Here is a 57,671-nt window from a genome sequence, read left to right as displayed (position 1 = left end):
ATATTTAAGCAGGCTCTCATGACAAATTTTAGCGCCACGGTACTCGATAAATACCGAGCCCCAGTCTGGTTGATTTGTTACAGGGCAATTTGACTTAAGTAAATGACTAACTACTTTCTCTTCGACTTGCTCCGCATCTTCGTCCAAGGCTAACAAACTAGCATCCGGATGATAAATACTTGCCTCTACATCTAAATCATCAATACAATAATCCGCGGTTTGAATAACCAAGTTTTGCATAGCTTCTAGATCACGAATTACAACACTAACGTCAGCACCAGCAGCAGCACTTAAATCTCTCACCAAGATGGACTCAACCTCTTGGACTGATTCATAACGCATTTGATTTAATGAGTTTAAATACAGTTTAAAAGACTTTGACTCAATAATATTTGGCGAGTCATGGGGCAACCTAAATTCAGCAATTGCAACAATTGGCTTGCCTTTGCTGTTTAGCCAAGATACTTCATAAGCATTCCAAATATCTTCACCAAAAAATGGTAGGCGCTCAGACTCTATACCCATTTCTTGCCATTTATCGACTCTGGCAATTGGGAATAACAATTCTGCAGAATACTCAGAAATGTATTCGGTTTTTTGACCTAGCGGTAACGCACCCATAATAGCCTCACTTAACTCTTAACAATGTTTAAATATTCTAATAAAACGTTTTTTATAGCAGCAGTTTTCGCTTCTTGCTTATGCTGCTATTAACTTCTAATTCCATGCCCACGATTCAATAAACGCAGCGCATAGGTGAATAAAACAGCGATAAAAGCGAGAATAATGACAATGGCATAACCTACATTAATGTCAGACACACCAAGTACACCGAAACGAAAAGCATTCACCATGTATAAAACAGGATTCAATAGTGACATGTTTTGCCAAAAACTTGGCAGTAAATCAATCGAATAAAATACGCCACCAAGGTAAGTTAAAGGCACTAATACAAAAGTTGGGATGATTGAAATATCATCAAAACTCTTTGCATATACTGCATTTACAAAACCACCCAACGAAAATAATACGGCCGTTAAGAAGACAACCAAAACTGTAATCAGTAGATTTTCAAGGTGCATATCCGTGAAGAAGAGCGATAAAAGTGTCACGATAAAGCCAACAAACAAACCACGAGTAACACCACCAACCACATACCCCATTAGAATAATCCAGTTTGGTGTTGGTGAAACTAATAATTCTTGTACATTATGCTGAAACTTAGCTGAGTAAAATGATGCTGATACATTGGCGTAGGAGTTAGTAATGATAGACATCATTATCAAACCAGGCACTATATACTGCATATAGCTAAAGCCACCCATCTCACCAATACGTGAACCAATTAGGTTACCAAAAATAGCAAAATACAAAGTCATGGTAATTGCGGGCGGTAATAAGGTCTGCGGCCAAATCCGCATAAAGCGACGGATTTCTCTTCTAACAATTGTTAAGAAAGCCACCAATATTTGTGTATTTTTCATGTGTTAAATTATCCCTTGGTTAGCTTCACAAACAGCTCTTCTAAGCGGTTTGATTTGTTACGCATACTTTGCACTTGCAAGCCTTGCTCATTCAATGCGACAAAGATGTCATTAATGGATTGGCCTTTGTTAATCTCAACTTCAATAGAGTGACCATCAGCCAGTGTTTTAACGGTAAAACCATCAATACTGACGTTGGATTCAATATTTGTAGCCAAATCTAAAATAAAGGTCTCTTGGCTAAGTGTTTTTAGCAGAGACTTCACGCTTGTATTTTCAACAATTTCGCCTTTATTAATAATGGCAATATTGCGACACAGCTGCTCTGCTTCTTCTAGATAGTGAGTTGTCAAAATGATAGTTGTACCATTATCATTTAACTCTTTTATGAACTCCCACATTGAACGACGCAGTTCAATATCAACACCAGCGGTTGGCTCATCTAATATCAGAACTTGAGGCTCATGTATTAGCGCTCTCGCTATCATTAGACGACGCTTCATACCACCTGAAAGCTGCATAGAAGGATTATTGCGTTTTTCCCATAATCCAAGTTGCTTTAAATACTTTTCAGCCCTAGGCGCAGCGACATCATAAGGGATACCGTAAAATCCTGCCTGAGTAACTATGATATTAAAAGGCGTTTCAAAAACATTAAAATTGAATTCTTGCGGCACGACACCTAAAAATTGTTTTGCGCCTGCAAAATCTTTATCGATATCAACACCAAAGATTGAGACCTTACCCTGACTTTTATTCACTAAAGAACAAAGAATACCAATGGTTGTGGATTTACCTGCGCCATTCGGGCCTAGTAGCGCAAAGAAATCCCCTTTTTCCACTTTGAGATCAACCCCTTTAAGGGCCTCAAAACCATTATCATAACGTTTTTTTAAGTCACTAATTTCTATTGCATATGTCATAATTACTCATCTTTGCCAGCATTGGGCTGGCATGAACATTTAACTGTAAAAGGCTATTACGTGGATTCTCGTAACGATTTCATATTGAATGCATTCAAAGATCTAAAAAGTAGAATGTCTGAGCACTTCCCTTTTGATCAAACACCCTTAAACGAAGAAGAAGCCGATCTAATCGAAAAAATGGATCAGTTATTTCAGGACATAGAAAATCAAGCGGCTGATTACAGTTTTGACGCTCAAGAAATCTTGTCTCGATTTATTCGTTGTTACGCAAACTTAGTACCTTTGGTACGTCGCGAATTACTTTGGTTTATCGGTGGCGAGTGCTTACATTTTCTTGGCGATGAAGAACTTAGCTTTTACCAGGAGCTAGAAGATCGTTTGTATCAACTCGATAACCAAGGCATTAATGTGGACTTAAATGAGCAAATCAAGTCTTTGCGACAAGAATTAGATACAAATAATTCAAATACCACTCACTAAATCTGTTTTAACTGAGCTGGCCAGCTTAGCTTTAAGATACAAAAATAGGAGCACTTGCTCCTATTTTTATACTTAACGAAATCACTATACTTTACTAAACACTAGCGACCCATTCGTTCCACCAAAGCCAAATGAGTTATTTAGAACAACATCAATACGACGCTTTTGCGGTGTATGTGGGACATAATTCAAATCACATCCTTCACCTGGGTTTTCTAAGTTTATCGTCGGTGGAGCCAGTTGATCGCGAATTGCTAACACTGAAAAAATTGACTCAACAGCACCAGAAGCGCCTAACAAATGCCCTATCATGGATTTTGTAGAGCTAATAGCCACATCAGATGCAGCAGGACCCATCAAGGATTTAACGGCATTGGTTTCGGCTAAATCACCTGCTGGCGTTGATGTACCATGTGCATTAATGTAATCCACATCCGCCGCTTCTAACTTGGCATCTTTTAATGCTGCAGACATAGCAGACAATGCACCAACACCAGATTCAGGGGGTGCTGTCATATGATGCGCATCATCACTCATACCAAAACCAGCTAGCTCTGCATAAATTTTCGCACCACGGGCTTTAGCATGCTCATATTCTTCAAGTACTAATATGCCAGCACCATCTCCCATGACAAAACCATCACGGTCTTTGTCCCAAGGGCGACTCGCTGTTTTAGGGTCATCATTGCGTGTAGATAATGCCCTTGCAGCACCAAAACCACCAATTCCCAACTGGGTAATCGCCATTTCAGCACCGCCCGCTATCATAACGTCTGCATCCCCATATGAGATCATACGCCCTGCCATACCAATATTGTGCGTACCTGTTGTACAAGCCGTAACGATTGATATGTTTGGTCCTTTAAAGCCAAATTTGATAGCAACATGTCCAGAGATCATATTAATGATTGCCCCTGGCACAAAAAAAGGAGAAATTCGTTTTGGGCCTGACTTATTTAGTAGTTCCACATTTTTTTCAATCATGGGAAGTCCACCAATGCCAGAACCTATTGCACAGCCTACTCGGTTATAGTCTAAATCATCACTCAAAAGTGCGGCATCATTTAAAGCCTGCATAGAAGCAGCCATGCCATATTGAATGAAAAGGTCCATCTTACGCGCTTCTTTTGCTGTCATGTATTGAGCAACATCGAAGTCTTTTACCTGTGCAGCAAAGCGTGTAGAAAATTGCGAGGCATCAAAAAGATCAATGTCAGATACACCACTTTTTCCTTCCAATACGTTATCCCACGTATCTTTCACATTGCTGCCCAAAGGGGTAACCATTCCCATACCTGTGACAACAACACGACGACGAGACATATCCTTCCTCCAAAAGTACGCCCAACCCCTGAGGGTTTATTAAAAAGGGCTATAGAAAAGAAAAGCCGCTATGCACAAGACAAGCGGCTTCTCCAAAAACTCAGTTTACCAAATTACAGGTTTGCGTTGATGTAATCATTCGCAGCCTGAACTGTGGTAATTTTCTCAGCTTCTTCATCAGGGATTTCAGTGTCGAATTCCTCTTCCAAAGCCATTACTAGCTCAACTGTGTCTAGAGAATCTGCACCTAGGTCATCAACGAAAGAAGCAGTTGCAACTACTTCCTCTTCTTTAACACCAAGTTGTTCACAAACAATTTTTTTAACGCGTTCTTCAATGCTACTCATTAGAAGTTCCTACTCTACTCATTGTTAGCTCATTTGAGCTTTATAAAAATGTATAACCGTCTTTACGACGTGATTCTCAAGATGAACCGGATGGCTATTTTCGTTGATATCGTTAGAAAATTCAACTCAAATTACGCCATATACATGCCGCCATTAACATGTATTGTTTCACCCGTAATATATGAAGCACCTTCAGATGCTAAAAATGCGACTGCAGCCGCAATTTCTTCAGGTTGACCAAGACGAGACGCAGGGACTTTTTCAGTCAAAGCGGCTTTATGCTCTTCTGGTAATACCTTAGTCATATCTGTTTCGATAAAGCCTGGAGCTACACAGTTTACTGTGATGCCACGTGATGCAATCTCAGAAGCTAAAGAACGACTAAAGCCTTCTAAGCCAGCTTTTGCAGCAGAATAGTTCGCCTGACCTGGGTTACCCATAGAGCCAACAACTGAACTGATGCTAATTACACGGCCAAATTTTGCTTTTGTCATACCACGCATACAAGCTTTGGTTACACGATATACAGAAGATAGGTTGGTGTTAATTACAGAGTCCCACTCATCTTCTTTCATACGCAACATTAGGTTATCACGAGTAATACCAGCATTATTAACTAGAATAGTTGGCGCCGCAAAGTCTGCTGTAATGGCCTTAACCACTTCAGTTACTGAGTCTGCATCTGCAACATCTAAAACATAGCCTTTACCCGCATTACCAGCGCCAGCAAGGTAATCAGAAATGCTTTGCGCACCTGATTCGCTTGTTGCCGTACCGATAACCGTTGCACCTTGTTGACCAAGCAACAAAGCAATCGCTTTACCTATTCCGCGCGTAGCACCTGTTACTAGGGCTATTTTGCCTTCAAGACTCATTACTGTCTCCGTCGTTTACTTATCGTAATTTTTAAATTGTTGTTATATGGAGTGTTTATATTCATAAACACTCAAAATAGCAATTATTAATTTTTTGAAATTGCTGCGTCAAAGCTGGCAAGGTCAGCAATTGTTGCCGCACTTAGGCCTTTAACAATACGCTTATTAAGGCCTGACAATACTTTTCCTGGACCGCACTCTAATGTCTCTGTAACGCCTAAGTCAGACAATAAAGCCACAGTTTGAGTCCATAGAACTGGCTCACTTAATTGCGCTAAAAGATTCGCTTTCAATTTAGCAGGATCAGACTCTGCTTTTGCTGTAACGTTCTGAATCAAAGTGCAATTAGGTGCATTAAATTCAATTTTTTCTAAATCAAGTGCAAGTTTTTCGCCTGCCGGAATCATCAATTCACAGTGAGAAGGGACACTCACTGGTAGTGGCAAAGCTCGCTTAGCTCCCGCTTCTTTTGCTGCAGCCATTGCAGCCTCTACTGGAGCCACATGCCCTGCAATCACAACTTGGCCAGGTGAATTGAAATTAACCGCACTAACAACGCCCTCAATACCTTCACATGCTGCAACGACTTGATCGTCAGCAAGACCAATAATTGCAGCCATTGCACCTTCACCTGCAGGAACCGCTTGCTGCATGTATTCACCACGTAAACGAACTAGGTTTACTGCATCAGCAAATGCCATTACACCTGCACATACTAAAGCTGAATACTCACCCAAACTATGACCTGCAACATAAGCTGGTTGCGCACCACCTTGTTGTTGCCACAAACGCCACAAAGCAACACTTGCTGTTAGCAAGGCTGGTTGAGTTTTATCTGTCTGATTCAATTTATCAGCATCATTTTGTACAAGTGCCCAAAGGTCGTAACCTAGTACCTCAGATGCTTCAGCAAATGTTTCTTCAATGACACTATGAGTTTCTGCAAGATCTGCCAACATACCCAATTGCTGAGAACCTTGTCCTGGAAAGACAAAAGCTAATTCGTTTTTCATTCGATTTCCTCTCTAGTCAATCGCGCCTCAATTTTTTTAGATAGTTGAGTTCGCGCTATATCAATTCCGTATTCAACCGCCCCTATCATGGCAGGCACATCTGAATCCCCATGACTTTTTACCAAATTGCCACGAACTCCCACGAGACAAGCCCCATGCCTTCGCTCACTTTGGTAAAAAGACTCAAGTACTTGATTCGAATCCTTCAATTGCGCTGTTTTTCCCATCAAAAAGTGCAACAAACCTTCTGACGCTTTTAATACAGCATTCCCCACCATACCATCACACACTATGACATTTTTATCGCCAGTAAAAAGCTCATGCCCTTCAGCGTATCCAAGGTAGTTCGGCCACTCTCTTTTAGAAAGTAAATTATCCACCTGTTTTACTATGTTGCTACCTTTACTTGCTTCAACACCAACATTGAGCAAACCGACTTTCGCTTTCTCTTTGCCCATTTCTTCAACATAGGCCGAGCCAAGTTCGGCAAAACCGCACAGCATGCTTGCCGGGCAATGCACATTAGCACCAAGATCTACAAGACAACGCAATGGCTTAACACTAAGTTCTCTCATCAAAGCCGGATATAACTTAGGCCTAATCAATCCCAATAAATAACGCGCTAAAGCAACCATAACCCCTGTATTACCACAGGTCACCACTACATCACTTCGACCTTGCTTCATACTTAATAAAGCTTGATATAAGCTAGCGTCTTTTCGTTTAAATAAACTTCGCTCTAACTCTTCATCCACACGATAATAATCAAGACAATTAACTAAAATTAAACGTGATGATGCATCTTTGGTGAACTTTGATAGATATAGGTTCGTTGAGTTGTTTTTACAAGAGCTAGACTCATGATAATAGAGCTGAATCTCAATATCAGAGTATTTTGAAAGGAGGTTATTTGCACATTCAAATGCAATGCAGGGACCTAAGTCCCCGCCCATAGCGTCAATAGCTACCCTAATCATACGGGTATCTAGTTACTCACCTTTTGGTGTAATAACTTGACGACCACGGTAAAAACCGTCTGCAGAGATGTGGTGACGACGATGAGTTTCACCTGTAGCTTGTTCTACAGATAAAGCTGCACCAGTCAATGCATCATGAGAACGGCGTTGGCCGCGACGTGAACGAGTCACTTTACTTTTTTGTACTGCCATTTTGGAGCTCCTAACTTTTGGCCTTTAATTGGGCCAATATACTAAATGGATTCGGATTTTCTTCGTCATCCGGGGCGTCATCGGTAGACGATGCATACTTTAAAGCTATTGGGTTGCAACCACTTTGATCATGATAAGCAACTACTGGTAGCGCCAGAAGTAACTCTTCTTCTATCATTTTGGCTAAAACAATCTCACCCTCAGTCATTACAACTGGATCATATTCATCAGGTATATTCTTCGCATGGTCTTCGTCATAAACGAATGCCAAAGCCAATTCTATATCTACATCATATGGGGTCGGTTCCATACATCTTTGACAGATGAGTTGAACCTGGGATTTAAGATTGCCTGTCGCGATGTAGCGCCTATCTTCATCAACTTTAAAGTTCAGATGAACAGTCACTTCACCAACATCAGACGCCAAGGCAGCACAAAGCTCCTTAAGCTGGTTAAGGGAAATTTGTCCTTCAAGTGCCATTTCGTGATTGGCATACTTGCGAGGGTCTATATATATGGGTAATGAGCTATTCAACATGGCGGCAAATGATATGGATATGCATGCTAGTTGTCAAAGTTTGATTGCTATTTGAAGCAGTTTTTATACACTTTTCCTCAACTTTCTTAAAAAAGTTTTAAAATCAATCGTGTTTTTCATTTTTATTAGGATAAACAGTGCAAAAAAGACTCATTTTAGGCTCCTCTTCACGCTACCGAAAAGCACTCTTAGAAAGATTAAATCTCCCATTTGAGTGCATCAGTCCCGATATAGATGAAGCCCCTTTAGAAAAAGAAGCGCCAAAGGCATTAGTTGAAAGATTAGCAAAGGAAAAAGCTAAGGCTATTTTTGAGCAAATCCCAAACACTCAGGAAAGCATCATAATCACTTCTGACCAAGTTGCCTGTTTAGACGGACAAATTCTTGGTAAACCTTTAACAAGAGATAACGCAATTAAGCAGCTCAGTCTTTTTAGCGGCAAAAAAGTAGAGTTCTTAACAAGCCTTTGCGTTACTGATAGCAAAACTAAACAAGCTGATCTCTCAACAAGCGTATATAGCGTTTATTTTAGGAAGTTAAATTTAGTAGAAATTGAAGGCTATGTTGACGCAGAGCAACCTCTAGACTGCGCAGGTAGCTTTAAGTGCGAAGGTTTAGGTGTGGCTCTATTTGAAAAAATGGAAGGTGATGACCCAAATTCATTAATAGGACTGCCATTAATTAAAGTAAGTAAATCCCTTAGCAATTTTGGGCTTAACCCTTTAACAAACCAAGCCAACTAATAAGTAGTAGGAATAGAGACAAGCAAACAAGGTGGTATTTGGCTCTAAGCATATAGCCTAGAGCCAAACATCATCATTGTAGACGCATAGAGTCTAAGAAAGTATTCGCGACACTGACGCCAAAGGACTTAACAATATCTTCCCATGGTTCTTTATCTTCAGTGAAATATAAAACGTCCACCCCTTTATACTCAGTATTTAATAGCTGATAGAAACTTGTAAGTCCATCAACCAAACCTAGGTCAACCGCTTGAGCACCAGTAAACACAGCTCCTGTAAATAGGTCTGAAGACTCTTTAAGCCTGTCACCTCGGCCTTCTTTCACGGCATTAATAAATTGCCCATGAGTCTCATCTAAAACGGCCTGCCATTTATCAATTGAAGATTGTGCCATAGGTAAAAAAGGATCTAAGAAAGCTTTATTTTCACCCGCAGTAAATACACGTCTTTCAACACCAATTTTCTTCAACAACTCTGTTGCCTCAAAACCGGCTGAGATAACACCAATAGATCCGACCAAACTTGCTTTATCTGCATATATTTGATCAGCAGCAGAAGCAATGTAATAACCACCAGACGCAGCAAGGTCTTCCACAACAACATAAGTTGGTACATTAGGATACTGCTTACGTTTAAGCTGAATCGCATCATAAATAATACCGGAGTGAACTGGGCTCCCTCCTGGACTATTCATTTTTAATACTAAAGCTTTAATACCCGGCTTTGCATAAGCATCATCTATTAATGGCAATACGATACTTGCATCAATAGGTTGCCCTACACCAATCTGCCCTTCCATTGGAATCACAGCAACATAATTAGCTTGAACATCTAACTCTGAAATATCAGCTTCACTCATAGCCACAACAAAAATCGCAATAATCACTGAAAAAGTTAAACTTCTAAAAAAAATCTTCCAGCGTCTCGCACGACGCTTCTCAACTAGACTTTCTTTTAGTGTACTTTCTAATAATTGCCAAAGTTTTTCCGTACTTTTATTATCACCGTCTTTAGATGATGAAACTTGAACACTCTCTTCCGCCTTTTTTTCATCCTGCAACGACGTTCGACTTGATTCATCTACTTGATCAGCTTGCTCTTTATTATGGGCTTTCATTGCCTTATCTTCATCTTCCGTCCAAGCCATAACCTAATTTCACCCTATAAATTATCAATCGCATTTAAAATTCAATATCTTTTTGAATATGCGGTCACTCATAAAAATATCAAGCATTAAAGAGTGAATCCTCCTATACAGACTCACAAAACACTTATCAGTTCGACAAATACTCTAAATAACAAGAAACAAGATAGGATTTATCTATAAATTATCCACTTACAGCATCATTTCCGATAGAATTTATTTCGATACATCAAGAAGATGCACAGACGCAATTTCTGACAATTTATTATTCACCATATAGTTATTATGGTAGACAAAAATGGAGTCTCACATGAGCCAAGGTTATACCCTAGAAGAAATCACGGTAGGACAAAGTGTCGAAGTGACTAAAGTAGTGTCACCTGAAGATGTTCAAGCATTTGCAGATTTAACAGGTGATCACAATCCAGTTCATCTTGATGCTGAATTCGCAGCAACAACACAATTCGAAAAGCCAATTGCACACGGAATGCTGGGTGCTGGCCTAATTTCTGCTGCCATTGCATCCGAACTTCCTGGGCCTGGTAGCATTTATTTAGAACAGGCACTTAAATTTCGCGCTCCTGTTTTTGTCGGAGCAGAAGTTGTGACACGCATCACAGTTCTTGAAAAAGACGAACGTCGTCGCCGTGTAACACTAAAAACCGAATGCTTATGCGGTGATACTGTTGTTATCAAAGGCGAAGCTTGCATTATGATTCCAAAAGCTTAGCTCCCCAATCAAAAAGACCGCACTCATTTTTATAGCGCGGTCTTTTTTTATAACGTGTTAAATATTTATTAATAAATACCCGTTAGATTTTGATTCATTGCATTACGCCACTCATCATCAATCGGCGCTTCAACCAAAATACGCTGATCATTAAGCATAATGTCTAACTTAGCAGCATGAAGACACAATCGTTTAAACCCAAGCGCTTTCGCCTCTTTATTTTGCTCTGATGGTGAATATTTGTCGTCACCGACTATTGGATAACCTGCATGCAAGGTATGTACTCGTATTTGATGAGTTCGCCCTGTTACCGGCTCACATTCAACCAAACTGTACCCTTCGAATTGACGCAGTAATTTAAATCGAGTCAGACTTTCTTTACCGTCCGTATGCACCTTTACTATACGCTCACCAGATTTAAGCTCATTTTTTAACAACGGTGCATTAACTTGCAACTTACGCTTAGGCCAAGAACCATAAACCAAAGCTTGATAGGTTTTTTGAACGCCTTCTTTTTCACGCAGCGCAGCGTGAAGTTGCTTAAGTACAGAGCGTTTCTTAGAAATCATAATTAACCCAGATGTATCTCTGTCTAATCTATGCACTAGCTCTATACTTTTCTCTTTCGGTCTTAGCTGTCTAACCACTTCTACCAAACCAAAGTTTAAGCCACTACCACCATGAACAGCTAAACCAGAAGGTTTATTTACTACAATCAAACCTGCATCTTCATACACGATACGAGACTCAATTATTTGCATTAATTTCTGAGGAACTGCTGAGGCCTCTTTAGGTGGCTCAACAACAATAGGCGCTATCCTCACAATATCGCCAGAATAAATTCGGGTATCAGGCTTAACCCGCTTTTTATTCACACGTATTTCACCTTTTCTTAACAAGTTATAGATACGCCCTTTCGGCACCCCTTTTAGCTGGGCCATTAAATAATTATCGATTCTTTGATCATGATTATTTTCATCGATTGTATTAATTTTGACCTTTGGACGGTCATTTTCATTACTCTTCGTATCTGACATAACTGAAGAATGGTTTCCTTTATAATTGAAGCACTTAGTTTTTACTGATATATTCACATGCGCAGAGGGTAAGAGGCAAACAAAACGCCTCGAAGTTAAAAAAGAACCCCAAAAAGAGCTCCTACTGAAGCGACACTTCAGTTTATATCTTACCTCTGTAAAAGATAAGCTTAAATAATTTAACCACTTGATTTGGAAATTTCCTCTTCCAAGTGTAGAAAGTGTCTATTTTTTACACTTATCAACAGGTCTTATGCTCATATGCAGAAGAACATTGATAAGTATTGATTTTGTTATGAATGACGGCAATGAATGCACTCAATCGCTCCAGTAGAGCCCGTGAATATGTATGCGGAAAATGGACGTAAAAAGCACCCTCTATGCGCCTAAATGAAAGACAGAAAAGATCAACTAAATACGCGTTGTGTAACAACCATGACATAGCACTGCACGAGGAATTGGCTTTCTAACTCAGCAATACAGAGTTTTATAAATGATAAGAATGCTAATTAACGCAACTCAACAAGAAGAGTTGCGCGTGGCCTTAGTTGACGGCCAACGTCTGTACGATCTTGACATTGAATCTGGTTCTCGTGAACAAACTAAAGCTAATATTTACAAGGGTCGCATCACACGAATCGAGCCAAGTTTAGAAGCCGCTTTTGTTGATTACGGTGCTGACCGCCACGGTTTTTTACCTCTCAAAGAAATCTCAAAAACCTACTTCTCTAAAAAGCCTAATCACGGTGAAGGCCGCATCAATATCAAAGATGTACTATCTGAAGGCCAAGAAGTTGTTGTACAAGTAGACAAAGAAGAGCGTGGAAACAAAGGCGCAGCACTAACAACTTTTGTCAGCCTTGCTGGTCGTTATTTGGTATTAATGCCAAACAACCCTCGCGCAGGTGGTATTTCTCGCCGTATTGATGGCGACGATAGAACACAACTTAAAGAAGCTATGTCTGGCCTAAATATGCCTGATAATGGCGGCCTTATTGTTAGGACTGCTGGCGTTGGTCGTAGCACAGAAGAGCTTCAATGGGATTTGGATTACTTAAACACTCTTTGGAATTCTATCACTGGTGCAGCTTCTGAAAAGCCTGCCCCTTTCCTAATTTACCAAGAAAGCAACATAGTCATTCGCGCTATTCGCGATTACTTACGCGAAGACATTGGCGAAGTTCTGATTGATGAAAAATCTGTTTTCCAAGATGCCATGAACTTTGTTATGCAGGTTATGCCTCATTTCAAGTCACGCATTAAGCTATATACAGATCAAACCCCGCTATTTAATCGCTTTCAAATTGAAAGCCAAATCGAAACAGCGTTTCAACGCGAAGTTCGTCTACCATCAGGTGGCTCGATTGTAATCGACCCAACTGAAGCATTAGTGTCTATCGACATCAACTCCGCTCGTGCCACTAAAGGCGGCGATATAGAGGAAACAGCACTTCAAACAAACCTTGAAGCGGCTGACGAAATTGCACGCCAATTACGCCTGCGTGACATCGGCGGATTAGTTGTCATTGACTTTATCGATATGACACCTGTGCGTAACCAAAAAGAAGTCGAAAACCGCATGAAAGACGCACTTGAAGCTGACCGGGCACGCGTTCAACTCGGTCGTATTTCTCGCTTTGGTTTACTTGAAATGTCACGTCAGCGTTTGCGCCCATCTCTTGGTGAAACAAGCGGCATTGTTTGCCCTCGCTGTAATGGTCAAGGCTTCATCCGTGACGTTGAGTCACTTGCCCTTTCTGTTCTTCGTTTGATCGAAGAAGAATGCGCCAAAGAAAGAACGGCTCAAATTCGTGCCGTACTTCCAGTTTCGGTTGCTACTTTCTTATTAAACGAGAAGCGCACCAATATTGCGAAAATTGAAAAACGCAATCATGTACACATTATCTTAGTGCCAAATCCACATATGGATACACCACACTTTGAAGTTGAACGTATTCGTGATGACAGCTCATCTGTTGTGCAAAACGAAAACAGCTACACCTTAGTAGAAACACCTGAACAACCTCCTTACGAGCCACGCCAACCTGACCAAGAAACGCGCCAGAAAGCGGCCGTAACAAGCATAGCACCGGCAGCTCCTGCACCCGCTCCAACGGATGTTAAGAAAGCACCAGCTAAGGCTCAACCTGTTGGTTTCTTTAAACGCATTCTAAATGCTATTTTTGGCGTGGAAGAAACACAAGAAACGAAACCAGTAGTAGAAAGCAAACCTACTAACAAAAAGCCAAACACACGTAACAACAAGAACAGCAAAAACAGAAACACCCGCGGCAACAACCGCAACGTAAAGCAAGCGCATTCTGATGAGCGCGACAATGATAAACAGCAATCTACAAGACAAAGCCGTAGAGAGCAGGCTGAAGCTAAATCATCTAATCGCCATAAAAATGCTCGTAATGATCAGCAGGACAACAAAGCTAACAACGAAGAGACGCAAAGCAAGCGCCCTCAACGTAAAGAGAAAGTTATCCCTGAAGTGAAAGAGCGCAAACGCGAGCGTAATCAAAACAAACGCCGCAATGGCAAACTTAAAGAAGAAGCGAACAAAGCTAACGAAGAAGCTATAGCTGCTAAAGCACAGCAGCAAGCGACAGAGGAAGCAGCAGAAAAAGCCAGTAAAGCAGCTACAGAGAGCAAAGATGGTACACGTGAAAAACGTAACCCTAGTCGACGCACTCGTCGTGGCGGCCAGAATCGCAATCGCGACCAGGTAAAAGAAGAAGCTCAAGCAACTGAAGTAAAAGCAGATGCTATAGTTGAGGCTAAAACTGAAGTAACTCCTGATACAGCTCCAGCAGAAGTGATAGAAGTCGCAGTAGAAGCTAAAGCAGAAGTAGCACCAAAATCTACTCCTGAAGCTAAACATGAAACTGCACCAGAAACTCAAACTGAAGCAACACCAGCAGTTGAAACTGAAGTTAAAGCAGAAGCTACTCCTGAGGTAACAACTGAATCCGAGCCAGAAGTTAAGGTTGAAGCAACTCCTGAAGTTAAAGTTGAAGCAGCTCCTGAAGTTAAAGTTGAAACAACTCCTGAGGTAACACCTAAAGTTGAGTCAGAAGTTAAAACCGAAGTTATTTCTGAATTTGAAGTGGAAACAACGTCTGAGGTAGCACCAAAAGCTGAGCCAGAAGCTGATCCAGAAGTTAAGGTTAAAGCCGAAGCGGTTACTGAAGCGACAGAAGAAGCTAAACTAGAAGTTAAAACCGAAGCAGCTCCTGAAGTCACAGAAGAAGCCAAACCAGAAGTTAACGCTGAAGAAACCCCTGAAGTAACAGAAGAAGCTAAACCAGAGACTAAATCTGGCCTAGCAACTGAAACTAAAGAAGTAACACCAGCTAAAAAGCGTGCACCAAGACGTGCTCGTGGTAAGCCAACAATTAAAACTGAAGCACCTAAAGCAGCTGTTGAGCTACCTCAAGCGGTTATAGACCAGCAAGAAAAGCAAAAAGCAGAAAGAGCGAAACGCAATGCTGAAGCTAAACCTCGTCGCACTCGCAGCGAAACTCGTGTAAAAAATGACCCACGAGCAACAAAGCAAGAACCAGTAGCAGAAACTACTACTGAAACAGCTAACCTGTCAGAATAATATCTATTCTTAAGGTTAAAAGAGCCCGCTAATCGCGGGCTCTTTTGCATTCAAAAAAGAAAAACGTTAGTTTAAACAAGGCATAAATTACACCATAAAATAAAAACTTGGATCTTAGACTTTGATTCAAGCCAAGTGCCACTACATATTAGTTATTACATTGTTTTATAATAAAAATTTATACGTTTAACCTGTTACTGGATTATCTATGTTTTTTGGTGATTCTCGATTTAAAGATTTTCATTTTGTTGGTGACCTTTTTGGTGGACTAACTACAGCCATTGTCTCCCTACCTCTTGCACTTGCCTTTGGTGTTGCCTCAGGCGCTGGGGCTGAAACTGGCCTTTGGGGAGCGATACTTGTTGGCTTCTTCGCATCAGTTTTTGGTGGCTCAACATCACTTATTTCTGAACCAACTGGCCCTATGACAGTTGTAATGACAGCGGTGCTCACTACCATGATGGCCGCCCACCCGGAACAAGGCCTCGCGATGGCATTTACTGTCGTCATGCTTGCCGGACTCTTCCAAATCACCCTTGGTAAGTTAAAGCTAGGAAAATACATTACCCTGATGCCATATAGCGTCATTTCAGGCTTTATGTCCGGAATTGGTATCATCCTCATCATATTACAAATAGCCCCCTTTTTAGGGCAAACAAGCCCTCCAGGCGGTGTACCTGGTACATTATCTGCTCTACCAGACCTTGTGATGAACATGGATTTTGGCGAGCTATTTTTAGGATTAATGACGTTAGCCGTTTTATATTACATGCCGAAAAAGTGGCAAAAATACGTACCACCTCAACTACTTGCCCTGGTCAGCATTACACTTGTTTCAATCATTATTTTTGATCAAGACAGCATAAGACGTATTGGTGAAATCCCATCAGGCCTTCCTAGTTTACACTGGCCAACCTTTACCTTTGATATGATGGGAAATATGGTAATTAACGCCTTAGTGCTAGGTACACTTGGCTGTATTGATACTTTACTCACCGCCGTTATTGCCGATAGTTTGACGCGAAAGGAGCACGACTCTAACAAGGAGCTTGTTGGACAAGGGATAGCTAATCTAATTTCAGGCTTTCTAGGCGGCTTGCCTGGCGCAGGCGCAACAATGGGAACTGTTGTAAATGTTCAGTCTGGCGCCAGATCACCTGTCTCAGGCATAGTAAGAGCTTTCATTCTATTTTTAGTCGTAATGTGGGCTGCAGACTTAACAGCATCTATACCAATGGCTGTACTTGCAGGCATCGCCCTCTATGTCGGTATTAATATTTTAGATTGGAGCTTCCTACAAAGAGCCCATAAAGTCGCATGGTCCCCCACCATTATAATGTATGGCGTAATGCTACTAACCGTTTTTGTGGACCTGATGGTTGCTGTTGGTATCGGTGTATTTATCGCAAACATCCTCACAATTGAGAAATTAAGCCGCTTACAATCAGGAAATATTAAAGCCATCAGCGACGCGGATGATGACACACCACTCACCACAGAAGAGACTGAACTACTCGATAAAGCCGATGGTAAAATTTTATTCTTCTACCTATCTGGCCCTATGATTTTTGGGGTTAGCAAAACAATTGCCAAACACCACAATACGGTTAAAGAATATCAAGCCATGGTATTGGACTTAAGTGCTGTCCCTATGATGGATTTAACTGTTGGGCTAGCACTTGAGAACGCAATAAAAGATGCCGTTGAATCTGGCTGCAAAGTGTTTATTTTTTGCCCCAACGGACAAGCAATTGACCGACTAGAAAAACTTAATATCCCTGCATTACTGCCTGAAGATGCCTTTGTAGACTCCCGAAAAGAAGCGCTTGAAAAAGCAAATCAAAGCCTCAGTTAGTCAAAACACCCAAGATTAATCGATGTAAAACAACGATTAATCTTGGATGCAATTGGCTTTATTAAACACTACCCATTTAGCCATTCGAGCCTGCCCCAACAAGTCCTCTAACCAGCTATATAATCTAACCACATCCGCTTTTCTTGCACTTGAATACAAATATAGGTTTTGTTGAGACTCTATAGCTTCTTCCAAATCTAGCTCTTGCTCTATACGAGCAAGCACCCTATCAGCAACTGCCTGACTAGGCTCAACAATACTTATAGATGGGCCAAGTAATGACTCAAACATAGGCATAATCAGAGGGTAATGTGTGCAGGCAAGCACAAGCACTTTTGAATTCATTGATACCAAGATATCTTTAATTCGAAGCAATTCTTGTTCAACAACTTGCTGACTATTCGGCAACCCATCTATGGCTTTCGCCAAGATATGGCTCGCAATACAATGATATTTAACAAAAGCATCGGAGTTAGACTTTTCTATTCGAAGGTTATTTTGAATTAGAACTCTAAGGCGATGACTATCACATGAAACAGGTGTCGCTAACACACTTACAACACCAGATTCTAACATTAAGCTGGCAGGCTTTACTGCAGGCTCCACACCGACAACAATTATTTTATTATCTACAACACAAGGGAGGTTTCGAATATAGGAGATAGCAGATAAGGTGGCAGTGTTACAAGCAATAACTAAGACATTTACACCTGACTTAATCATAAAACGGCAGACTTTTTCTAACCTTGTACGCATACGGTCAATAGTCAAATTACCGTAAGGCGCAAACGCATCATCAGCAAAATAGTGATATTCATATTTATGATTCGATTTAAGTAAGGCCGACAAAACAGTCAAACCTCCAGCACCTGAATCTAAAACACCAACCTTAAGCTGAACATGTGTAGATGCCATATTAAATTAATGGCATCTTACCAAGCTGTACAGGTTCACGCTCCAGTACAACACCAAATTTTTGTTTAATATCTAATTTAATCTCTTGCTCGAGTTTTAATAAAGCATCCGCTTTTTGAGCATCATGATTAACAAGGCACAAGGCCTGCTTTTCATAGACACCAACACCATTCTGACTTACTCCTTTCCAACCAGCCCTATCAATCATCCAACCAGCTGCAAGTTTCCACCCTCCTTCAAAGGAGAAAGCCACAAGGTCAGGATAATCTTGAGAAACTCGTTGATATTCTAGATTCGTAACAATAGGGTTTTTGAAAAAGCTTCCCGCATTACCTATCAATTTAGGGTCAGGCAATTTTGAAGAGCGCACAGAGCAAACTCGATCAAATACTTGCTTTATTGTCGGCTCTGAAGGTAACCCTTCAGCCAAACCACCATAAGATACCTTGACCTCATGATCTAAATTCAACTCTAAGCAAATAGCAGTAATGAAATACTTGTCAGCCCACTTACCTTTAAAATGACTATCTCTGTAAGCAAAACCACAATCTTCAGCCTCTATCCAGAGTAACTCTCCATTAGCCCTATCTAAAACCTGGACCCGCGACAGTGCATCTTTAATCTCTACGCCATAAGCACCAATATTTTGAACTGGTGCAGCACCCGCGGTACCTGGTATTAGCGCTAAATTTTCAATACCTGATAAATCGCTCTCTATCGCAAAAGTAACCACCTCATGCCAGTTCTCGCCTGCAGAAACAAGCACCTCAACACATGCGTCAGTTCTAGATAAACTAATCCCTTTTAAGCAATTAATTAACACAAGAGAATCAAGGTCACCGGTGAGCAATAGGTTGCTCCCCTCACCTATCATAGATATAGGAATACTATTTGAATTAGCCCATTCAATCGCGCTTTTTAGTTGGTCTAAATTAAAAACTTGAGCATAAAAAGCAGCTAAGGCATCAAAACGAAAACTATTATGAGGTTTAAGCGAGATATTTTCTTGAATGAAATCAGGCTTGACTATACGCGTCATATTTAGCCCCTTAATATTCAGATTCAATCTTATCGAGAAAAGACTGAGACAATCGCTCTAAATGATCAGCCATACGCTCAAAACCATCATCAGCCCCATAATAGGGGTCAGCGACATCCTCATTAGCACCAGAGAAGCTTGAAAATAAAGCAAGCTTATGACTCAAAGAAGCAGGACAACTAGATTGCAGATCTTTCAAGTTAGATTTATCCATTGCCAATATCCAATCAAAATATTCAAAATCAGATGTCTTAACCTGTCTTGCCTGTTGCTGACTAATATCCAGCCCCCTTAAAGACAAAGTTGAAATTGACCGCCTATCTGGTGAATTCCCAACATGATAGGCAGCCGTACCAGCTGAATCCACATTAATATTCAAACTTTGTTTATTAATATTGTCCTCTAAAATACCTTGGGCAGCAGGAGAACGACATATATTCCCCAAGCAAACCACCAAGACACTCAAGACTTTATCAGTACTATTTTTTTGATTCATCAAGACGCTCTTCTGTCGTCAATGTTCTTGCTTCAGTTTCTAGTAAGACAGGTATGCCATCGCGAATAGGATAAGCCATCCCACCTACTTTACTAATTAACTCAGTACCAGCCTCATTCATCACTAGAGGTGTTTTTGTTACAGGGCAAACTAAGATATCTAATAATGCTTTTTTCATTTCAACTTCCTAAAAACTATTCTTTGCTACTAACTGATATCAACTTTTCAGTTAGTGACTCAATAAACTCTGCAGGCAATCCTACCTCAATTGGTAAATACCATACATTCTCATTATCTAAATTAAGGTCTTTACATTTTACGGCGTCTTTTTCTGTCATCACCACGGGGTTATCTTGAGTAACATCGCCTGCACTAAATTTATGATGATCACCAAACCAGTTTGTAGTATAGCCAGAAGGTAAACCCGCTTCTAACAAGGTATTTAAGAAGCGTTCAGGGTTACCAATACCAGCGACCAAGCTGCATTGTTTGAAGCTTTTTAATACCTCTAGAGCAACATGTTGACCCGTTTTAAGATTAACTAAGCTTTGAGGGCTGACAGAAGCAGGGATTAACTTAGAATCTAGTATTTCTGCATTATCAATACCCTGATAGCTAAGCAATAACTCTCTTATTTCTTGTTTCTTTCTCTCTAAATCAGGCTGAGTTTTTTCAGACACAAGACTAATCACATAATCAACCTCTAAAACTCTTGAAGCAGGTTCTCTCAAAGGCCCTACCGGCAAAAGAGCACCATTACCAAGCCCTCTTTTAGCATCCAACATAAGCAGTTCAATATCTCTTGCCATAGCATAGTGCTGCATACCATCATCACTAATTACTAGGTCGACCCGCTTATCTTCAAGCAAGACATTTATTGCATCGACTCGGTTCTGACAAATGACCATAGGACATCTTGAGCGTCGCACTAACATCACAGGCTCATCACCACATTCATTAGCGAGAGACTCTGGTGTTACTCGAATCGGATTTGCGGCAGAAACACCATAACCACGAGATACAATCCCTGGGTAGTATCCCGCTAATTTAAGCGCTTCAATTAGAGCAAGAACCATAGGAGACTTTCCAGTCCCCCCAACACTGATATTACCAACCACAATAACAGGGACATTCACTTGCTTACGTTTATCAGTATCCGCTAGGAACTGACGACGTTTTTTAGCAACTAGATGTGAAACAAGTGGCAACACAGGCCTAAATACTTGAGTCCATTTATTTTTCCCGTACCATGCTTTATTAAATAAAGTTTCTAAACTCACTCTTGCGTTTCTCTCGCTGTTGTATGAGCCAACTTAGCAAAACCTAATTGAGCTGCTGCATCATAGATGCGCAATACGAGTTCATAAGATGCTTTAGCGTCTGCAGTAATGATCAGCGGCCTTTGTGTATCTCCCTCAGAAACTTCTAATATCCCCTGCTTAAGCGTATCTGCTTTTTCATTAATTAAAGTCATTCCATTTAAAGTGTACTGACCATCTGCCGTAATTAAGATCTCTATTTTATTTTTTTCTGAGTCAGAAACTTGTGAAGCCTGCGCGCTTGGTAGCTCAATCGTCAGCTCATCCGTTTGCTTGAATGTCGTTGTCACCATAAAAAAGATAAGTAAGAGGAAAACAACGTCAATCAAAGGCGTTAAATTAATATTTACCTCATCAATTTTTTGACGTCTAAACTTCAACGCTTGCCTCCTGCAGAAACAGCATCACGGTCGCCATGAATCACTTCAACCAATTTTGTCGATTGTTGCTCCATAGTCACAACTAACTCATCAATTCTACGAGCAAAAAAACGATGAAAAATAAGCGCAGGAATTGCCACACCTAAGCCTGCAGCGGTTGTTAATAAGGCCTCTGAAATCCCCCCGGCCAGCAATGCGGTATCACCAACACCTTGCTCCATCAACACAGCAAAAACCTTAATCATACCAACTACTGTACCTAGTAAGCCCAGAAGTGGTGATATTGCCGCAATTGTTCCTAATGTATTCATAAAGCGTTCTAATTCATGAATAACATGGCTGGCTGCTTCCTGAATACTTTCCTTCATAATATTGCGGCCATATTTTGAGTTCAAAATACCCGCAGCAAAAATAGACCCCATCCCCATACTAAGCTGTAATTTACGTATATTTTCACGGTTCAACTTATCTTCGCGCAGCATCATCAAGATGTTATTCAACATACCATGAGGAGTTATTTTTGAGCGCCTTAAGGTCCAAAAACGTTCAATGACTATAGCTAATGTTAAAATAGAACAGGCAAGAAGCGGCCACATAAAAAAACCGCCAGATTGAATAAAATCTAACACAAAAAACTCCCTTAATGCTTTGGCGAATAATTTAACACACTCTCAAGCTCGGCAACACGCATACAACTGTTTTCTTGACCTGAAATTAAAAAAATCAAACAGTTAGAATGCTTTATAACCCATTGCCCACGCCAAAACTCAAATTTTACCATCTCCCCTTCCGCCAAAACTAGCCAAGACACATTCATAGCCTCCATGAGTGCGGTAAGTTTTAAATCTGGGGGAGCATTCAGAACTAGCCATTTAGGCGACAAGGCTTTTAAGAAGTAAGCTGACACCTTCCCATTCGAGAATGGCCATATTAGTACTCTCTCGTTTTCAGTAAGCTCATCAAAGTAATCTCCCAGCCACAACATAGACATTTCAGAGGTATTATTTATCCAAATTGATGAAAGTAAGGAATTAGTCTGATCGGACTTCAGCTCAATAATATTTGTATTATTCGAAAGCTGGTAAGTACCTGTTCCAACTTCACTTAATTTTCCTGAAAAAATCATTACAGATATAAGAAAGGGAAAACACAACCAAACATAGCCTTTATGCCTAAATAGAACCCAAACTAAACAGAGCGAATATAATACCAATTTAATAGCGACTCCTAAGTCTCTGTTAAGCGACAAAGAAGGTAAGTCCATTAAAAAATACTCTAGCTTAGGCAAAACCCAGTTTAGCAATTCATCCAACCAAATCATTAAATTAATTTCAGCAAGAATAAAGTCAAATAGGCTAGCAAGAAATGCCATTGGGAAAAGAAAAATACCAATGATTGGTAAGCAAATAAGATTAATGAGTATCACACCCGATGATAACGAAATCTGCCACCCCAGAATTAAGCTTGTAGCACATAAACTTAACAAAACTTGCAATTGAATAGCCTGAAATGTTTGCTTTGCATTCCGCTCAAAGTATATGAGCAATAGATAGACTAGAGAAAATGATAACCACAAACCAACTGAATAAATTGATAAAGGATCTATCAATAAGATTAAATATAAACTTATTGATAACACGTAGAATGATGCTAATTTGATACCAAACAATTTCATTGCTTGCCAAGTAAAAAGCATAATAACAGCCCTTTGCACAGACTCTCCCCAACCAGTTAAATAAGCGTAAAACAAGGTTATTGGCATCAATATGAGCAATGTAAAGGCCAATTTCTGTCCAAAGAAACCAATTAAAAAAGAAGGTAAAATTTGCCATGATAAACGGGAAATCGTAGAACCAATAAGATAGATAAAGCCAATATGCAGTCCAGAAACTACAAATAAGTGCATAAGGCCAAAGTACTTAATTGACCAACGCTGTTTTTGGCTAAGTGCTTGAGTGTCGCCAAAAAGCAAAGCCTTTATATAAGGCCAACTTTTTAGAGACTCATACAAATCATCCAGTTTATTAAGCAAACTAACTCTTAAAGTCGGTTTAATATCTTCGAATTCTCTCTTCTGCTCTTCACTCCAATTAAGCACTTGAAAATGAAGCTCTCCACTTAAGCCATTACGATACAAGCGCCTTTGCAGCCAATTCCCATTAATATCAGCGGCTTCTATCGAGGTAAGTTTTAGTGAGACATTTGAGGAGTTATTAAAAGCATTATTAACAGGTTCAATTTGCTGATAGCTTTCGTTAAAAGCAAATTTAACAACAAACCTTTGCCTATTAAACCTAAACACTTGATACCAAGTAGACTCGCGCTTCAAAAGAGCACTAACATCAAGCATATATCCAAACTCAGAATGCCTTGTCACATCTGCAAAAGAAATAGAATACTCATCCATCAAGTTAAGTCGAAGATCTGTATCCTGCTGCCCCCAAGTTAGCAGCAAACTTATTAATAATATTGTAATAAAAATCAGATGTTTGTAGTTTTTAGTCGCTAATAAATAGAGACAGAAGATTAAGATATGAGTAAAATACCCGAGTCTTATTTCGTATGGGCACAAAACACCCAAAATAAGCAATGCAAGTTGCATCAGCAGCATTAAGACCTCCATGTCCTTTTAGCTACTTTAGAAAAACACCCTATGCCAAAGCGATATTTTAAAAGATTTATACCTCATCCAGACAAGCTAAAGGAAAATAGATTATTAGCCTTGTTAGGAAGTAAAATTTATGACCATGAGCTGTGGCATTTACATCGAAAATCTGTTGCTAAAGCCTTTTTAAATGGACTGTTTTGGGCTGCCCTTCCAATGCCTCTTCAAATGCTTGCTGCAGCTTTGTTTGCTATTCCCTTAAGAGCAAACATTCCTCTTTCCATTGCTTTAGTCTGGGTATCAAATCCTATCACTATGCCTTTCCTATTTTACTTTAACTATTTGATAGGCACGCTAGTTGTTGGCAACAACCATGGATCTGAATTTCAACTTTCTATTGACTGGATCTGGGGGCAACTAGAGCACATTTGGCTACCTTTATACATAGGCTCCCTCATCACAGGCCTTGTAGCAAGCATTACAGGCTATTTAGCCATCCTGATACTTTGGCGTCACAAGGTAAATAAACGCTGGAACGCAAGAAAGCTTAGGCCAAAAAAGAAGCATTAAAAAGCCGGTATTGAAACAACACCGGCTTAGTTTGATTTCTATCACTATTAATTAGACTATCTCAATTTCTTGAATTTTCCCAAAATGCAAACGATAAGCAGAATCCATCCAATCTAGCATCCCCTCATCATGGGTAACAATTAGAAAAGCCATATTCAACTCTACTTTCAAACTTTGAATTAAAGCCTGAATCTCGTTACCAGTTTTTTCGTCTAAATTACCTGTTGGCTCATCCATTAACACACACGCAGGATCGTTCGCTAACGCTCTTGCTATTGCAACTCGCTGACGTTCACCACCAGAAAGCTGAGATGGCCTGTGATCTAACCTAGCACCCAAGCCAACCTGCCCAAGTAAAGATTTAGCTTTAGTTTGACTCTCTTTGCGAGTTTTATTTGCTATCAACATGGGCATCATCACATTTTCAAGAGCACTAAACTCAGGAAGAAGATGATGAAATTGATAAACAAAGCCCAAATTCTTATTGCGCATAACCGCTCTATGCTTATCTTTCATGCTGGCCCAAGAGACACCATCCAAAAGTACATCACCACTTGTCGCAAGATCCAGTCCTGCCAAAAGGTTTAATAAAGTTGTTTTACCTGAGCCTGAAGCACCCACTATAGCAGCAGTTTCTCCAGCTCTTAGGTCAAGCTGAATCCCTTCAAATACAGATACCTTGTGCTTACCATCATCGTAATCTTTACAGAGGTCTTGGCATTCTAAAACAAGTTTATTATTCATAACGTAGAGCCTCTGCTGGTTGAACTTTTGATGCTCGCCACGCAGGATAAATTGTCGCCAACACTGTCATAATAAAAGCGGAAATCATAATTAACTTAACATCTTGCCAATTCAGCTCAGAAGGCAAATAACTAATAAAATAAACATCTGCATTCAGAAACTGAATATTCATAACTTTTTCAAACCAACTAATTACAGCACTCACATTTAAAGCGCCAAGTACACCTAAAACAAGCCCCAAAAGAGAACCAAATGCACCTATAAAAATACCTTGTACAATAAACACACACATCACTTGGCCAGAGGTTAACCCCATGGTTCTCAAGATAGCAATATCAGTTTGCTTATCTGTCACCACCATGACCAAGGTGGATACAATATTAAATGCTGCCACAGCAATAATAAGTAAAAGCAAAAGAGCAATCATTGTTTTTTCCATCTGGATTGCCTGAAATAAATTACCATGGGTTTTTGTCCAATCACTGACCCTATTTTGTCCCGGCACTGCTCTGGCAATCTCCCAGATTGCAGTAGGTGCTTTAAACAAGTTATCAAATGATATTCTTAAAGCCTCCACCTGACCTTTAGGCAAGCGTTTTAATTTAGCCGCATCATTAATGTGGATATAAGCAAGGCTTGAATCGAGTTCAGCGCCAACCTTAAAAATACCAACTAAGGTAAATCGCTTTAATCTAGGCGTAATCCCTGCAATAGAGACATTCGCTTCAGGCAAAATAGCCGTTACTTTATCCCCTAACTTAACCCTTAAAATTTTAGCCAGCTGCTCACCTAAAATGATGCCAAATGATTGATTATTCAAGGCATCCAAAGACCCCTTAACCATATGTTCATCTATGATAGATACTTTAGCTTCTAACTCAGGATCAATACCATTTAAAAGCGCACCTTGCACACCTTTTTTAGATTGAAACATAACTTGTGCCTGAGTATGAGGAGCAACACCAAGAACTCCAGGTAAAGCTTCAACCAACTGTGCATCTGCCTGCCAATTGAGCAAGTTTGGACTGCCCCACAAAGTAGCGTGAGGTACCATTCCTAAAATTCTTTGTCGCAACTCACGATCAAACCCATTCATAACCGATAAGACAACAATCAAAACAGCAACACCTAAAGCTAAGCCAGCTATAGATGAGAAGCTAATAAAAGAAATAAAATGATTGTTCCTCTTTGCACGAGCATAACGAAGCCCAATTCGAACAGGTAAAAAATTAAACAAATGACATCCTTAAAAGTCTAAATCTTGCTTTCACTAACTTATAAATCATTACATGTTTTTTCAGAGATAAAAAAAGGGGTTTCCCCCTCTTTTTATCTTAAAATGTATCGATATTGACTACATCATTAAGCGTCAAAATCAATCCCTATACGGCGACCAACTTCTTCGTAAGCTTCAATCACACCGCCTAAACCTTGACGGAATCTATCCTTATCAAGTTTTTCACGGGTACTGCTATCCCATAAACGACAGCCATCTGGACTAAACTCATCACCCAAAACAACCTCACCATTAAAGATGCCAAACTCTAACTTATAATCAACAAGCAGCATTCCACCTTTAGCAAACATGTCTTTTAATACATCATTCACTTTATATGTTAGCTCTTTAGCGATCGCTAGATGCTCTGGTTTAGCCCAACCAAACACTTCAACATGAGACTCATTAATCATAGGGTCACCAAGATCATCATTCTTCAAGAACAATTCAAATGTTGGTGGGTTTAACTCTAAACCTTCTTCTACACCTAAACGACGACATAAGCTGCCAGCAGCAATATTTCGCACTACACACTCAACAGGCATCATATCTAAGCACTTAACCAAGCACTCATTATCACTTAACAATGCTTCAAAATGCGTTGGAATACCTGCTTCTTGCAGCTTAGTCATAATAAAAGCGTTGAACTTATTATTCACCATACCTTTACGGTCTAGCTGCTCAACCTTTTTACCATCAAATGCTGACGTATCATCACGAAATACGAGAACCATTTTATCAGGGTCATCTGTTTTAAATACAGATTTTGCCTTACCTGCATATAGTTCTTCACGCTTTTCCATTGGAGAATCTCCGCTTAATTTTGCTATAGGGGTTATTTTTTCAGTGCAGACATAATTCGATATGAAACCACTTCAGGCTGTTCTGTCGCAGATGTATCTGCCTCTAAAAACAAACCTTCGGCTCTTTGAACTAGGTCAACAGGGTAAACTCGCTTTTGCCATTCAACGTTATCAAGGTTACGTCTTTTCATATTAAATAAGAAAAGCTCCTCCCCATCTTTCGTTTTGGTTGGTAGGTTGATGCGCCTAAGATCACCAACTTTAGCTACCTCACCCTCTGTCACGAATGCCAATTCTAGAGGATCACGAGAAATTAAATATAAGTCACTTTGATCAATAAAGGATGCAACATCAGACTCAGCTAAAGAAGCATCAAGCCTTAAAACATATCCACCCTCACTGGTCACCCAGATATTAGTCTTTGATTCTGATTCAGCTGCCAACTTATTATCTTGTGCAAGAGACTCACGAGAAACAGCAGAAATAAACTGTAAACCAAGCGCATAGTCTTTATCACTACTTTCTGGGCTTAACCAGTCACCATACTCTATATCATTACTTTGATCTTTACTGATTACTCGGTGCTGGAATCCAACACGGGTACCACTTTCAGCCTCTGCTAGCTCAAACCTATATTCAGTCCGATCTGGGTACAATCGAGTGATATTATAATAAAACTTTAACAAGGTACCGATATCTTGATCGCCAATTGGCGTACTGATAATTTCCGTCTCTGTATTCACAGCGATTGGGTCACCTTCACCATGAATAGACACTAGAAAGTTTTTTATTACAGCGCCAAGTGTTTCAGGTTCTAGAGGAGTATTAATCCAAAGAATATCCTCTTGCCAACTAATATCTAAATCAGCCAGTGGCGAGAAAGAATCAGGTATGGCCTTAGTAGGAATAGAAAGATCAGGCGCTAGAGGCGTATCTGAAATTTTATCTTCATTTGGAATAACAAACCTATCTCTAGCAGTTACAGATCCCTGTGGCACGATTAATTCAGCGTTATTTGCTTGGCTTTGCTGATAGACATCTGCTTTATCATCAATAAGAGAACAACCTGTCACAGTAATAGTAACGGCTACAGCAGCCGCTAGTTTATTCATTTTAGCTATGCCCATTAATCAATTACCTCAGCTTGTTTCATTGCCTCAATCACTGGAGCGTGAAATGAATCAGCAAAATAAGTTAGTGGCAATCTAATACCTGAGTCACACAATCCTAATTGCTCACAAGCCCACTTCACAGGAATTGGATTAGATTCTAGAAATAAGTTTTTATGTAGACCCAACAAACTAGCATCAACAGCTTTTGCCTCAGCAGCCTTACCTTGCAATGCTAATTCAGCTGCTTTCGCCGTTTTAGCAGGCGCAACGTTTGCAGTGACAGAGATATTACCTTTACCACCTAATAAAATTAAATCAACTGCAGTTGGATCATCACCTGAATAAACCGCGAAATCTGCAGGCACTTGCTCGATTAAGGCTTTACCACGAGCCAAATCACCCGTCGCATCTTTAATACCAATAATATTTGAAATAGAAGATAAGCGTAATGTTGTAGCATTTTCCATATCGCACGCAGTTCTTCCTGGCACGTTATATAAAATTTGCGGGATATCAACTGCTTCTGCTATTGCTTTGAAATGTTGAAACAACCCCTCTTGTGTCGGCTTGTTATAATAAGGTGTCACCAGCAAACAAGCATCTGCACCAGCATCTTTTGCCCTTTGAGTTAGGTCAATCGCTTCATGTGTTGAATTTGCACCAGTACCAGCAATAACAGGTACTCTACCAGCAACAGTTGTCACCACTTGACGAATAACATTTGCATGTTCTTCATAATCAAGTGTTGCCGACTCACCTGTGGTCCCTACAGCAACGATACCATGTGTTCCCTGTTTTAAATGGAACTCTATAAGCTCATCTAGTTTAGTAGAATCAAGCCTCCCATCATTTGTCATGGGAGTAATTAGAGCAACCAGGCTGCCAGTGATCATTACGCGTCTCCAGTAAAATTTTATGCGTGCATATAGTACAGTTGCACAAACTTAAGAACAACAAGACTCTGCTTATAAGAAGAGGAAATCCTGTATTTTTATTGGTTTAATAAGGTGTTACCCCGTTCAGCAAGCTGCTAAACTTCATGCTTATTCACTCTAAAGCATGGAAATAAATTATGACTCTTGAAGTAGGGCAACTTGCGCCAGATTTTGAAATCGAAAACCAAGACGGCCAGCAAACCACACTCTCCCAGTTTAAAGGCAAAAAAGTCGTTTTATACTTCTATCCAAAAGATTCAACTCCAGGCTGCACAGCTCAAGCATGTAACCTAAGAGACAACTATGAAAGTTTGATCGCTCAGAACTTTGTTGTTCTTGGCATCAGTACAGATACAGAAAAGCGCCACCAAAACTTCATTAAGAAAAATGACTTACCCTTTCCGTTGCTTGCTGATACAGAAAGAAAAGTGCACGAACTATACGACACATGGCAACTTAAAAAGTTCATGGGGAGAGAGTTTATGGGGACAGTCAGAACAACCTTTATCATTGATGAAGAAGGGATTATCACTGACATCATAAAAAAGGTTAAAACCAAAGAGCATAGCGCGCAAATACTAGCCTAACTTCTAAGGACAGGTTCAGCATTTAGGCACGCAATATGCTAGCCAACTGAATATAGATAAATAAAAAGGGCGCCTAAATAGGCGCCCTTTTTATATTAATAGCTGGGAACTTGATGATGTCTCGGCCAGGCATTAATAATTGCCTTAACAAGAGTCGCCAGAGGAATCGCGAAAAAGACTCCCCAAAACCCCCAAATACCACCAAAAAATAGCACAGCGATAATGATAGCCAGTGGATGTAAGTTAACAGCCTCTGAAAATAGCAAAGGAACAAGAACATTCCCATCTAGTGCTTGCACTACAAGATAAGCCACAAGCACATAAACGAATTCAGAGTCGGTTCCATATTGATAAAATGCCACCATAACGACAGGAACAGTCACAGCCGCAGCCCCTATATAAGGTATAAGGACTGACAAACCAACAAAAAGAGCAAGCAGCTCAGCGTATCTCAACCCAAGCACAGCAAAGACAGCATAGGTAGCAACACCAACAACCACCATTTCGATAAACTTACCACGGATATAGTTGGCTATCTGATCATTCATTTCTTGCGCAATGGACCTCATCATAGCTCGTTCAGAGGGTAACCAAGCGGTACACCAAACCATTATTTGCTTTTGATCCTTCATTAAGAAAAACATAACTAATGGCACGAGAACCATATAAATCATTAGCGACATAATAGAAGGAATGCTAGACAAAGAAAAAGACAGCAGCCACTGACCAAGATTAGCCAATTCATTTGCCATATTTCCTAGCACTTCATCAATAGAGTCCTGCTTTACATACTCCAAATGCTCGAGCGTGAAGGTTTTAACAACAGCATCAAGATCAGTTAACATTTGTGGAGCATCATTTAGTAAACGACCCGCTTGCTTCCAAATCACAGGCACCATTATTCCAATAAAAGCCACGCATAACGCAGTAAAAGAAAGAAAAACAATCAAAACCGCAGGCAAATGCCCAACACCAATACGCTCAACTTTACTTACTACACCTTGCAATAAGAAAGCTAAAACCACAGCGATCAATACAGGTGCGAGAATATTGCCTAAAAAAACCAATATGGCAATACATGTAATTAGCAACAATAAAAACACTACAGCCTCTTCATCAGAGAAGTAGCGCTTTATTAGCGACTCGACAATTTTTAACATAGATTCCTGCTTTGTTTAGCCTTTTGAACTTATGGCTTTTGAATTAAAAAACGGCATACATTATCAACATGCTCTTGTAATAACAACGGAATTTCTACGACAGATAAATAATAGGGGATATCTTTTAATGACCCAGGATCACTCGCAAGGACACACAAAACCTCTTGCGATGACATTTTGGCTAATGCCATTTTCGTCTTTAATAAGGGCATAGGGCACTTATCTTCTCTTACGTCCAATAATACGTCATACTGCTGATTATTCATTCTTACCTTACTAAATCTCAAGATACTCTTTTAAAACAATGATTTTATCAAAACATATCAGGCTCACAATAAGCCTTTTGATGGCTTTAGCCCTAACTAGTCCAAAGGCCGAAACCTTACTACCAAATTTAGAAGCCAATCTTGATGAGCAGAGCCTTTCAAATCCATCCTATGTTTTAGGACAACACTGGTTTCGTAAACTCCATGGCAGCAAACATTTTATAAATTTTCCACCGGCATACGATTATTTAAGAAGCGCTTTAGCCCAGCTTCTGCCGTACACGGAACTCTATCAGAAAAACATTGAAATAGGACTCTTAAACAGCACTAAAAGCAATGCATTTGTTCTACCTGGGAGTCATATGTTCCTTTATAGCGACATGTTAAGCAAAATAAATGACGAACAAACACTACTTGCGTTACTTGCCCACGAACTAGCACATCTTGATCTTAAACATTACGAAAGACAAAGCCAGCATAGTGAACAAGAAAAAAACAAGGCCATGCTTATGATGGGGGCAGGAATTGTCGCAGCATTAGCTGGTGCTCAAGGAGACGCAAGTTCTGCACTCTTCTTGTCGGGCATAGCAAATCAACAAGAGAATAGATTAAGCTATAGCCGCATACAGGAAGTAGAAGCCGACAGACAAGCTAAAAAATACTTAATCAGAGCAGGCATAGATGAACACGCGACAAGCAAACTTTTCTTTACCTTCTTCCAAGGCACTATAGGCCGGGAGCCAATCGAGTTCTTATCAACTCACCCTATTCCAGAAAACAGGCTTGCTGACTCTCTAAGCACGACCCCGATACAAAGTATTTTAAAGCAAGGGGATCAAACTCAGTTTAATCAGTTTAGAGCGACACTTCTTGCTTATCGTGCCAGTTTAATGCTTAACCCAGATACCTATATCCAATCGCAAATTAACATTGAAAGTGATCAAGTCTATGCCAAAGCGCTTGTTGCTTTAATAAATAATGATAAAGAAAAAGCGAACAGTCTTGCCAAAAAGCTAAATGTAACACTTTATAATCAAGCCTATTTAAAAGCTCGAATTTTAATTAACAGTGGCAAAATAGAAGAAGCCCAAGCGATCATCCAACACAAACTTAGCCTTAATAAGAATCAACTCGCTTTTATCGAATTAAGTCCTGACAGCCATTTATTAAGCAGTACCCAATCTCAACAAGTCAGGCTCTTACAGTACGAAAAAGATATTATTAACCGCATTCATTTACGCCAAGCCAAAGAAGCCAAAAATCTCGCCTTAACACGAGCCTATGAAGCAAAAATAGTATTTAGCAAAGGCCAAGGAAAATCGGCTTTAAATTTACTTAAAAGAGCAGAATTTGTTGCGGACAATAACGACCTAATCATTATTAACAAAATCAAAGAAGAAATTTTCAGTACAATAGAGCTAGAGAAAGGAAATAAAATTGAACTGGATTGATAGCTCTACCTTGATTAAATAGAGCTATCGTTTACTTAGAATTAAGATTGAACCTGAAAGTCCAGCATCCTTTGTAAAGGCATTAGTGCTTTAACTCTTGTAGTTTCATCAACATGAATTTCGTCTGTTGAATCAATTAAAGCATCTCTTAATAACTGCAAACTATTTAAAGCCATCCAAGGACAATGCGCGCAACTACGACATGTCGCACCAGAACCAGCCGTTGGCGCTTCAAGAAATTGCTTCTCTGGTGAGGCCTGCTTCATTTTATAGAAAATACCGCGATCCGTTGCCACGATAAAACTTGAATTTGTCATTTCTTTCGAGGCTTTCAAAAGCTGCGATGTAGAGCCTACAACATCCGCCACATCTACAACTGACTCGGGAGATTCTGGATGAACAAGCACAGCAGCATCTGGGTAAATTGCTTTAAGATCTAAAATACCTTTCGCTTTAAACTCTTCATGAACGATGCAAGCGCCATCCCAAAGAATCATATCTGCACCTGTTTGCTTTTGGATATATCCACCAAGATGCTGATCTGGACCCCAGATGATTTTTTCACCTTGATCAACCAGATGCTCTACGACCTGCAACGCAATACTTGAGGTTACAACCCAATCAGCTCGAGCTTTTACGGCTGCTGACGTATTAGCATAAACAACTACCTTTCGATCAGGGTATTGATCACAAAACGCAGAAAACTCATCAATTGGACAACCAATATCTAGTGAGCAAGTAGCTTCCAGTGTCGGCATTAATACTGTTTTTTCTGGACTGAGAATTTTAGATGTCTCACCCATAAATTTAACACCAGCAACCACAAGGGTTGATGCTTCATGATTCGCTCCGAACCTTGCCATCTCCAGAGAATCAGCAATCACGCCTCCGGTCTCTTCGGCTAATGCCTGAATATCATCATCGCAATAGTAATGAGCAACTAATACAGCATCTTTTGCTTTAAGGAGGGATTTGATTTCGGCACGCAATGCATCTTCATTTTCAGAAGGCACTTTTAGGACTTGTTCTGCAGAAGAGAGATGTTGTTGAACTGTTTCTCTTAAGGCTGCTTTATCGAGGACGGTCGACATGTCATTACCCCTAACTAAAACTCGGGATTAGATATAGAAAGTTGGTGGGTCGTACTGGATTCGAACCAGTGACCAATTGATTAAAAGTCAACTGCTCTACCAACTGAGCTAACGACCCAGACTACCTGAAGTAGATATAAGATTGTTGGTGGGTCGTACTGGATTCGAACCAGTGACCAATTGATTAAAAGTCAACTGCTCTACCAACTGAGCTAACGACCCAACGGGCGCGTATAATACAGAACCCATTGGGAAATACAAGCTATTTTATATTAGACAAGAGATTTTTTGCTAATTTAGCTGCTTTACTGTTAGGAAAACGCTCAATAACATCAACTAGATAACCTCTAGCTGATTCTTTATCATCAAGTTTTAGATAGGCAAAACCCAATCGATACAGCGTATCAGTTTCTTTATCATGGCCAGGGAACTGAGCAATAACAGACTTAAATTGTTCAATTGCAGAAACAGGATCACCTGAATTCAATTTCAACAAACCAAGCCAATAATATGAATTGCCAGACAGCTCACTATTTGGATATTTTCCAATAAAATCAACAAATGCCAACTCTGCCTTTGCGTTTTCATTGTTACGCACAAGAGAGTACGCTGCCTTGTACTCTGCCAATGTTTCAGCATTAGCTGGTTCAATAATTCGTGGAGTATTAACTACTTCAACTGGTTCTGGCTCAACTACCGAGTTGCTAGTAGCACTATCTACAGGCAAAGCATCAGAACTAGCCGCTGTCACATCAAGAGCAACAACAGGAACCACAGGTCGCTCCTGAACAACCCTCATCAAGGATGAAATACGCTTATCTAGATCGATATACCTATCTCTTTGACTTGCTTTCATTTTAGAAAGTTCATGCTGCTGCTGCTCAACTGTGCCTCTAAGAGATTGAACCTCAAGCTGCAGGTTTTCTATTTGATATAACAACTCAGCGGCAGCACTTGCAGACAAAGCACTAGGCTCTCCCTCAGCAAACGCCAATGGCGCTGTGAAACACAGCGCCATTGCGATAGAGCGAAGATTATGAGTCACGGCCAACATTATTCGTAACGCACTTCTACACGACGGTTTGCTTGCCAAGCTTGCTTGTTATGACCAAATTCAAGTGGCTTTTCTTCACCGAAGCTAACTGTTTCGATTTGAGCTGCAGCAACACCTTGAATAGTCAAGTAACGACTAACTGCTTTAGCACGACGCTCACCAAGAGCCATATTGTATTCACGAGTACCACGCTCATCAGCATGACCTTCAAGAACAACACGAGCATCTGGATTAGCTACAAGATATTTCGCATGTTTAGCTAGAGCTTCACGTGCTTCTGGACGCACAATTGATTTATCGAAATCAAAATAGAAAACATGAGCAACGCCTACAAGCATATCCTTGGCATTTGCAGCAGCTGTTTCAGCCGCAGCAGCAGTATCAGCAGATACAACATTGCCGTTACCATCAACGATTACGCTAGATAAATCACCGTTACCATTTGCACCAAAAGATTCATCACCAGCATTGCCAGTAGAACCATTTGCACTTGCAGCTGATGACTCAGCCGCTACATTATTTGCTTCAGCTTCTGATACTGAAGAAGAATCAGTCTCAGTTGCTGTGGTACTACAACCTGCAATCCAAGCTGCAGAAAGACCAATTACAGCCATTTTACCTAGTTTATTAACGCTCATTCTTCACTCCTTAAGGGGACTCTACTCAAAGAAAGGAGACCATGCGGGCTCCCTCACTTCACCTGCCGCTGATGGTAACCTATATTTAACCAGACCATCAACGGAAACTACTGCCAAAATACCTTTCCCATTATGCGTAGTTGCATACATCACCATACTACCGTTAGGGGCAATACTTGGAGACTCATCTAGGTAGGTTTCTGTTAAAATTTGTACACGACCATTTTTCATATCTTGTAACGCTATATGGTAATTACCATCATTTTTTTGCACTGTTACCAGATAGCGTCCATCTGGCGTCATTCTCGCTCGGGTATTTAAATCACCCTCAAAAGTAACGCGCTCAACGGCTTTAGAGTTAATATCTACACGGTAGATTTGTGGGTTACCACCTCTATCAGATGTAAAAACAATCCCTTTACCATCTGGCTCCCAGCTTGGTTCAGTATCGATTGAATAATGATTAGTAACTCTTTGTAATTTTTGTGTTGCTATATCAAAGATATAAATCTCTGGGTTACCATCTTTAGATAAAACTAGCGCTAACTGCCTACCATCTGGCGACCATGCTGGTGCGCCGTTAAGACCTTTATATTGAGCAATTTTTTGCCTTTTCCCTGTCGCCAGCTCTTGTACGAAAATATTAGGGCGTCTATCTCTAAACATTACATAAGTAATAAAACGACCATTACGACTCCAAGATGGAGATAGAATTGGCTCTTCTGACTCAACGATAACTTGTGGCCTATGACCATCCGCGTCAGCAACCTGTAAGCGATACGTTGGCGCAGCCCTATCACCCTCAGCAGTTACATATAAAATACGAGTACTAAAAGCGCCTCGCACTCCAGTTAACAGCTGATAAATTTTATCACTAATGTAGTGAGCAGCATCTCTTAAGCCGCTAGACTTAACAGCCAAACCTGTATGCTTTTCTACCGTTTTCTGACTTAGTACATTAATTAATTCGAAGTTAATTTCAAAGCTTTCACTATCTATCTGCTTAATATCACCAATAACAACATAGTCACTTTTCAATAAACGCCAATCACGGAAGTGCACATCTTCTTTTTTAGATGGCAAACTCAGCATATTTGTTCTTGGAATTGCCTCAAACAGACCACTACGCTTCAAGTCGTTTTCAATAATTTGCGCAACATCTGCAGGCAGGGCACCTTTTCCATCATATGCAAAAGGAACAACAGCAAGTGGTAACAATTGATCAGCACCACTTGTAATCTCAATAACTAACTGTGCTTTTGCCAAGTTTGATAACAAAAGCATCATCAAACCCAGCGAAAAATATTTCAATTTTCTCATTAGCGTCTCAAATCCTGAGGATTAAAAATTAAGTCAACCGTTCTAAAATTACGTTCAAATACAAAAGGATCAAGCTCAGCTAGCTCTTCAATTCGCCCCATTTTGTATACAGCATCGACTGTTCTTTGATCAAATAACGCATCACCACTTGATTCAGTCACATTTACTAAATCAACCTCTCCCGTCGGCAAAAAGAAAATTCTCAATTGCGTTTTCATACCATTCGTAGCATTAGGTGGCATTATCCAACGAGATCGTATTCTCTGATCAATTAAAGCCGACATAGATTGCCTTGCACTTGCCTCAGCGATTTCCTGCTGTTTTTCAGCCTCCTCTTGCAAAGCCAACTCTATTGCTAGCGCTTCTTGCCTTGCCTTTTCTTGAGCTAAAGCCAGCTGTGCCTCTTCCTGCCTTTTCTTTTGCTCTTCAGCAATACGAATCACCTCTAAGCGCTTACGCTCAACTTCAGCCTTTTCTTTATTAATCCTTTCTTGCTCTCGTCTTTTAGACTCAGCCAATTTTTTAGCAGCTTCTGCCTTTTTAGTCTCCTGAGCTAATCGCTTTTTTGCATCATCCTTTGCTTTTTGAGCTTTTTGAGCCGCTTTTTTCTTTTGCTCAGCTTCAGCAACCTGTCTTTTCTGCAACTTATCAGCTTCAGCTTTTTGTGCAGCCTCTGCAGCCGCCCTAGCCTTCTCTTCCTGTGCTTGCTTCTGCTTTTTTTGTTGTGCTAGTTGTTTTTTCCGCTCTTTTAAAGCTTGCTCTGCGGCCTTACGCTTCTTTTCTTGCTGCGCTTTCTTCTTTGCTGCTAGTGCCTGAGCCTTGGCTTTCGCCTTATCTTCTTCAATTCTTTTACCTATGATTGTTTGGCTAATATCTACAACTTTAGCTTGAACAACAGGTCTATCATTTACTCTAAGGTCTTGTTCTTCTTTGAAATCTACTGCAACCAAGCTTACCACAATTAAAAGCAAATGCAGACTTATCGCAAGTAGGACAGGCAATCCATAACTTTCTTTACTGAAAAACTTCATTAAGGTGCCTCAGGTTCTGTTACCAGCCCCACATTAGGCACACCTGCAGCCTGTAATGCCACCATTAAGCCAATTACATCACCATAGGCAACACTTCTATCTCCTCTAACAAGAACAGGAAGGCTTGGATTCTGCGCAATCACTTTTTTCACTTTATCTTGCAATTCAATTAGAGGAAGCGAGTTTTGCTCCCCCCCAAAGTCTATGAAGTATTCACCACTAGCATTAATTGACGCGACTAACACATCTGATTGTGGATCCTCGATCGGCGCTGCATTTGCGTTCGGTAACTCAACATCAACACCCTGCGTCAACATAGGCGCCGTAATCATAAAAATAACCAAGAGCACTAACATCACGTCGATATAAGGCACAACATTAATTTCCGCCATAGGTTTACGGCGTGTACGTCGATTAGGGCGAGCCACTATGCAGCGCCCCCATCTCTACCATGTACTTTACGATGTAAAATACTACTAAACTCATCAGAAAAAGTTTCGTAGTTAATCGCAAGCGCATCTGCTGTGGTAGAGAAACGGTTATAAGAGATAACCGCAGGAATAGCAGCCAAGAGGCCAATTGCTGTCGCAATCAAAGCTTCAGCAATACCAGGAGCCACTGTAGCAAGCGTTGCTTGTTGCACTTCGGCCAAACCTATAAATGAATGCATTATCCCCCAAACTGTACCAAACAAGCCTACATAAGGACTGGTAGAACCCACCGTAGCTAAAAAAGGCAAATGCTTATCAAGTTTCTCTTCTTCACGCGCCAGTGCAACACGCATAGCACGCTGAACGCCCTCCATGACCGCATCAGGGTCCATATTTGCACTCTGACGTAAACGCGTGAACTCTTTAATCCCAGATGTGAAAATATTTTCTATACCTTCAACTCTTCGCCCTTCCGCTGTTACTTGACGATAAAGCTGACTTAAGTCCATACCAGACCAAAACAGATCTTCAAAAGTGCGACGAACCTTTGCCGCCCCTCTTAACACTCTCACTCGCTGAAAAATGACAACCCATGAAAAAACAGATGCTAAAACCAACAACAACATAACTAGCTGAACTACAAGGCTAGCACTCGCGATAAGACCCCAAATTGACATTTACTACCTCTAATTTAAATCGTTTGGCAATTGATAATTAAAATGCTCATATGCCTTCTTTGTAACCTGTCGCCCTCTTGGCGTACGAATCACAAATCCTTGCTGAATTAAGTAAGGCTCGATCACATCTTCGATGGTATCTTTATCCTCCCCAACAGCAGCAGAAATACTGTCCAGACCTACCGGTCTTCCTTCAAACTTCTCTATCATAGTCAATAACATACGTCGATCTAAGTGATCAAACCCTTGAGTATCTACACTTAACATATCTAAGGCACGCTGAGCAACTTCTTGGGCCACTATTTCATAGCCACCAACTTGAGCAACATCCCTGACTCGACGCAACAAGCGGTTTGCAATTCTAGGCGTCCCCCTTGCTCTACGAGCAATTTCGAAGCTACCTGAAGCATCCATATTCAAACCCATCTTTTCAGATGAACGAGAGACTATAGTTGTTAACGACTGAACATCATAAAACTCAAGTCTTTGCACTATACCGAATCTATCTCTTAAGGGAGATGTCAATAAACCAGCGCGAGTTGTTGCTCCGACCAAGGTAAAAGCAGGAAGTTCAATTTTAATAGAGCGAGCAGCAGGACCTTCACCTATCATAATATCCAGCTGATAATCCTCCATCGCAGGATAAAGCACCTCTTCAACCGCTGGACTTAAACGATGTATTTCATCGATAAACAGCACATCACCTTCACTAAGGTTTGTCAAAAGAGCAGCTAAATCACCAGCACGCTCAAGCACAGGACCAGAGGTCGTTTTAATTTCAACCCCCATTTCATTAGCAATAATATTAGCCAAAGTTGTTTTCCCTAACCCAGGCGGCCCAAAGATAAGACAATGATCTAAAGGCTCCTCCCGTTGCTTCGCAGCCTGAATAAAGATATCCATCTGCTCTCTAACAACTGGCTGACCAATATATTCGTCCAACATTTTTGGACGAATTGCTCTATCAATATGCGACTCGGACCCTGAAAGCTCTATAGCATCAGATTCAGCACTAATTATTCTATCGGATTCAATCATATTCAGAATCTACTTAAGCATGTTTTTTAAAGCAGACTTTATCACCTGCTCACTACTATCAGATGACACAGGCACCTTCGCAATTGCTTTTGCTGCTTCTTGTGGTTTGTAACCAAGAGCGACCAAGGCCGCTTCCGCTTCTTGCCTTGGGTCCGTTTGCACTTGCCTTAAAACTTCTGGCGTCGCAAATAGATCCTGCTTTGCAGCTTGACCAAGCTTATCTCTCAACTCAATAATCAAGCGCTCTGCTGTTTTTTTACCAACACCTGGTATACGCGTAAGAGCCGTCACATCTGAATCTTGAACATTAGCAATTAACTCATCACTCGACATGCTAGATAACACGCTAAGCGCCATCTTAGGGCCAACTCCATTAACTTTAATTAAAATACGAAACAGGGCTCTTTCATCTTTCCCTTTAAAGCCATAAAGACTTTGAGAGTCTTCTTTTACTTGAAAATGCGTATAAAGCGTGACTTTTTCACCTATGGCAGGTAGCTCATAGAAAGTCGTCATTGAAGCAGTTAATTCATAACCCACACCATTCACATCTAACATTAATTCTGGCGGTACTTTTTCTACCAAATAACCTACTAAACGACCTATCACTTAAGATTCCTTATATCTAATTCTGACCAACGCTTACCGGATCTTGCCGCCCTCTTACCAACACCATACTCTAGCCCCGAAGAAGTACGTGTATGAGCGTGACACATTGCAATTGCCAACGCATCAGCGGCATCAGCTTGAGGCGCTTTCTCCAACTTGAGCAACAGTTGAACCATTTGCTGGACTTGCTCTTTATCTGCACTCCCACTACCCACAACAGATTGCTTCACACGCTTAGCGGCATACTCTGAAACAGGCAAGCCAGCCATTGCCGCAGCCACAATAGCTGCACCTCTTGCTTGACCAAGCTTTAATGCGGAATTAGCATTTTTTGCAAGAAACACTTCTTCAATAGCAAATTCTTGAGGTCGATAACGAGACAAGAGTTCACTAACATTGGTATAAATATTTTTCAAACGTTCTGCCAGAACATCATCAGGCAACCTAATACAACCACTATCAACATATTGGATTTGCCGCCCTTGCACATCAATAATGCCAAAGCCAGTAATACGGGAGCCTGGATCAATCGCTAAAATTCGAGTCAAAAACACACCTCAAGGACTCATTAATTTAACTGTATATTTCAACAGTATGACCTTTAAGATTCAACCGCATTTCACTATTAAATCAAAAAAAAGGCCGCATAAGCGGCCCTTTTCTTAAAATTCGTCTAAAAACCTTATTCTACAACAGGTTTACGCACACGAATGCTCAACTCTTTTAGTTGCTTCTCACTTACCTCACCAGGTGCTTGCGTCAATAGACATGTTGCACTTTGTGTTTTAGGGAAAGCAATAACATCACGGATAGATGCTGAACCTGTCATCAACATAACAAGACGATCTAGACCGAAAGCTAAACCACCATGTGGCGGCGCGCCAAACTTAAGCGCATCAAGTAAGAAACCAAACTTCTCTTCTTGCTCTGCTTCATCAATATTTAGCAACTCAAATACAGTTTGCTGCATATCACTTTGGTGAATACGGATAGAACCACCGCCAAGCTCAGTACCATTTAGCACCATATCATAAGCTTGAGACAAAGCAGTTAATGGATTAGCTTTTAGCTCTTCTACAGAACATGATGGCGCTGTAAACGGGTGGTGAATAGCAGTAATACCGCCATCAGAAGTCTCTTCAAACATTGGGAAGTCAACAACCCATAAAGGCGCCCACTCACAAGTATATAGTTCAAGATCTTCACCAAGCTTACAACGTAAAGCACCTAGTGCTTCATTAACCACTTTTTCAGAATCAGAACCGAAGAAGATCAAATCGCCATCTTGCGCATCTAGACGCTCAAGCAATTGTTGACGAACTTCAACTGGAAGGAATTTAACAATAGGAGACTGCAAACCTTCTTCAAGGTTAGATTTGTCATTAACCTTGATGTAAGCCAACCCTTTAGCACCATAGATACCAACGTACTTAGTATAAGCATCGATTTGCTTACGAGTAAGCGCATTACCACCAGGCACTTTAAGTGCAGCTACACGCCCCTTAGGGTCAACCGCTGGACCAGAGAACACTTTAAAATCAACATTTTCCATCAAATCAGAAACTGTCACGATTTTTAAAGGAATACGTAAATCAGGCTTATCACTACCATATGTTTCCATCGCTTCAGCGTATGGCATAGTAGGGAAAGTCCCTAGATCTACATTCAATAGTTGCTTAAACAAACCTACAACCATTTCTTCTGTCATAGACATGATTTCTTTCTCACCCATGAAGGATGTCTCGATGTCTACTTGAGTAAATTCTGGCTGACGGTCAGCACGCAAATCTTCATCACGGAAGCACTTTGCAATTTGATAATAACGATCAAAACCAGACACCATTAATAGTTGCTTAAACAACTGTGGCGACTGAGGCAAAGCAAAGAAGTTACCTTCTTGGGTACGACTTGGCACAAGATAGTCACGCGCACCTTCAGGTGTTGCGCGAGTCAAAATTGGCGTTTCAATATCTAGGAAGCCATTATCATCTAAATAATTACGCAGCACGGATGTCACTTTAGAACGGAAACGCATTTTTGCTTGCACTTCAGGGCGACGTAGATCAACAAAACGATTTTTAAGTCGAATGTCTTCACCAACTGACTGGTGCTCATCCAACTGGAATGGAGGTGTTTGCGCAGCGTTAAGAATTTCTAAAGAAGTACCAAGCACTTCAATCTCACCTGTCGTCATATTTGGATTAACTGTACCTTCAGGACGAGCACGTACTAAACCAGTCAACTTAACTACGTATTCATTACGAACACTGTCAGCTAGTGCAAAGCTATCAGCACGATCAGGATCAAAAACAACTTGAGTAATACCTTCACGGTCACGTACATCTAGAAAGATTACGCCACCATGGTCACGACGGCGATGAACCCAACCGCATAGTGTAATTTCTTGAGAAATGTTTGAAGCATTTAATTCGCCGCAATAATGACTGCGCATAATTCTAATTCCTGTTACTTACTAAGTAAGAGATTCTTCTTCTCCTTGTTGTTTATAAAACCGTCTTTTTTAAAGGTTTTTATGATGATTTAGAGTCCAAAACCAACAACAAGAAGTACTAATATATTTTTAAGGCCCAGCATTATATGCGATCAGCTCTCGACACTCTAGGATTTATGAAAAAAACCTAGATAGAATTTAATTAACCCTAGAAACTCCCGCCCTAAAAACCTTACACTTTTTTACATAATGAAAACAAAACACCCATGGTATTGGATATAACGAATATGAATACTCTATATTCTAACCACCCGACTCTGAGCTAGATTAAGGACACTGAATGAGAAAAATGCTATGGATAGTCATTTTATCTAGCTTTATGGTGGAAACCAGCTTTGCTGAAAGGCTATTTGGCAAGGATATTAGTCAGCGTTTTAAAGATTTGGACAAAGACGGCGTCATCGCCATACGAGATAAATGCCCAAACACCCCACCTAACTCTAAAGTTGATAATTTTGGCTGCTCCATTGCCAAACATTTAAGTAATTCGATAGAAAAAAAAGTCAAACTCGACGTTCGTTTCGAAACAAGTAAACATCAGCTAAAGGACAGTGAATTAAAAGGCATCTTAAAACTAGGTAAATTTTTGCAAGAATTTAAAACAACAGATGTTGTTATAGAGGGCCATACAGACTCTCAAGGTGATGAGGTAAAAAACCTAGTGCTCTCTCAAAACAGAGCCAATGCTATCAAACAAGCATTAGTTGAAAAATTCACCATTGCACCCAAGCGTATAAAAGCAATTGGCTATGGTGAAAGCCAACCCATTGCTGATAATCAAACAGAAAATGGCCGCGCAACTAACCGCCGAGTAACAGCGGAAGTTAGCCATATTAATGTCAAAGAGTTAAAGCTAACGGAAAAACGCTGGACGATTTATACGGTCGATTCAACCGAGTTTAATAGTTTAAACATTTAACCTCCCCTTTTATTAATTTTTTATGACAGTTAATACCAACTGATTTTCACTTTCTATACTTAACCCATCTCACAATTTTAGGTTATGTATGACAAGACCACTTTATATTTACCTTTCAGTCCTCAGTTTTTTGACAGCATTTACTCATCAACTATCTGCAGAAGAGCTTCTAGTTGCCAAAATTTGTCCTGTTCAGGCAGAAGTCAAATCCAGTCCAACTCACTTGGGCATATTGGCATTCTCTAAAGCGTGGTTTCACAGTAGCCGCAGCCAAGCAAGCTATATAGCAACAGATAATGCCACAGGTGTTGGTTTAGAAATTCACTTTTTCTCTAACATAAACGGGCAAATAAGTGGTCGCAATCAAGCGCAATGCGACAAATATCGCATGCTCCAAGTTAGAAAAAGCAACATTAATTTAGTCAATGAAAATATCAACCAACTTGATATCCCACCAGAAAATACAGAACCCTTTTATGATGGAGAAAACCTAGAGCATGGCCGGGGCAACCATTACACCCCTCTTGATGACACAGATAAACCTTGGGAAGGCCAAGTACAGAGAAGCTCTACCCTTGCTATCTATGATACACCTTATATTTCAGATGCTTATGGCGTAGAAGGTGAAGATATTACAATTATGTTTGAAACATGCGTTGTATGCGAACGAGAAAATAGTTATGACCAGTTACTCTCTTGTGGACAATGGGGCTATACAAGAGAGTATCTTGGCGGTATGACAGGTTGGACCGAGCCAGAGTTTATTCCTGTTAGTTGTAATAATGTAGCCAGTGATATCTTTAAAAATACGATCGAATATAATGAATCATTAAGCTATCACTATTGGATCAATTGGCGTTAATAACAAAAAATTGCAATTAAACCAAGTTTCACTAATGATCCCTCTTACCTTCAACTTTGTTTTCAAGTAACGCAATTTTAAGGTTTAACGCTTTTAAGTTATAAAGAAGCTTATCCAATTCAAGTTGCGATGATTCAAGTTTTCCTTGTTCAATTAACTCTTCAATATACATGGCCCTCCCGTAAACAGGAGATAGGCTAATCGCATAATCTTCCATCTTTTTAGCTAATACTTTTGCTTGATCGTATCTATCACTTTCAACCATCAAGTTAATATTGGCTGCATTTGTTCTAGCACGGCTAAAGCGCTGATACTGTGTATCAACAACAGCCAACATATCAGCCTTCCAACTTTCTAAAGTTGCAACATCCCCTTGCAAAGACTCATCACCAGGATAAAGCCCTTGCAAAGTAGCCTCTAAACCTAGAGCCTGCCGCAAATCTTCGGTAACTTTTTTATCCATTAATGCCAAAGAACGATCAAGGTAAAAAGCAGAAATCTCCTCTTTTTTGGTCGCAAAATCACCAAAATCAATAATTAAAGGTAAATTATTAATAAATTCTGGTTGCATGACTTTAGGGATTGTTTGCTCCACACTTACTACAGAGTTTGGGGTATCCAAATTTTGCTTGAGGTATGCAAAGCCAAATGTTGCTATAACAGCTAAACTTGCCCCACCAAAATAGGGAAGTATTTTTTGCTTCCAACTCAACTTGGCTGCAACTTCAATCGTTTTAGGTTGAGCAATCTCAGCATTAGTTTCAAGTTTGTCGATATATTCAAAAATAGTAAACGCTATCATATCCAAATCTGGCACCTGATCGGGCTGGAGCAGACTAAATTGATTATGCAAACTGTGACAAGCCCTTTCACAACGATATAAATCTCTAAGCTGCTTCACACTTGGATTCAAAGACCGTATTTCTGGCCCTATTTTCCCAACCATCCAGGTGAGAAGCTCGGATCGTCTTATTGCAGGGAACGCCGAATTAGCACCAAACTTTTTTATCACAGCAGCTTGTAGCTCCAAACCAACCGCTAAACCACTTAGGCCTTGTGTCTTAATTGCTGCCACTGTGTAATAAACAGCCACCAGTAAATCAACACCTTCACTTGCACCTATCTGCTCACATAACTTCCTAACATTATCCCAATCTGTGCCACCAGCCAGAGGAACATTCCTACGATTAATTTCAGACCTAATTTGTTGATAAACAGATGAGTCTCTTAAAAGGCTTTCATCAGAAACAAGACGAAATTGATGTAAATCCGAAAAAAACAACATACTAACTAATAATCCCTTAAGTCTGATGGAGCAAAATTTGCTCCATCAGATATCGCTTTTTAATAAAGTGTTTTTGATAACTTGAATGATTTGAATAGAGATGAGGTGAATGGATTAGAGTCCGCATCTGAGTGCAATCGATAAATTGCGTAGCCTCCACTTAGGTTAAAGCGGTAATCGACACTTGTCGCACTAGCCCCAACGACTTCCCCTTTCTCCAACAGTCTGAAAAAGGCCCAAGCACCTTGGATAGCAATACTACGAGGAGAAGCATTCACTTGAGTTGGCACAAAGGTAAGCTTAGAAGAGGTACCTTCTCTTAAAGTATTAGGCCAAACCAGCTCAACTGTTTTCTTAGGTCCATGAGAATACCCCACATATTGACCATCCACATTGATAACACTTCTGCGTTTATTCGAACTTAGCTCAACAGGCTCTAAAGAGAACTTAACATCTAGAATCCCCTTATTCTGGAAGAATGCCTGCTGAATACGCTTCGCTTCTTCAAGTTGCTCTAGAACATCTTTTCTAATTAAGGATTGTTCACCAGAGTTAGCTGACAAACCTAGATTTTCATCCATGAACATTTTAAGCTGATTGTTGTAAAACTGGTTCAAGGTACCTTCAGGTGCAAAGAAGTCTTCAAAGTCTTGCAAAGAAACATCTTTTTTAGCTTCAGGATCGAAAGGATAACGATTTGCAAACTTACTATCGAATTTGGAATACACATCTTTAAACCATCTTACCTCAAGATGCTTAACCGCCTCTTGCTTCACAACATACCAGCTCTCAGTAGCAAGCTTTCCAACCATAGCATCTAAAGGTTTTGGCAAACCTGACGCAATACGCTGCACAGTATAAATAGGATCAGCATTTTTAAGCGTTAGCCTATCTTTAGTAGCATCCAATGCAGCTTTCCCCATATCTGGTGCATTTTGAATAGCTGTCAAATAAGTCTGCAATTGAGCCACAGCCTCCATAACTTCTTCCATATAAGCTGGCTGCCCTTCTCTCTCATCCAATAGAGAGTTGAGCTCAGCAAATGGATTGTTAACTGCTGCTGCAACTTGATACTTAGGCGCCTTCATCAAATCAATACGTTCAGCATCATTCTCTGGCAATTCAGGGAATAGCTGAGTATTACTTTCTATAGCTGCCAACATTCTTGAGAAAGGCTGCATACTGCCAGTTAGATTATCTAATACTTGAACTGCATCATTGATATCAGAAAAGTATTTAATATCGATAGCATTAATAGCCGCTCGCCAAGTATTGGTGTAATCAGAGACATATTGATCTCGAATTTTTTCACGTAATACTTGTTTATCAGCCGTACTAAATTCGGCTACTTCACTTTGACCAAGTACCCAACTATCAATCAAAGCTAGCTCAGCAACTGACTCAGATTGAGGTAAAAAGTACTTCTCAAAACCTTTACTGGTGAGTAATTGAGAAACAAGTAAGTTCTCGGTATTAATTACCCTTTCTTGGAAAACAATATCAAACACAGGCCCTATCGCATGTTTCACATTTAATGGCGAACCAAGCTCAGTGGATGCATTTTGCTTGAGGTTACGATATACCCTTTCTTCAACTGGCATGGTGCCAAGATCTGATTGGATTTTTGAAATTAGTGACTTATGCTTCTTTAATACTTTTTGAGCATATTTGTCGCCACCATCGCTTAACTCTTCTAAATCTATGTGCTTCATAGCGTAATCAAGATGCTGCAACAAAGTTTCCTGAGTTTCCCTGTCGCCCGAATACTCTTTTTGCCAACCTTTGGCAAAGTACTCTTCAACAAAACCATCACGACGGCCATTCTTATCTGTCATCATTTTATAAACTCTTAAGGCTGCGAGTTTATTGACATCATTTTTTGCACCGGACAAATCTTTAGCAACCTGATCCATAAGCTCTGGCAAAAACCTATTTTGTAATAAGCTTAGGTAAGTCTCTTCAACTTTAGGTCCAATTAAGTGCCCTTGGTATAAGCCCATATCAGAGATATAAAGCGGTTTCTCCCTGAAAAAACCAAACTCGAGTGTCGCATCACGAATATCATTCAAAGCAGATAAAATATCTTGCTCAGAACGAATCATAGAGTCACTGGCATACTTTTCTTTATAGTCATTTACCTTTTTAAGTACCGCATTGGTTTGCTCAATATTTTTTTCATAAAACTGCTGCCAAGAAACAGCAAGCAAGCCTGAACTAATGGCACAGACTAAAAATGATAACCAAAGAATACGGCGTTTTTGACGAGCAACTCTAAAGTTATCTGATGCCAAACCCGCTTCTGGATAAATAATTTTGGTAAAGAGTTTTTGCGTAAAATAGGTCGTCGAATTTACCGCATTTTGCGCACTATTAATTGAGTGCGTTAAACCATAACGACGAGATGCCGCATCAACAAATGCATTGGTCGGTACTCCTTGCTGGAATACCGAGGTGAAGAAAGCGCCACGCACCAAAGGTGATGTCGAGAATTGATCGCTACCTAAAGCATCAACAAAAAATTGCTTTAGTACATCTTGCATACCTGCCATTTGTCTAGCAAAGCTATAAATTGCCACCTTATCATCACCATCAGGTAAACCCTGCATGATAGGTGATAAAGAATCATTGATACGCTCAACAAAACCACCAAACTCAGTTTCAAACTCCTCTATCCAATTATCAAGTTGATTTACTGATTCCATGGAGAAGGTAAAACCTAAAACATCCTCACTTTGTGCTCGGGTATATTCGCGGAAAAAAGGTTCAAAACCATGCAACAAATCTAGCTTGGTAAAAGTGATGTACACAGGCAAACGAGTAGAAAGCGTTTCCATCAACTCACGTAATCTGGCTCTTAAAAGGCTGGCATAAGCACTTCTTTCTGACGCTGTCGCAGTCGCTAAATGAGCAATATCTAAAGCAAGTACGACACCGTTTAAAGGCCTTCTACTTCGTGTTTTATCTAACCAGTGAACAAAGTTCTGCCATAGACGGCGCTCCATTTCACCATCATTACCCTCTTCATCCATGCGCTGAGTTAATAGCTCACCATCTGGATCAATCAAAACAGAGTCACTGCCTATCCACCAATCGAATGAATAAGGGTTTTCACTTTTTTTCCCAGAGGCACGCATTACGCTAGAAAAAACAAATTTCTGACCAGAGCGATTAATTAAGCTAGTTTTACCGGCATTTTCTAAGCCTAAAACCAAATACCAAGGCAGAGCATATAAATAATTACGCTTATTTAAGTTCTCCTTCATATTGAGCATCACTTTATCTAGTTCAGTTTCCTGACGCTCTTCATATAGCTTGATAGGGTCTTCTTGATAGCTCGCTTCCAAAGCTTTTTCTTGATGGAATACTTTTAAACGACGCCATTGAACCACCCCCCAAATAGCAAAGCAGATCAAGGAAAAAATAAAGCTAACGAGACTACGGGCAAAAACTGAAGCAATCGGAAAAGTCTCTTCATACTTTAACCAAGGACCCATCATCCAAATAGCAATATTGGTTAAAATAAACAGCAAAAATAACAAAATAGGCATTGCTGATTTTAAACTAGGCAGAATAGCTGCGAAGAGTTTAAGTAAGGGTTTAAACATATCCATGTGTTCCTTTGATTATCCTTGTTTTACAACACGATCTAAACGCTGAATTAAGGAAGGTTCCCAATCAGATACAGACATATCCTGCACTTGCGTCTGTAACGTTTCATATTGTTCAACAGCCATAGCTGCTAGTTTATTTTGTTTAAGCGTGTCTGCTAATAACATACGCCAGTAGACACTATCTCTTGGTTCTTTCGATTGCTTTAAGCCTTCGTTAAGCATGCCTAACGCCACAGAAAGCCCACCTTCCTTGGCAAGACTGAAAGCTTCTTTTCTTTTTTCATCCCACCCGATAGACATGACATTTTGATTTGACGACTGCTCTTCAACAGAAGACAGCCACTTTTGTGTTTCTTCATTTGCAAAGGGAATAGCACTTTTAAAAGAACATTCCAGCACTTTGGGTAAGCGCTTAACAAAGCTTAAAAGCTCAGTCTGAATGGCTTGCGCGCAGTCAGACTTATTTAATTTGGTAGCGATGCGATAGCTCAAGAAATGGCCATCAAACCAAAAGGGGGAAACTGTCAGGCTTTGCTCGACTTTGCGCCACAAAGCCAAATCAGCTCCTCTTTGTAAATGCTCTTCATATTCACGAATACGATCAGGTGAAACTGGCATTAACTGAGTTTGTCCATTTGCATCAACCTCAGGCAAGGCTTTGATTGATTGCCAAACAGCAAAACGCCTTAATCGTAATACCAGCGCTTCTGACCCATCTAAATCAGATAGAAAGTCGGACACTTTTAATAGAGTTTGCTTAACCGCCCTATCACTACTGCCATCAATTTCTATTTTGGCAGCCTTACTCTCAGCCTGACCTGACCCTGATTCAGCTTTTTTAGCCTCAGCCGCTTTATTGACTTCATTTTTTTGCGTCAAAAAAGCAAATTTACGGGTTAAGCTGGATTCCATGGCTTCGATATGATCCAAAGGGAGAGACAGGGCTTCAGCTGCCGCTTTAAGGCTTGCAACAGCCTTATCCAGCTCTCCTTTCAAATCTGAATCAAACATAGCCACATCAAGTTTTTCAGCCGCCTGCATACTTCTGTTAGCTATCTGGCTAAAAAACTTTCGTCTAGGCAGCAAGCCTCTGTCACCAGGAGCAGGGAAACAAATCTGCCAAAACGCTCCCATGAAGTCAGATAAAACATTAATCGACAAAGTAAAGCGCTCTGGCGTTGTCTTATGCTGCAAACACTGTAATAAATACGTGAGTAATTTAAGGTCTTTTGTTTTGCTCTCTAAAAGACTTAAGGTACTTTTCTCCACTTCATCCCACTGCACATCCGCATGGGACAAAGAGCCAACCTTCATCATTTGACTTTCAATAAAATCAAGCAAGGTATCTTCTAAAAGCTTTTCTCCGACCGGATTGTCAGAACTAATAGGTTTTAGAATTTTGTCACGATATGTCATACCCAGCTCCTACCAGTCGCACTTTTCACGAATTGGTTTAATCGTGCTAGCTAGGTTTAACGAGTCAAACCTAAGACCATCAATGACAGGTGAATTAGATCTTAAAACTAAAGAACGAGATGAAATGATCGCCTTCATTGCCTTAATCGCAGGCACACCTCGACCAGTTCTAAGAACAAAACCTTCTTCGTCGCTAACCCAAGTTTGCGTATCTTTTTGATCACCAAAAATACTAATTTTCACTCGGGCATCTTGCAGTTTTTGCGGTAACACCAACTCAACTCGGCTAATTGTTTCAAGACAGCTAAGCATTAAAATTGGGGTTGAAGGCTGAGTAGAACTCCCCTTATGTTTCCCTAATTCCTCTAAGTTAGGCATTGCTGAAGACGTTACCCAAATGCTGTCATTCAATTCAGGTGTATCACCATAAGTAATTTTAAAAGCCGAAGAATCTTCCCTTTCTAACTCAGAACTCATCGCCCTTTCTTTAATCGGCAAGCTAGATTTAGCCACTTCATCTACTTCAAATTCAGTACCAAATACATCATCGAAGCAACTTAACCTTGCCAGCCTTGAAGCCACTAAACTACATTCAACACCGGCTACACCTAACCCTTTCAGCAAACCAATGTCTTCCATCGCTTGGTTATCTTGTGCCCATGCATTAGCTGAAAGACTCAAAAAAATATAAATACAAAGAAATGACACCCTCATGCTTCAATCTCCAGCTTTAAACACTTATGCGCTAGGGTACGCTTTGGAATCCCTAAACTTTCTGCAGCTTTTGCTCTATCGCCGCCAAACTTAATTAATCGGCTACGAATAATATCTATCTCATAACCTGTTAATGCCCGCTTCAAATCTCTAATTCGCTCTAAATTCGATGCGCTGGAGATAGAGGTCTCTACAACTTGAGTAGGGTTATCAAATACCAATAAATTTTGAACTCTATCTCTCACCACACTCAGCTTAATTTCGTCATTATCTTCAGTTTGAATACATGCAAACTCAATTAAATGTCTCAACTCACGCACGTTTCCAGGTAAGTTACATTGCTTTAATAAATCCAAAGCTGAATAGCTAATACCGCGAACGCTGGTATGGTGCTTCTCATTGAATTGCTCGATAAATTTAAACGCCAACTCAGGTATGTCAGCAGGTCGTTTAGACAGAGCAGGTAGCATTAACGGGTATTGGAAAAGTCGATAATAAAGATCTTGCCTAAAATCACCTGACTGCACAGATTTCAGCAAGTTAACGTGTGTTGCAGCCACCAGCCTAAAATCAGATGACATCTCTTCTTTTGCACCTAGCGCACGGTAATGACAAGTCTCAAGTACCCGTAACAACTTAGCCTGCAAAGAAGGCGACATATCTCCTATTTCATCCAGAAATAAAGTGCCACCATTCGCTTGAGCAACCAAACCGACTTTCTTACTATCGGCACCAGAAAAGGCCCCTTTCTCATAACCAAAAAGCTCACTTTCGAGTAGGTTTTCAGGAATGGCAGCACAGTTAATAGCGATAAAAGGCTGATCACTGCGGCTTGAGTAATCATGCACTGCACGCGCTACTAGCTCCTTACCTGTACCCGTTTCACCTTGAACTAGAACAGTCAGCGTTGATTGAGCTGCTGTGATGATTTGCTTCCTTAACTTTTGCATGGGTTCACTTGAACCAATTAATCGGCCACCAAGAGAGAGAGCACTTTCCTTCTGCTCCCCTTCTTTCTTAAGCCTTTCAATAGATCCAACAAGATCCACCTTTTGAGTTGCCTGATTACCCATATCTTTAATAAAACCCAATTGGTTCATAAAGATTGCACTGTATTCTTGCCACTCAACAACTTGATCAAGATGAGTAATTTGATCCACTGGCCCCACCATTAAGACCATAGCCTTAACTTTAGTATTCCCTGTTGGCAAAGGATAAATCGCCACCATTTCATCACTTGAAGGCATACCTACCAGCGCGCTAAAACCTGTATCAGAACGCCAGTAAAGCAACTTCTTAAGGCTCATACACATAGGCGTTGCCGCCTGAAGTACATGAGAAAAAGGGTTGTTAAAGTCATTAACTTCCCAATTTATAGACTGGGGGTGATCTATCACCTCAAGGTGACTGCCATCATGCGAAGGCATGATGACATGAGCAAGAGATAAACCTATTTGCTCCTTCAAGGTTGTGGTGTATTGATTAATTAAAGCAGTCTCATCTCGAAGCTCACCCTGCTCCACAGCTTTCCTTAGCCATAAATTCATCTAGCTATCCCACCTCACCAACAAACTCACCATCAACAACTGATAGGTGAATACGGTTAACGGTTTCTCTCGCAGCCAGTCGATCCAACAAGGCAAGGGAAATTGGCGGTAACATTTGACCTTCAATAATGGCTTCCAACATACGCGCACCATTTTCAGAGCGTGTTGCTCGTCTCATAATCTCGGCAATCAATTCATCTTCAATCACCACTTCCGCTTGATACCTTTCAATAAATAGCGTTTCTAAATGAGACAACTTCGACCTAACAATTTGCTCAATAACATCTTCAGCAAGAGGCAAATAAGGCACTACTTCCATACGAGCTAATAAAGCAGGTTTAAAGAAATCACATAGCTCTGGATATAAACCTTCTTCAATCAAGTTTGGCGTTTCAGCATTATCAACTATGGTTTGATAACCCAAGTTAGAAGTTAAGAAGAAGACCACATTTTTACAGTCAATAACGCGACCTTCACCATCTGCTAACTCACCTTTATCAAAGGCTTGATAGAATAAATTCAATACTTCTGGATGCGCTTTTTCCACTTCATCAAGTAAAACAACTGAGTAAGGCATTTTGCGGATTGCTTCCGTCAAAACACCACCTTCGCCATAACCCACGTACCCTGGAGGTGAACCGATCAAGCGTGATACGGTATGTTTTTCTTGGAATTCAGACATATTAATTGTCGTCAAAAACTGCTGGCCACCATACAACTGATCGGCAAGTTGCACGACAGTTTCAGTTTTACCAACACCACTTGGCCCCACTAGAAGGAAAGCGCCTTTAGGACGACCAGAACGACGCAAATCCGCTCTTGCAGTCAACAAGTTACGATGCACTCTTGCTATCGCAATATCTTGCCCTTTAATCGCTTTACCTAGAATTGCAGGCAAATTGGTAATTTTGCTCAATTCATCCGTATTCATTTGATTAACAGGTACACCCGTCCAATCAGCAATAACTTGTGCGATTTGCTCCACATCTACTTCTGGGTGAATCAATCTTTGATCATGAGGGATGGCATCATATTCTTGATATAATGCTTCAAGTGCTGCCAAATCAGATACCGGCTCAATGTTTAGCTCGGCATTTATCGCAGAATCAGTTAAGTCAGATGTAAGTTCAGCATCTTCAACAAACTCAGCTACCATACCAAGCACATCATGCTCTACAGTTTCTTCATCGTCAGATTCTTGCTGTGTTTCGGGTGCAAGAATACGTTGTCGAGCCAACACAATTTTGTCGACAAGTGCTCTTTGTTCAGTCCATTGTTTATGCAATGAATCATGTTCTTCTTGATCTGCCAAGTCATTGGCTAATAACTCATCCAACCTTGTTTGATCTATTGGACGTCCAAGCTTTAGTTGGCGATTTAACATATCAATTTCCAACTGTCTTTGATGACTTTGACTGTCAATTGCAGCAAGACGACGCGGTGGTGCTGTCAAATTAATAGCGATACGAGCGCATGCGGTATCAAGTACATCAATGCTTTTATCAGGTAGCTGTCGGCCCGAAACATAACGAGCGGATAACTCAGCAGACGCTTTTAACGCTGCATCCGTAATTAACACGCCATGGGCTTTTTCATACACGCCATGAAGGCCACGCATGATATCGCAAGCTTGATCTACACTCGGCTCTTCTAGCTTAACTAACTGAAAGCGGCGTGTTAACGCTGGGTCTTTTTCGAAATATTTTTTGTATTCTTTCCAAGTTGTCGCAGCAACTGTACATAGCTCGCCACGGGCAAGTGCAGGCTTTAATAAGTTAGCAGCATCGCCACCCCCTTCTTGATTACCCGCACCAATCAGTGTGTGTGCTTCATCGATAAATAGAATGATTGGTGTAGGAGATTCTTTTACTTCATCGATAATAGATTTTAGACGCTTTTCAAACTCACCTTTTACCGATGCACCCGCTTGAAGCAAGCCTAGATCTAGCGATAAAAGATCAACTTTTTGTAATGACTCTGGTACCTTGCCTTCAACAATCCTCAGCGCCAGTCCTTCAACCACAGCACTTTTACCGACACCTGCATCGCCCACAACAATAGGATTGTTTTTGCGACGGCGACAAAGGATATCAATCATTAAATTGATTTCGTCATCTCGACAGATAACTGGATCTAACTCACCTTTACGCGCTCTTTCTGTAAAGTTGGTACAGAATTTCGCTAACGAACTCGAATCTGCATTTAACGCGATTTTATTACTCTTACCTGAATGGTCGTTTTGTACTGTCTCAGCAGAATCCATCAAAATTTGAGTAAAATTCTTTCGCAGTGTTTCACGATTAATCGATTGAAAGGCATTTATAAGTGCAAAAGGTAAATAACGATCAGGGCGCATCAATGCCGCTAAGAAAATCGCGCCAGAACGTAATTCTGTTTCGTTCAATTCAGTTGAGGATAGCAACCAAGCATCTTGCAATAACTCCACTAAAAGAGGTGAAAATGCAGGATAAGTTGCATTACCTGTTTCACTCGTTAGGGCATCACCCACTTTATGTTTAATTAAAACATGATCAAGATTAGCGCTTTTCAACATGACTCGAATATCAGAAAAAGGGTTTTCTAATATGGCAAACATAAGGTGCTCAAATGTCACCTCAGGGTTCTGACGACTAATACAGTTAGAAGCAGCCTGCTCCATGACTAACTTAGTTTGACTGTTTAACTTACTTATTAAATTTGATAATTCGATCTGAATCACAGGTTCATCCTTTACTGCAATATCTGGTTAAGTTGTTCTAAAACATCGGTAGATTTATTGTGTAAGTTGATATAAAACCCCACAAACAGCAGGCTCCAGCCTCCTATAAATCCCGCAAAAAGTGTCCAAACTGGCATTTGTCTTGATAATCGATACTTAGTTCTCACCACATGATCAGCCGCATGGGTCAATTCTTGTGGCTCTTTTTCATCCAGCTTTTGTAAAATGTTATATAGATGAGTAATAATTTTTTCATACTCTTCTAGACCGTTATTAATCACGCGATAACGGCCCTTAAAGCCCAAGCACAAACATAAATAAATAAACTCAAGTTGCTGCTGATAACGGCCAGGATCACTCTCTAATCGAGATAAAATGGTATAAAATTTCTCTCCACCCCAAGTCTCATTATGAAAGCGTGTCAGTAATGAGTGTTCTGCCCACACACTTTCAGCCCCCCAACTTGTGTTCATCACAGCTTCATCAACGAAACAGCAAAGCACATATCGATAAGCGAGAATGACGGCATGCTCATAGCCTGCTTCGGTAAGCTCCACCTCAATAGATTTCACTTCTTCTACTGCTTGCTCATAAATTTTGTCAACGTTATCGCAACTAGACAGACGCCTCACTCTCAACGCCATGCCCATTAATGGCGTCGCGGCATCGATCAACTGATTGATATTTGAACCACGTAACTTAAACCAGTAGTCCTGATCGCCATCTATATTTTTCACTTCATCAAACAACAGATTGTCGTAATTCTTTTCCGCTTCATATTCCATTATTTATTTACTCCTTACGGCCCAGAATTGCAGATCGATATCTGGGAATTCACCTGCCACATGGAAAGCAAAGCCACTAGAGTTTTGCAACATACTCCATGCTTGGCTGGTTTTATCCAGTTGATAATAGGTATAACCAGCGTGGTAAGGCAGTTGCCTAGGTGCAACAGGCAATGGGGTTACCGGAATACCAGGTAACTGCAATGAGATGAGGTCGCGAATCTTTTCAACAGAAGCCACTTTAGTTTGTTGGATAAACAATTTACGCAACTCATCAAGCGGCATTCTCGCTTTCACAGCGATGATAAAGTCAGCATCTTCAACCAGTTCAGGGTCTTGAACTGGTGCCACCATAAGGCCATATTTACGTTTTTGCAGTTGCAAAGAAACGGCTCTTGGCTCAAGCACAATACTCAATGATTGACGTAGTAAAGACATTACAGAATTAAAGGCTGCCACAGGCATATCATGGTTATAAGC

56 protein-coding genes and 2 tRNA genes (2 of these 58 cut by a window edge) are annotated in these 57,671 nt (G+C 40.4%); 10 read left to right on the top strand and 48 right to left on the bottom strand.

Going from position 1 to position 57,671, the window contains the following annotated elements:
- The 3 genes from queF to TW85_RS24635 form a co-directional block, all read right to left on the bottom strand.
- Positions 1 to 621: the 5' portion of an NADPH-dependent 7-cyano-7-deazaguanine reductase QueF gene (gene queF, locus TW85_RS24645; protein WP_046019790.1), read on the bottom strand. 195 nt of this gene lie to the left of the window's left edge; only the first 621 of its 816 coding nucleotides appear in the window; its start codon is at positions 619 to 621; its stop codon lies off the left edge, out of view.
- Between the two features lie 89 nt (positions 622 to 710).
- The gene (locus tag TW85_RS24640) at positions 711 to 1,484 is read right to left on the bottom strand and encodes an ABC transporter permease (RefSeq protein ID WP_046019789.1); all 774 of its coding nucleotides are present in this window, start codon (positions 1,482 to 1,484) and stop codon (positions 711 to 713) included.
- Positions 1,485 to 1,492: 8 nt separating this feature from the next.
- Entirely contained in the window at positions 1,493 to 2,407 is a 915-nt protein-coding gene (locus TW85_RS24635) for an ABC transporter ATP-binding protein (RefSeq protein WP_046019788.1), read from the bottom strand.
- Between the two features lie 60 nt (positions 2,408 to 2,467).
- On the opposite strand from TW85_RS24635, the gene TW85_RS24630 reads away from it, so the two are divergent.
- The gene (locus TW85_RS24630) at positions 2,468 to 2,890 is read left to right on the top strand and encodes a PA2817 family protein (RefSeq protein WP_046019787.1); all 423 of its coding nucleotides are present in this window, start codon (positions 2,468 to 2,470) and stop codon (positions 2,888 to 2,890) included.
- An 84-nt stretch (positions 2,891 to 2,974) separates the two neighbouring features.
- Here the strand turns inward: TW85_RS24630 and fabF are convergent, their stop codons facing one another.
- From fabF to TW85_RS24595, 7 genes are all read right to left on the bottom strand, one after another.
- Positions 2,975 to 4,213, bottom strand: coding sequence for a beta-ketoacyl-ACP synthase II (gene fabF / locus TW85_RS24625; protein WP_046019786.1), 1,239 nt, complete (start codon positions 4,211 to 4,213; stop codon positions 2,975 to 2,977).
- Positions 4,214 to 4,326: 113 nt separating this feature from the next.
- A complete protein-coding gene (acpP, locus tag TW85_RS24620; protein ID WP_046019785.1) occupies positions 4,327 to 4,560 on the bottom strand; it encodes an acyl carrier protein in 234 nt (77 codons plus the stop codon).
- A gap of 131 nt (positions 4,561 to 4,691) precedes the next feature.
- Positions 4,692 to 5,435: a 3-oxoacyl-ACP reductase FabG gene (gene fabG / locus TW85_RS24615; RefSeq protein WP_046019784.1), complete on the bottom strand. Its 744-nt coding sequence runs from the start codon at positions 5,433 to 5,435 to the stop codon at positions 4,692 to 4,694.
- Positions 5,436 to 5,521: 86 nt separating this feature from the next.
- Positions 5,522 to 6,448 carry an ACP S-malonyltransferase gene (fabD, locus tag TW85_RS24610; RefSeq protein WP_046019783.1) on the bottom strand — a complete coding sequence of 309 codons (927 nt, stop codon included), beginning with the start codon at positions 6,446 to 6,448 and terminating at the stop codon, positions 5,522 to 5,524.
- On the bottom strand, positions 6,445 to 7,425 hold the full coding sequence (locus tag TW85_RS24605; RefSeq protein WP_046019782.1) for a fatty acid synthesis protein: 981 nt from the start codon (positions 7,423 to 7,425) through the stop codon (positions 6,445 to 6,447). The genes fabD and TW85_RS24605 overlap by 4 nt, the downstream gene beginning before the upstream one ends.
- A gap of 12 nt (positions 7,426 to 7,437) precedes the next feature.
- Complete coding sequence (gene rpmF, locus TW85_RS24600; RefSeq protein WP_009831529.1) at positions 7,438 to 7,617, bottom strand: 50S ribosomal protein L32; 180 nt, start codon at positions 7,615 to 7,617, stop codon at positions 7,438 to 7,440.
- Positions 7,618 to 7,627: 10 nt separating this feature from the next.
- Positions 7,628 to 8,098: a YceD family protein gene (locus TW85_RS24595; RefSeq protein ID WP_231870419.1), complete on the bottom strand. Its 471-nt coding sequence runs from the start codon at positions 8,096 to 8,098 to the stop codon at positions 7,628 to 7,630.
- Between the two features lie 194 nt (positions 8,099 to 8,292).
- Between TW85_RS24595 and TW85_RS24590 the strand changes: the two genes are divergently transcribed.
- Positions 8,293 to 8,898 (top strand): Maf family nucleotide pyrophosphatase, encoded by a 606-nt coding sequence (locus TW85_RS24590; protein WP_046019780.1) that lies wholly within the window; start codon positions 8,293 to 8,295, stop codon positions 8,896 to 8,898.
- Between the two features lie 73 nt (positions 8,899 to 8,971).
- Here the strand turns inward: TW85_RS24590 and TW85_RS24585 are convergent, their stop codons facing one another.
- On the bottom strand, positions 8,972 to 10,045 hold the full coding sequence (locus tag TW85_RS24585) for a S49 family peptidase (RefSeq protein ID WP_052702408.1): 1,074 nt from the start codon (positions 10,043 to 10,045) through the stop codon (positions 8,972 to 8,974).
- 307 nt (positions 10,046 to 10,352) lie between these two features.
- On the opposite strand from TW85_RS24585, the gene TW85_RS24580 reads away from it, so the two are divergent.
- A complete protein-coding gene (locus tag TW85_RS24580) occupies positions 10,353 to 10,772 on the top strand; it encodes a MaoC family dehydratase (RefSeq protein ID WP_046019779.1) in 420 nt (139 codons plus the stop codon).
- 68 nt (positions 10,773 to 10,840) lie between these two features.
- On the opposite strand, the gene TW85_RS24575 is transcribed toward TW85_RS24580, so the two are convergent.
- The gene (locus tag TW85_RS24575; RefSeq protein WP_052702407.1) at positions 10,841 to 11,809 is read right to left on the bottom strand and encodes an RluA family pseudouridine synthase; all 969 of its coding nucleotides are present in this window, start codon (positions 11,807 to 11,809) and stop codon (positions 10,841 to 10,843) included.
- Between the two features lie 502 nt (positions 11,810 to 12,311).
- On the opposite strand from TW85_RS24575, the gene rne reads away from it, so the two are divergent.
- Both rne and TW85_RS24565 read left to right on the top strand, forming a co-directional pair.
- Positions 12,312 to 15,419 carry a ribonuclease E gene (rne, locus tag TW85_RS24570; RefSeq protein ID WP_084616495.1) on the top strand — a complete coding sequence of 1,036 codons (3,108 nt, stop codon included), beginning with the start codon at positions 12,312 to 12,314 and terminating at the stop codon, positions 15,417 to 15,419.
- Between the two features lie 208 nt (positions 15,420 to 15,627).
- Positions 15,628 to 17,274 (top strand): SulP family inorganic anion transporter, encoded by a 1,647-nt coding sequence (locus TW85_RS24565; protein ID WP_046019777.1) that lies wholly within the window; start codon positions 15,628 to 15,630, stop codon positions 17,272 to 17,274.
- Positions 17,275 to 17,310: 36 nt separating this feature from the next.
- On the opposite strand, the gene TW85_RS25785 is transcribed toward TW85_RS24565, so the two are convergent.
- Genes TW85_RS25785 through TW85_RS24525 form a run of 8 tightly spaced genes read right to left on the bottom strand, consistent with a single transcriptional unit; the run spans position 17,311 to position 24,034 of the window.
- Positions 17,311 to 18,189: an aspartate/glutamate racemase family protein gene (locus TW85_RS25785; RefSeq protein WP_052702406.1), complete on the bottom strand. Its 879-nt coding sequence runs from the start codon at positions 18,187 to 18,189 to the stop codon at positions 17,311 to 17,313.
- A gap of 1 nt (position 18,190) precedes the next feature.
- Positions 18,191 to 19,228: a UDP-N-acetylmuramate dehydrogenase gene (gene murB / locus TW85_RS24555; RefSeq protein WP_046019776.1), complete on the bottom strand. Its 1,038-nt coding sequence runs from the start codon at positions 19,226 to 19,228 to the stop codon at positions 18,191 to 18,193.
- 10 nt (positions 19,229 to 19,238) lie between these two features.
- Positions 19,239 to 19,724 carry a low molecular weight protein-tyrosine-phosphatase gene (locus tag TW85_RS24550; protein ID WP_046019775.1) on the bottom strand — a complete coding sequence of 162 codons (486 nt, stop codon included), beginning with the start codon at positions 19,722 to 19,724 and terminating at the stop codon, positions 19,239 to 19,241.
- Positions 19,708 to 19,902 carry a Trm112 family protein gene (locus tag TW85_RS24545; RefSeq protein ID WP_046019774.1) on the bottom strand — a complete coding sequence of 65 codons (195 nt, stop codon included), beginning with the start codon at positions 19,900 to 19,902 and terminating at the stop codon, positions 19,708 to 19,710. The genes TW85_RS24550 and TW85_RS24545 overlap by 17 nt, the downstream gene beginning before the upstream one ends.
- 16 nt (positions 19,903 to 19,918) lie before the next feature.
- A complete protein-coding gene (gene lpxK / locus TW85_RS24540; RefSeq protein WP_046019773.1) occupies positions 19,919 to 21,004 on the bottom strand; it encodes a tetraacyldisaccharide 4'-kinase in 1,086 nt (361 codons plus the stop codon).
- On the bottom strand, positions 21,001 to 21,423 hold the full coding sequence (locus tag TW85_RS24535) for a biopolymer transporter ExbD (RefSeq protein ID WP_046019772.1): 423 nt from the start codon (positions 21,421 to 21,423) through the stop codon (positions 21,001 to 21,003). The genes lpxK and TW85_RS24535 overlap by 4 nt, the downstream gene beginning before the upstream one ends.
- On the bottom strand, positions 21,420 to 22,052 hold the full coding sequence (locus tag TW85_RS24530; RefSeq protein WP_046019771.1) for a MotA/TolQ/ExbB proton channel family protein: 633 nt from the start codon (positions 22,050 to 22,052) through the stop codon (positions 21,420 to 21,422). Before TW85_RS24530 ends, TW85_RS24535 begins: the two co-directional genes overlap by 4 nt.
- Before the next feature lie 11 nt (positions 22,053 to 22,063).
- Positions 22,064 to 24,034, bottom strand: coding sequence for a ComEC/Rec2 family competence protein (locus TW85_RS24525; protein ID WP_046019770.1), 1,971 nt, complete (start codon positions 24,032 to 24,034; stop codon positions 22,064 to 22,066).
- A gap of 42 nt (positions 24,035 to 24,076) precedes the next feature.
- On the opposite strand from TW85_RS24525, the gene TW85_RS24520 reads away from it, so the two are divergent.
- Positions 24,077 to 24,598: a DUF2062 domain-containing protein gene (locus tag TW85_RS24520; RefSeq protein WP_046019769.1), complete on the top strand. Its 522-nt coding sequence runs from the start codon at positions 24,077 to 24,079 to the stop codon at positions 24,596 to 24,598.
- Between the two features lie 51 nt (positions 24,599 to 24,649).
- Here TW85_RS24520 and TW85_RS24515 read toward each other — a convergent pair whose 3' ends face one another.
- The 5 genes from TW85_RS24515 to dapA form a co-directional block, all read right to left on the bottom strand.
- Positions 24,650 to 25,342, bottom strand: coding sequence for an ATP-binding cassette domain-containing protein (locus tag TW85_RS24515; protein WP_046019768.1), 693 nt, complete (start codon positions 25,340 to 25,342; stop codon positions 24,650 to 24,652).
- The gene (locus tag TW85_RS24510) at positions 25,335 to 26,579 is read right to left on the bottom strand and encodes a lipoprotein-releasing ABC transporter permease subunit (protein ID WP_046019767.1); all 1,245 of its coding nucleotides are present in this window, start codon (positions 26,577 to 26,579) and stop codon (positions 25,335 to 25,337) included. The genes TW85_RS24515 and TW85_RS24510 overlap by 8 nt, the downstream gene beginning before the upstream one ends.
- A 125-nt stretch (positions 26,580 to 26,704) precedes the next feature.
- The gene (gene purC, locus TW85_RS24505) at positions 26,705 to 27,421 is read right to left on the bottom strand and encodes a phosphoribosylaminoimidazolesuccinocarboxamide synthase (protein ID WP_046019766.1); all 717 of its coding nucleotides are present in this window, start codon (positions 27,419 to 27,421) and stop codon (positions 26,705 to 26,707) included.
- Between the two features lie 32 nt (positions 27,422 to 27,453).
- Complete coding sequence (locus tag TW85_RS24500; protein ID WP_046019765.1) at positions 27,454 to 28,548, bottom strand: hypothetical protein; 1,095 nt, start codon at positions 28,546 to 28,548, stop codon at positions 27,454 to 27,456.
- Positions 28,548 to 29,426, bottom strand: a complete 879-nt coding sequence (gene dapA, locus TW85_RS24495; RefSeq protein WP_046019764.1) for a 4-hydroxy-tetrahydrodipicolinate synthase — start codon at positions 29,424 to 29,426, stop codon at positions 28,548 to 28,550. The genes TW85_RS24500 and dapA overlap by 1 nt, the downstream gene beginning before the upstream one ends.
- Before the next feature lie 179 nt (positions 29,427 to 29,605).
- Between dapA and bcp the strand changes: the two genes are divergently transcribed.
- Complete coding sequence (gene bcp / locus TW85_RS24490) at positions 29,606 to 30,055, top strand: thioredoxin-dependent thiol peroxidase (protein WP_046019763.1); 450 nt, start codon at positions 29,606 to 29,608, stop codon at positions 30,053 to 30,055.
- A gap of 95 nt (positions 30,056 to 30,150) precedes the next feature.
- On the opposite strand, the gene TW85_RS24485 is transcribed toward bcp, so the two are convergent.
- Positions 30,151 to 31,215 carry an AI-2E family transporter gene (locus TW85_RS24485; protein ID WP_046019762.1) on the bottom strand — a complete coding sequence of 355 codons (1,065 nt, stop codon included), beginning with the start codon at positions 31,213 to 31,215 and terminating at the stop codon, positions 30,151 to 30,153.
- Positions 31,216 to 31,244: 29 nt separating this feature from the next.
- The gene (locus TW85_RS24480; protein WP_046019761.1) at positions 31,245 to 31,481 is read right to left on the bottom strand and encodes a sulfurtransferase TusA family protein; all 237 of its coding nucleotides are present in this window, start codon (positions 31,479 to 31,481) and stop codon (positions 31,245 to 31,247) included.
- An 80-nt stretch (positions 31,482 to 31,561) separates the two neighbouring features.
- On the opposite strand from TW85_RS24480, the gene TW85_RS24475 reads away from it, so the two are divergent.
- Positions 31,562 to 32,932: a M48 family metalloprotease gene (locus TW85_RS24475; RefSeq protein ID WP_238326292.1), complete on the top strand. Its 1,371-nt coding sequence runs from the start codon at positions 31,562 to 31,564 to the stop codon at positions 32,930 to 32,932.
- Positions 32,933 to 32,973: 41 nt separating this feature from the next.
- Here TW85_RS24475 and nadA read toward each other — a convergent pair whose 3' ends face one another.
- From nadA to aspS, 13 genes are all read right to left on the bottom strand, one after another.
- The gene (gene nadA / locus TW85_RS24470) at positions 32,974 to 34,023 is read right to left on the bottom strand and encodes a quinolinate synthase NadA (protein WP_046019759.1); all 1,050 of its coding nucleotides are present in this window, start codon (positions 34,021 to 34,023) and stop codon (positions 32,974 to 32,976) included.
- A 42-nt stretch (positions 34,024 to 34,065) separates the two neighbouring features.
- Positions 34,066 to 34,141: transfer RNA gene (locus tag TW85_RS24465), tRNA-Lys, on the bottom strand.
- 28 nt (positions 34,142 to 34,169) lie between these two features.
- Positions 34,170 to 34,245, bottom strand: a tRNA-Lys gene (locus tag TW85_RS24460).
- Positions 34,246 to 34,285: 40 nt separating this feature from the next.
- The gene (ybgF, locus tag TW85_RS24455; protein WP_231870280.1) at positions 34,286 to 35,068 is read right to left on the bottom strand and encodes a tol-pal system protein YbgF; all 783 of its coding nucleotides are present in this window, start codon (positions 35,066 to 35,068) and stop codon (positions 34,286 to 34,288) included.
- Between the two features lie 8 nt (positions 35,069 to 35,076).
- Positions 35,077 to 35,715, bottom strand: coding sequence for a peptidoglycan-associated lipoprotein Pal (gene pal / locus TW85_RS24450; protein WP_046019757.1), 639 nt, complete (start codon positions 35,713 to 35,715; stop codon positions 35,077 to 35,079).
- Positions 35,716 to 35,736: 21 nt separating this feature from the next.
- Entirely contained in the window at positions 35,737 to 37,035 is a 1,299-nt protein-coding gene (gene tolB / locus TW85_RS24445) for a Tol-Pal system beta propeller repeat protein TolB (protein WP_046019756.1), read from the bottom strand.
- Positions 37,035 to 38,066 carry a cell envelope integrity protein TolA gene (gene tolA, locus TW85_RS24440; RefSeq protein WP_046019755.1) on the bottom strand — a complete coding sequence of 344 codons (1,032 nt, stop codon included), beginning with the start codon at positions 38,064 to 38,066 and terminating at the stop codon, positions 37,035 to 37,037. Before tolA ends, tolB begins: the two co-directional genes overlap by 1 nt.
- A complete protein-coding gene (tolR, locus tag TW85_RS24435) occupies positions 38,066 to 38,494 on the bottom strand; it encodes a protein TolR (RefSeq protein ID WP_046019754.1) in 429 nt (142 codons plus the stop codon). The genes tolA and tolR overlap by 1 nt, the downstream gene beginning before the upstream one ends.
- Positions 38,494 to 39,174 carry a protein TolQ gene (tolQ, locus tag TW85_RS24430; RefSeq protein WP_046019753.1) on the bottom strand — a complete coding sequence of 227 codons (681 nt, stop codon included), beginning with the start codon at positions 39,172 to 39,174 and terminating at the stop codon, positions 38,494 to 38,496. The genes tolR and tolQ overlap by 1 nt, the downstream gene beginning before the upstream one ends.
- A gap of 9 nt (positions 39,175 to 39,183) precedes the next feature.
- Positions 39,184 to 40,212 (bottom strand): Holliday junction branch migration DNA helicase RuvB, encoded by a 1,029-nt coding sequence (gene ruvB, locus TW85_RS24425; RefSeq protein WP_046019752.1) that lies wholly within the window; start codon positions 40,210 to 40,212, stop codon positions 39,184 to 39,186.
- Positions 40,213 to 40,221: 9 nt separating this feature from the next.
- Positions 40,222 to 40,821, bottom strand: a complete 600-nt coding sequence (gene ruvA, locus TW85_RS24420; protein ID WP_046019751.1) for a Holliday junction branch migration protein RuvA — start codon at positions 40,819 to 40,821, stop codon at positions 40,222 to 40,224.
- The gene (gene ruvC, locus TW85_RS24415; protein ID WP_046019750.1) at positions 40,818 to 41,369 is read right to left on the bottom strand and encodes a crossover junction endodeoxyribonuclease RuvC; all 552 of its coding nucleotides are present in this window, start codon (positions 41,367 to 41,369) and stop codon (positions 40,818 to 40,820) included. Before ruvC ends, ruvA begins: the two co-directional genes overlap by 4 nt.
- A gap of 134 nt (positions 41,370 to 41,503) precedes the next feature.
- Positions 41,504 to 43,273, bottom strand: a complete 1,770-nt coding sequence (gene aspS, locus TW85_RS24410) for an aspartate--tRNA ligase (RefSeq protein WP_046019749.1) — start codon at positions 43,271 to 43,273, stop codon at positions 41,504 to 41,506.
- 340 nt (positions 43,274 to 43,613) lie between these two features.
- Here aspS and TW85_RS24405 point away from each other — a divergent pair, with 340 nt between their 5' ends.
- Both TW85_RS24405 and TW85_RS24400 read left to right on the top strand, forming a co-directional pair.
- Entirely contained in the window at positions 43,614 to 44,252 is a 639-nt protein-coding gene (locus tag TW85_RS24405) for an OmpA family protein (RefSeq protein ID WP_046019748.1), read from the top strand.
- Between the two features lie 88 nt (positions 44,253 to 44,340).
- The gene (locus tag TW85_RS24400; RefSeq protein ID WP_046019747.1) at positions 44,341 to 45,114 is read left to right on the top strand and encodes a hypothetical protein; all 774 of its coding nucleotides are present in this window, start codon (positions 44,341 to 44,343) and stop codon (positions 45,112 to 45,114) included.
- A 31-nt stretch (positions 45,115 to 45,145) separates the two neighbouring features.
- Here TW85_RS24400 and TW85_RS24395 read toward each other — a convergent pair whose 3' ends face one another.
- The 8 genes in view from TW85_RS24395 to tssK are tightly spaced (at most 59 nt apart) and all read right to left on the bottom strand, a layout consistent with a single transcriptional unit that may run on beyond the window.
- The gene (locus TW85_RS24395) at positions 45,146 to 46,399 is read right to left on the bottom strand and encodes a type VI secretion system ImpA family N-terminal domain-containing protein (RefSeq protein ID WP_046019746.1); all 1,254 of its coding nucleotides are present in this window, start codon (positions 46,397 to 46,399) and stop codon (positions 45,146 to 45,148) included.
- A 59-nt stretch (positions 46,400 to 46,458) separates the two neighbouring features.
- A complete protein-coding gene (gene tssM, locus TW85_RS24390; protein ID WP_046019798.1) occupies positions 46,459 to 50,004 on the bottom strand; it encodes a type VI secretion system membrane subunit TssM in 3,546 nt (1,181 codons plus the stop codon).
- Between the two features lie 18 nt (positions 50,005 to 50,022).
- Positions 50,023 to 51,426 (bottom strand): type VI secretion system protein TssA, encoded by a 1,404-nt coding sequence (gene tssA, locus TW85_RS24385; RefSeq protein ID WP_084616493.1) that lies wholly within the window; start codon positions 51,424 to 51,426, stop codon positions 50,023 to 50,025.
- 9 nt (positions 51,427 to 51,435) lie between these two features.
- On the bottom strand, positions 51,436 to 52,140 hold the full coding sequence (gene vasI / locus TW85_RS24380; RefSeq protein WP_052702405.1) for a type VI secretion system-associated protein VasI: 705 nt from the start codon (positions 52,138 to 52,140) through the stop codon (positions 51,436 to 51,438).
- Complete coding sequence (locus tag TW85_RS24375; protein WP_046019744.1) at positions 52,137 to 53,687, bottom strand: sigma 54-interacting transcriptional regulator; 1,551 nt, start codon at positions 53,685 to 53,687, stop codon at positions 52,137 to 52,139. The genes vasI and TW85_RS24375 overlap by 4 nt, the downstream gene beginning before the upstream one ends.
- A 4-nt stretch (positions 53,688 to 53,691) precedes the next feature.
- Positions 53,692 to 56,406: a type VI secretion system ATPase TssH gene (tssH, locus tag TW85_RS24370; protein WP_046019743.1), complete on the bottom strand. Its 2,715-nt coding sequence runs from the start codon at positions 56,404 to 56,406 to the stop codon at positions 53,692 to 53,694.
- An 11-nt stretch (positions 56,407 to 56,417) separates the two neighbouring features.
- On the bottom strand, positions 56,418 to 57,191 hold the full coding sequence (gene icmH / locus TW85_RS24365) for a type IVB secretion system protein IcmH/DotU (RefSeq protein WP_046019742.1): 774 nt from the start codon (positions 57,189 to 57,191) through the stop codon (positions 56,418 to 56,420).
- Positions 57,192 to 57,194: 3 nt separating this feature from the next.
- Positions 57,195 to 57,671: the final stretch of a type VI secretion system baseplate subunit TssK gene (gene tssK, locus TW85_RS24360; protein ID WP_046019741.1), read on the bottom strand. Its footprint extends 861 nt past the window's final position; only the last 477 of its 1,338 coding nucleotides appear in the window; the start codon falls outside the window, past its right edge; its stop codon occupies positions 57,195 to 57,197.

Origin of the sequence: Marinomonas sp. S3726 (genome assembly GCF_000967665.1) — a bacterium.
Lineage (GTDB): Bacteria > Pseudomonadota > Gammaproteobacteria > Pseudomonadales > Marinomonadaceae > Marinomonas.
The sequence above is the reverse complement of the archived record's forward strand: the minus strand, read 5'-3'. Positions and strand labels throughout refer to the sequence as shown.

What these genes read in the sequence shown, in the direction of transcription:
- TW85_RS24640 (WP_046019789.1), bottom strand. Translation starts at nt 1,484, where the DNA reads ATGAAAAATACACAAATATTGGTGGCTTTCTTAACAATTGTTAGAAGA.
- TW85_RS24635 (WP_046019788.1), bottom strand. Translation starts at nt 2,407, where the DNA reads ATGACATATGCAATAGAAATTAGTGACTTAAAAAAACGTTATGATAAT.
- fabF (WP_046019786.1), bottom strand. Translation starts at nt 4,213, where the DNA reads ATGTCTCGTCGTCGTGTTGTTGTCACAGGTATGGGAATGGTTACCCCT.
- acpP (WP_046019785.1), bottom strand. Translation starts at nt 4,560, where the DNA reads ATGAGTAGCATTGAAGAACGCGTTAAAAAAATTGTTTGTGAACAACTT.
- fabG (WP_046019784.1), bottom strand. Translation starts at nt 5,435, where the DNA reads ATGAGTCTTGAAGGCAAAATAGCCCTAGTAACAGGTGCTACGCGCGGA.
- fabD (WP_046019783.1), bottom strand. Translation starts at nt 6,448, where the DNA reads ATGAAAAACGAATTAGCTTTTGTCTTTCCAGGACAAGGTTCTCAGCAA.
- TW85_RS24605 (WP_046019782.1), bottom strand. Translation starts at nt 7,425, where the DNA reads ATGATTAGGGTAGCTATTGACGCTATGGGCGGGGACTTAGGTCCCTGC.
- rpmF (WP_009831529.1), bottom strand. Translation starts at nt 7,617, where the DNA reads ATGGCAGTACAAAAAAGTAAAGTGACTCGTTCACGTCGCGGCCAACGC.
- TW85_RS24595 (WP_231870419.1), bottom strand. Translation starts at nt 8,098, where the DNA reads ATGGCACTTGAAGGACAAATTTCCCTTAACCAGCTTAAGGAGCTTTGT.
- TW85_RS24585 (WP_052702408.1), bottom strand. Translation starts at nt 10,045, where the DNA reads ATGGCTTGGACGGAAGATGAAGATAAGGCAATGAAAGCCCATAATAAA.
- TW85_RS24580 (WP_046019779.1), top strand. Translation starts at nt 10,353, where the DNA reads ATGAGCCAAGGTTATACCCTAGAAGAAATCACGGTAGGACAAAGTGTC.
- TW85_RS24575 (WP_052702407.1), bottom strand. Translation starts at nt 11,809, where the DNA reads ATGTCAGATACGAAGAGTAATGAAAATGACCGTCCAAAGGTCAAAATT.
- rne (WP_084616495.1), top strand. Translation starts at nt 12,312, where the DNA reads ATGCTAATTAACGCAACTCAACAAGAAGAGTTGCGCGTGGCCTTAGTT.
- TW85_RS24565 (WP_046019777.1), top strand. Translation starts at nt 15,628, where the DNA reads ATGTTTTTTGGTGATTCTCGATTTAAAGATTTTCATTTTGTTGGTGAC.
- TW85_RS25785 (WP_052702406.1), bottom strand. Translation starts at nt 18,189, where the DNA reads ATGGCATCTACACATGTTCAGCTTAAGGTTGGTGTTTTAGATTCAGGT.
- murB (WP_046019776.1), bottom strand. Translation starts at nt 19,228, where the DNA reads ATGACGCGTATAGTCAAGCCTGATTTCATTCAAGAAAATATCTCGCTT.
- TW85_RS24550 (WP_046019775.1), bottom strand. Translation starts at nt 19,724, where the DNA reads ATGAATCAAAAAAATAGTACTGATAAAGTCTTGAGTGTCTTGGTGGTT.
- TW85_RS24545 (WP_046019774.1), bottom strand. Translation starts at nt 19,902, where the DNA reads ATGAAAAAAGCATTATTAGATATCTTAGTTTGCCCTGTAACAAAAACA.
- TW85_RS24525 (WP_046019770.1), bottom strand. Translation starts at nt 24,034, where the DNA reads ATGCTGCTGATGCAACTTGCATTGCTTATTTTGGGTGTTTTGTGCCCA.
- TW85_RS24520 (WP_046019769.1), top strand. Translation starts at nt 24,077, where the DNA reads ATGCCAAAGCGATATTTTAAAAGATTTATACCTCATCCAGACAAGCTA.
- TW85_RS24515 (WP_046019768.1), bottom strand. Translation starts at nt 25,342, where the DNA reads ATGAATAATAAACTTGTTTTAGAATGCCAAGACCTCTGTAAAGATTAC.
- purC (WP_046019766.1), bottom strand. Translation starts at nt 27,421, where the DNA reads ATGGAAAAGCGTGAAGAACTATATGCAGGTAAGGCAAAATCTGTATTT.
- TW85_RS24500 (WP_046019765.1), bottom strand. Translation starts at nt 28,548, where the DNA reads ATGGGCATAGCTAAAATGAATAAACTAGCGGCTGCTGTAGCCGTTACT.
- dapA (WP_046019764.1), bottom strand. Translation starts at nt 29,426, where the DNA reads ATGATCACTGGCAGCCTGGTTGCTCTAATTACTCCCATGACAAATGAT.
- bcp (WP_046019763.1), top strand. Translation starts at nt 29,606, where the DNA reads ATGACTCTTGAAGTAGGGCAACTTGCGCCAGATTTTGAAATCGAAAAC.
- TW85_RS24485 (WP_046019762.1), bottom strand. Translation starts at nt 31,215, where the DNA reads ATGTTAAAAATTGTCGAGTCGCTAATAAAGCGCTACTTCTCTGATGAA.
- TW85_RS24480 (WP_046019761.1), bottom strand. Translation starts at nt 31,481, where the DNA reads ATGAATAATCAGCAGTATGACGTATTATTGGACGTAAGAGAAGATAAG.
- TW85_RS24475 (WP_238326292.1), top strand. Translation starts at nt 31,562, where the DNA reads ATGGCTTTAGCCCTAACTAGTCCAAAGGCCGAAACCTTACTACCAAAT.
- nadA (WP_046019759.1), bottom strand. Translation starts at nt 34,023, where the DNA reads ATGTCGACCGTCCTCGATAAAGCAGCCTTAAGAGAAACAGTTCAACAA.
- pal (WP_046019757.1), bottom strand. Translation starts at nt 35,715, where the DNA reads ATGAGCGTTAATAAACTAGGTAAAATGGCTGTAATTGGTCTTTCTGCA.
- tolB (WP_046019756.1), bottom strand. Translation starts at nt 37,035, where the DNA reads ATGAGAAAATTGAAATATTTTTCGCTGGGTTTGATGATGCTTTTGTTA.
- tolA (WP_046019755.1), bottom strand. Translation starts at nt 38,066, where the DNA reads ATGAAGTTTTTCAGTAAAGAAAGTTATGGATTGCCTGTCCTACTTGCG.
- tolQ (WP_046019753.1), bottom strand. Translation starts at nt 39,174, where the DNA reads ATGTCAATTTGGGGTCTTATCGCGAGTGCTAGCCTTGTAGTTCAGCTA.
- ruvB (WP_046019752.1), bottom strand. Translation starts at nt 40,212, where the DNA reads ATGATTGAATCCGATAGAATAATTAGTGCTGAATCTGATGCTATAGAG.
- aspS (WP_046019749.1), bottom strand. Translation starts at nt 43,273, where the DNA reads ATGCGCAGTCATTATTGCGGCGAATTAAATGCTTCAAACATTTCTCAA.
- TW85_RS24405 (WP_046019748.1), top strand. Translation starts at nt 43,614, where the DNA reads ATGAGAAAAATGCTATGGATAGTCATTTTATCTAGCTTTATGGTGGAA.
- TW85_RS24400 (WP_046019747.1), top strand. Translation starts at nt 44,341, where the DNA reads ATGACAAGACCACTTTATATTTACCTTTCAGTCCTCAGTTTTTTGACA.
- TW85_RS24395 (WP_046019746.1), bottom strand. Translation starts at nt 46,399, where the DNA reads ATGTTGTTTTTTTCGGATTTACATCAATTTCGTCTTGTTTCTGATGAA.
- tssM (WP_046019798.1), bottom strand. Translation starts at nt 50,004, where the DNA reads ATGTTTAAACCCTTACTTAAACTCTTCGCAGCTATTCTGCCTAGTTTA.
- tssA (WP_084616493.1), bottom strand. Translation starts at nt 51,426, where the DNA reads ATGACATATCGTGACAAAATTCTAAAACCTATTAGTTCTGACAATCCG.
- vasI (WP_052702405.1), bottom strand. Translation starts at nt 52,140, where the DNA reads ATGAGGGTGTCATTTCTTTGTATTTATATTTTTTTGAGTCTTTCAGCT.
- TW85_RS24375 (WP_046019744.1), bottom strand. Translation starts at nt 53,687, where the DNA reads ATGAATTTATGGCTAAGGAAAGCTGTGGAGCAGGGTGAGCTTCGAGAT.
- icmH (WP_046019742.1), bottom strand. Translation starts at nt 57,191, where the DNA reads ATGGAATATGAAGCGGAAAAGAATTACGACAATCTGTTGTTTGATGAA.